This window comes from Pandoraea pneumonica (genome assembly GCF_049918595.1).
GTDB classification, from domain to species: Bacteria; Pseudomonadota; Gammaproteobacteria; order Burkholderiales; family Burkholderiaceae; genus Pandoraea; species Pandoraea pneumonica_A.
Genome location: NZ_JBNCRZ010000001.1, coordinates 1,024,237 through 1,081,185, shown reverse-complemented (window position 1 = coordinate 1,081,185; position 56,949 = coordinate 1,024,237). Strand labels below are relative to the sequence as shown.

The 56,949-nt window shown below is 61.0% G+C and carries 55 protein-coding genes and 1 tRNA gene (2 of these 56 cut by a window edge); 42 read left to right on the top strand and 14 right to left on the bottom strand.

Annotation, left to right across the window (positions count from 1 at the left end):
* The 12 genes from ACPWR9_RS05025 to ACPWR9_RS04970 form a co-directional block, all read left to right on the top strand.
* Positions 1–362, top strand: the final stretch of a protein-coding gene (locus tag ACPWR9_RS05025) for a TniQ family protein (RefSeq protein WP_426296202.1). Its footprint begins 973 nt before the window's first position; only the last 362 of its 1,335 coding nucleotides appear in the window; its start codon lies beyond the left edge, outside the window; it ends in the stop codon at positions 360–362.
* 288 nt (positions 363–650) lie between these two features.
* Positions 651–1,115 (top strand): hypothetical protein, encoded by a 465-nt coding sequence (locus ACPWR9_RS05020; protein ID WP_426296203.1) that lies wholly within the window; start codon positions 651–653, stop codon positions 1,113–1,115.
* 476 nt (positions 1,116–1,591) lie between these two features.
* The gene (locus tag ACPWR9_RS05015) at positions 1,592–2,149 is read left to right on the top strand and encodes a hypothetical protein (protein ID WP_426296204.1); all 558 of its coding nucleotides are present in this window, start codon (positions 1,592–1,594) and stop codon (positions 2,147–2,149) included.
* A 2-nt stretch (positions 2,150–2,151) separates the two neighbouring features.
* Entirely contained in the window at positions 2,152–2,319 is a 168-nt protein-coding gene (locus ACPWR9_RS05010; protein ID WP_426296205.1) for a hypothetical protein, read from the top strand.
* 665 nt (positions 2,320–2,984) lie between these two features.
* Positions 2,985–4,208, top strand: coding sequence for a hypothetical protein (locus tag ACPWR9_RS05005; RefSeq protein WP_426296206.1), 1,224 nt, complete (start codon positions 2,985–2,987; stop codon positions 4,206–4,208).
* 305 nt (positions 4,209–4,513) lie between these two features.
* Positions 4,514–5,602 carry a hypothetical protein gene (locus ACPWR9_RS05000; RefSeq protein ID WP_426296207.1) on the top strand — a complete coding sequence of 363 codons (1,089 nt, stop codon included), beginning with the start codon at positions 4,514–4,516 and terminating at the stop codon, positions 5,600–5,602.
* A 9-nt stretch (positions 5,603–5,611) separates the two neighbouring features.
* On the top strand, positions 5,612–6,163 hold the full coding sequence (locus ACPWR9_RS04995; RefSeq protein ID WP_426296208.1) for a DNA-binding protein: 552 nt from the start codon (positions 5,612–5,614) through the stop codon (positions 6,161–6,163).
* Positions 6,164–6,279: 116 nt separating this feature from the next.
* Positions 6,280–7,002, top strand: coding sequence for a multiubiquitin domain-containing protein (locus ACPWR9_RS04990; protein ID WP_426296209.1), 723 nt, complete (start codon positions 6,280–6,282; stop codon positions 7,000–7,002).
* Positions 6,977–8,161: a ThiF family adenylyltransferase gene (locus ACPWR9_RS04985; RefSeq protein WP_426296210.1), complete on the top strand. Its 1,185-nt coding sequence runs from the start codon at positions 6,977–6,979 to the stop codon at positions 8,159–8,161. Before ACPWR9_RS04990 ends, ACPWR9_RS04985 begins: the two co-directional genes overlap by 26 nt.
* Positions 8,158–8,613, top strand: coding sequence for a DUF6527 family protein (locus ACPWR9_RS04980; RefSeq protein ID WP_426296211.1), 456 nt, complete (start codon positions 8,158–8,160; stop codon positions 8,611–8,613). The genes ACPWR9_RS04985 and ACPWR9_RS04980 overlap by 4 nt, the downstream gene beginning before the upstream one ends.
* A 65-nt stretch (positions 8,614–8,678) precedes the next feature.
* A complete protein-coding gene (locus ACPWR9_RS04975; RefSeq protein ID WP_426296212.1) occupies positions 8,679–9,050 on the top strand; it encodes a hypothetical protein in 372 nt (123 codons plus the stop codon).
* Between the two features lie 713 nt (positions 9,051–9,763).
* The gene (locus ACPWR9_RS04970) at positions 9,764–11,323 is read left to right on the top strand and encodes an amino acid permease (RefSeq protein WP_426296213.1); all 1,560 of its coding nucleotides are present in this window, start codon (positions 9,764–9,766) and stop codon (positions 11,321–11,323) included.
* Here the strand turns inward: ACPWR9_RS04970 and ACPWR9_RS04965 are convergent.
* Both ACPWR9_RS04965 and ACPWR9_RS04960 read right to left on the bottom strand, forming a co-directional pair.
* A complete protein-coding gene (locus ACPWR9_RS04965; protein WP_426296214.1) occupies positions 11,280–12,119 on the bottom strand; it encodes an MBL fold metallo-hydrolase in 840 nt (279 codons plus the stop codon). The genes ACPWR9_RS04970 and ACPWR9_RS04965 overlap by 44 nt on opposite strands.
* Positions 12,120–12,138: 19 nt before the next feature.
* Positions 12,139–12,672: a sugar ABC transporter gene (locus tag ACPWR9_RS04960; RefSeq protein WP_426296215.1), complete on the bottom strand. Its 534-nt coding sequence runs from the start codon at positions 12,670–12,672 to the stop codon at positions 12,139–12,141.
* 122 nt (positions 12,673–12,794) lie between these two features.
* Here ACPWR9_RS04960 and ACPWR9_RS04955 point away from each other — a divergent pair, with 122 nt between their 5' ends.
* From ACPWR9_RS04955 to ACPWR9_RS04920, 8 genes are all read left to right on the top strand, one after another.
* Entirely contained in the window at positions 12,795–13,688 is an 894-nt protein-coding gene (locus ACPWR9_RS04955; RefSeq protein WP_426296216.1) for a LysR substrate-binding domain-containing protein, read from the top strand.
* Between the two features lie 71 nt (positions 13,689–13,759).
* Entirely contained in the window at positions 13,760–14,599 is an 840-nt protein-coding gene (locus ACPWR9_RS04950) for a DUF1295 domain-containing protein (RefSeq protein WP_426296217.1), read from the top strand.
* 41 nt (positions 14,600–14,640) lie between these two features.
* Positions 14,641–15,768 (top strand): SAM-dependent methyltransferase, encoded by a 1,128-nt coding sequence (locus ACPWR9_RS04945; protein ID WP_426296218.1) that lies wholly within the window; start codon positions 14,641–14,643, stop codon positions 15,766–15,768.
* Positions 15,769–15,782: 14 nt separating this feature from the next.
* Positions 15,783–17,102, top strand: a complete 1,320-nt coding sequence (locus ACPWR9_RS04940; protein ID WP_426296219.1) for an NAD(P)/FAD-dependent oxidoreductase — start codon at positions 15,783–15,785, stop codon at positions 17,100–17,102.
* Positions 17,099–17,899: a DUF1365 domain-containing protein gene (locus ACPWR9_RS04935; protein ID WP_426296220.1), complete on the top strand. Its 801-nt coding sequence runs from the start codon at positions 17,099–17,101 to the stop codon at positions 17,897–17,899. Before ACPWR9_RS04940 ends, ACPWR9_RS04935 begins: the two co-directional genes overlap by 4 nt.
* Entirely contained in the window at positions 17,896–19,107 is a 1,212-nt protein-coding gene (locus ACPWR9_RS04930; RefSeq protein ID WP_426296221.1) for a class I SAM-dependent methyltransferase, read from the top strand. Before ACPWR9_RS04935 ends, ACPWR9_RS04930 begins: the two co-directional genes overlap by 4 nt.
* Positions 19,108–19,161: 54 nt before the next feature.
* Entirely contained in the window at positions 19,162–19,689 is a 528-nt protein-coding gene (locus ACPWR9_RS04925; RefSeq protein ID WP_426296222.1) for a DUF2878 domain-containing protein, read from the top strand.
* Positions 19,690–19,936: 247 nt separating this feature from the next.
* Positions 19,937–20,389, top strand: a complete 453-nt coding sequence (locus ACPWR9_RS04920) for a YiiD C-terminal domain-containing protein (protein WP_426296223.1) — start codon at positions 19,937–19,939, stop codon at positions 20,387–20,389.
* Here ACPWR9_RS04920 and prpR read toward each other — a convergent pair.
* The gene (prpR, locus tag ACPWR9_RS04915; RefSeq protein WP_426296224.1) at positions 20,370–22,313 is read right to left on the bottom strand and encodes a propionate catabolism operon regulatory protein PrpR; all 1,944 of its coding nucleotides are present in this window, start codon (positions 22,311–22,313) and stop codon (positions 20,370–20,372) included. The two genes, ACPWR9_RS04920 and prpR, sit on opposite strands and share 20 nt — an antisense overlap.
* Positions 22,314–22,643: 330 nt before the next feature.
* Here prpR and ACPWR9_RS04910 point away from each other — a divergent pair, with 330 nt between their 5' ends.
* The 3 genes from ACPWR9_RS04910 to ACPWR9_RS04900 all read left to right on the top strand — a co-directional run bounded on the left by ACPWR9_RS04910 (position 22,644) and on the right by ACPWR9_RS04900 (position 25,976).
* Complete coding sequence (locus ACPWR9_RS04910; protein ID WP_426296225.1) at positions 22,644–23,528, top strand: isocitrate lyase/PEP mutase family protein; 885 nt, start codon at positions 22,644–22,646, stop codon at positions 23,526–23,528.
* 91 nt (positions 23,529–23,619) lie between these two features.
* A complete protein-coding gene (locus tag ACPWR9_RS04905) occupies positions 23,620–24,957 on the top strand; it encodes an MFS transporter (protein ID WP_426296618.1) in 1,338 nt (445 codons plus the stop codon).
* A 218-nt stretch (positions 24,958–25,175) separates the two neighbouring features.
* Positions 25,176–25,976, top strand: coding sequence for an alpha/beta fold hydrolase (locus ACPWR9_RS04900; protein WP_426296226.1), 801 nt, complete (start codon positions 25,176–25,178; stop codon positions 25,974–25,976).
* 41 nt (positions 25,977–26,017) lie between these two features.
* Here ACPWR9_RS04900 and ACPWR9_RS04895 read toward each other — a convergent pair.
* Positions 26,018–26,102: transfer RNA gene (locus ACPWR9_RS04895), tRNA-Leu, on the bottom strand.
* A gap of 213 nt (positions 26,103–26,315) precedes the next feature.
* Here ACPWR9_RS04895 and ACPWR9_RS04890 point away from each other — a divergent pair.
* The 6 genes from ACPWR9_RS04890 to ACPWR9_RS04865 all read left to right on the top strand — a co-directional run bounded on the left by ACPWR9_RS04890 (position 26,316) and on the right by ACPWR9_RS04865 (position 34,863).
* Positions 26,316–27,575, top strand: coding sequence for a hypothetical protein (locus ACPWR9_RS04890; protein ID WP_426296227.1), 1,260 nt, complete (start codon positions 26,316–26,318; stop codon positions 27,573–27,575).
* Between the two features lie 225 nt (positions 27,576–27,800).
* Positions 27,801–28,577, top strand: a complete 777-nt coding sequence (locus ACPWR9_RS04885; RefSeq protein WP_426330721.1) for a hypothetical protein — start codon at positions 27,801–27,803, stop codon at positions 28,575–28,577.
* 149 nt (positions 28,578–28,726) lie between these two features.
* The gene (locus tag ACPWR9_RS04880; RefSeq protein WP_426296229.1) at positions 28,727–30,040 is read left to right on the top strand and encodes a TolC family outer membrane protein; all 1,314 of its coding nucleotides are present in this window, start codon (positions 28,727–28,729) and stop codon (positions 30,038–30,040) included.
* Positions 30,041–30,052: 12 nt separating this feature from the next.
* The gene (locus ACPWR9_RS04875; RefSeq protein ID WP_426296230.1) at positions 30,053–32,251 is read left to right on the top strand and encodes a type I secretion system permease/ATPase; all 2,199 of its coding nucleotides are present in this window, start codon (positions 30,053–30,055) and stop codon (positions 32,249–32,251) included.
* A complete protein-coding gene (locus tag ACPWR9_RS04870; protein WP_426296231.1) occupies positions 32,248–33,636 on the top strand; it encodes an HlyD family type I secretion periplasmic adaptor subunit in 1,389 nt (462 codons plus the stop codon). Before ACPWR9_RS04875 ends, ACPWR9_RS04870 begins: the two co-directional genes overlap by 4 nt.
* A gap of 57 nt (positions 33,637–33,693) precedes the next feature.
* Positions 33,694–34,863, top strand: coding sequence for a hypothetical protein (locus tag ACPWR9_RS04865; protein WP_426296232.1), 1,170 nt, complete (start codon positions 33,694–33,696; stop codon positions 34,861–34,863).
* Between the two features lie 95 nt (positions 34,864–34,958).
* Here ACPWR9_RS04865 and ACPWR9_RS04860 read toward each other — a convergent pair whose 3' ends face one another.
* The 6 genes from ACPWR9_RS04860 to ACPWR9_RS04835 all read right to left on the bottom strand — a co-directional run bounded on the left by ACPWR9_RS04860 (position 34,959) and on the right by ACPWR9_RS04835 (position 41,263).
* Positions 34,959–36,827 (bottom strand): methyl-accepting chemotaxis protein, encoded by a 1,869-nt coding sequence (locus ACPWR9_RS04860; RefSeq protein ID WP_426296233.1) that lies wholly within the window; start codon positions 36,825–36,827, stop codon positions 34,959–34,961.
* A 196-nt stretch (positions 36,828–37,023) separates the two neighbouring features.
* A complete protein-coding gene (locus ACPWR9_RS04855; RefSeq protein ID WP_426296234.1) occupies positions 37,024–38,490 on the bottom strand; it encodes an MFS transporter in 1,467 nt (488 codons plus the stop codon).
* Positions 38,491–38,573: 83 nt separating this feature from the next.
* Positions 38,574–39,041, bottom strand: coding sequence for a low affinity iron permease family protein (locus tag ACPWR9_RS04850; RefSeq protein WP_426296235.1), 468 nt, complete (start codon positions 39,039–39,041; stop codon positions 38,574–38,576).
* Positions 39,042–39,119: 78 nt separating this feature from the next.
* Positions 39,120–39,758, bottom strand: a complete 639-nt coding sequence (locus ACPWR9_RS04845) for an ABC transporter ATP-binding protein (RefSeq protein ID WP_426296236.1) — start codon at positions 39,756–39,758, stop codon at positions 39,120–39,122.
* Positions 39,759–39,777: 19 nt separating this feature from the next.
* Positions 39,778–40,962, bottom strand: coding sequence for a hypothetical protein (locus tag ACPWR9_RS04840; RefSeq protein ID WP_426296237.1), 1,185 nt, complete (start codon positions 40,960–40,962; stop codon positions 39,778–39,780).
* Between the two features lie 31 nt (positions 40,963–40,993).
* The gene (locus ACPWR9_RS04835; protein WP_426296238.1) at positions 40,994–41,263 is read right to left on the bottom strand and encodes a metal/formaldehyde-sensitive transcriptional repressor; all 270 of its coding nucleotides are present in this window, start codon (positions 41,261–41,263) and stop codon (positions 40,994–40,996) included.
* A gap of 146 nt (positions 41,264–41,409) precedes the next feature.
* On the opposite strand from ACPWR9_RS04835, the gene ACPWR9_RS04830 reads away from it, so the two are divergent.
* The 5 genes from ACPWR9_RS04830 (at position 41,410) to ACPWR9_RS04810 (ending at position 45,713) form a co-directional block, all read left to right on the top strand.
* Positions 41,410–42,381 (top strand): nickel/cobalt efflux protein RcnA, encoded by a 972-nt coding sequence (locus tag ACPWR9_RS04830; RefSeq protein WP_426296239.1) that lies wholly within the window; start codon positions 41,410–41,412, stop codon positions 42,379–42,381.
* A 117-nt stretch (positions 42,382–42,498) separates the two neighbouring features.
* Entirely contained in the window at positions 42,499–43,212 is a 714-nt protein-coding gene (locus ACPWR9_RS04825) for a cysteine hydrolase family protein (protein WP_426296240.1), read from the top strand.
* Positions 43,213–43,271: 59 nt separating this feature from the next.
* Positions 43,272–44,168, top strand: a complete 897-nt coding sequence (locus tag ACPWR9_RS04820) for a LysR family transcriptional regulator (RefSeq protein ID WP_426296241.1) — start codon at positions 43,272–43,274, stop codon at positions 44,166–44,168.
* Positions 44,169–44,193: 25 nt separating this feature from the next.
* On the top strand, positions 44,194–45,054 hold the full coding sequence (locus tag ACPWR9_RS04815; RefSeq protein WP_426296242.1) for a class I SAM-dependent methyltransferase: 861 nt from the start codon (positions 44,194–44,196) through the stop codon (positions 45,052–45,054).
* Positions 45,055–45,140: 86 nt separating this feature from the next.
* Positions 45,141–45,713, top strand: a complete 573-nt coding sequence (locus ACPWR9_RS04810; protein ID WP_426296243.1) for a DUF1993 domain-containing protein — start codon at positions 45,141–45,143, stop codon at positions 45,711–45,713.
* A gap of 40 nt (positions 45,714–45,753) precedes the next feature.
* Here ACPWR9_RS04810 and ACPWR9_RS04805 read toward each other — a convergent pair whose 3' ends face one another.
* A complete protein-coding gene (locus ACPWR9_RS04805) occupies positions 45,754–46,632 on the bottom strand; it encodes a LysR substrate-binding domain-containing protein (protein WP_150679493.1) in 879 nt (292 codons plus the stop codon).
* Positions 46,633–46,811: 179 nt separating this feature from the next.
* Between ACPWR9_RS04805 and ACPWR9_RS04800 the strand changes: the two genes are divergently transcribed.
* The 7 genes from ACPWR9_RS04800 (at position 46,812) to metC (ending at position 53,552) form a co-directional block, all read left to right on the top strand.
* Positions 46,812–47,639: a transporter substrate-binding domain-containing protein gene (locus ACPWR9_RS04800; protein ID WP_426296244.1), complete on the top strand. Its 828-nt coding sequence runs from the start codon at positions 46,812–46,814 to the stop codon at positions 47,637–47,639.
* 15 nt (positions 47,640–47,654) lie between these two features.
* Positions 47,655–48,347, top strand: coding sequence for an amino acid ABC transporter permease (locus ACPWR9_RS04795; protein WP_426296245.1), 693 nt, complete (start codon positions 47,655–47,657; stop codon positions 48,345–48,347).
* Between the two features lie 4 nt (positions 48,348–48,351).
* Positions 48,352–49,044: an amino acid ABC transporter permease gene (locus ACPWR9_RS04790; protein WP_426296246.1), complete on the top strand. Its 693-nt coding sequence runs from the start codon at positions 48,352–48,354 to the stop codon at positions 49,042–49,044.
* Positions 49,045–49,090: 46 nt separating this feature from the next.
* Positions 49,091–49,867, top strand: coding sequence for an amino acid ABC transporter ATP-binding protein (locus ACPWR9_RS04785; RefSeq protein ID WP_426296619.1), 777 nt, complete (start codon positions 49,091–49,093; stop codon positions 49,865–49,867).
* Between the two features lie 92 nt (positions 49,868–49,959).
* Complete coding sequence (locus ACPWR9_RS04780; RefSeq protein WP_426296247.1) at positions 49,960–50,550, top strand: hypothetical protein; 591 nt, start codon at positions 49,960–49,962, stop codon at positions 50,548–50,550.
* A 135-nt stretch (positions 50,551–50,685) separates the two neighbouring features.
* Positions 50,686–52,287, top strand: a complete 1,602-nt coding sequence (locus tag ACPWR9_RS04775; protein WP_426296248.1) for a rhodanese-like domain-containing protein — start codon at positions 50,686–50,688, stop codon at positions 52,285–52,287.
* Between the two features lie 77 nt (positions 52,288–52,364).
* Complete coding sequence (metC, locus tag ACPWR9_RS04770) at positions 52,365–53,552, top strand: cystathionine beta-lyase (RefSeq protein WP_426296249.1); 1,188 nt, start codon at positions 52,365–52,367, stop codon at positions 53,550–53,552.
* A 46-nt stretch (positions 53,553–53,598) separates the two neighbouring features.
* Here metC and ACPWR9_RS04765 read toward each other — a convergent pair whose 3' ends face one another.
* From ACPWR9_RS04765 to ACPWR9_RS04755, 3 genes are all read right to left on the bottom strand, one after another.
* Positions 53,599–53,922: a DMT family transporter gene (locus ACPWR9_RS04765; RefSeq protein WP_426296250.1), complete on the bottom strand. Its 324-nt coding sequence runs from the start codon at positions 53,920–53,922 to the stop codon at positions 53,599–53,601.
* A 4-nt stretch (positions 53,923–53,926) separates the two neighbouring features.
* Complete coding sequence (locus ACPWR9_RS04760) at positions 53,927–54,568, bottom strand: glutathione S-transferase family protein (protein WP_426296251.1); 642 nt, start codon at positions 54,566–54,568, stop codon at positions 53,927–53,929.
* A gap of 173 nt (positions 54,569–54,741) precedes the next feature.
* A complete protein-coding gene (locus tag ACPWR9_RS04755; RefSeq protein WP_426296252.1) occupies positions 54,742–55,200 on the bottom strand; it encodes a MarR family winged helix-turn-helix transcriptional regulator in 459 nt (152 codons plus the stop codon).
* Between the two features lie 100 nt (positions 55,201–55,300).
* Here ACPWR9_RS04755 and aceE point away from each other — a divergent pair, with 100 nt between their 5' ends.
* Positions 55,301–56,949 carry the 5' portion of a pyruvate dehydrogenase (acetyl-transferring), homodimeric type gene (aceE, locus tag ACPWR9_RS04750; RefSeq protein ID WP_426296253.1) on the top strand. Its footprint extends 1,048 nt past the window's final position, so only the first 1,649 of its 2,697 coding nucleotides appear in the window; it begins with the start codon at positions 55,301–55,303; its stop codon lies beyond the right edge, outside the window.

Genomic DNA, 56,949 nt, shown 5'->3' with positions numbered 1-56,949 from the left:
ACGGGTGGCTGCCCCTCACGGCCGCCGCCAGATCGCTCAAAATTCGGCGAGAAGCCATTCGGGCGTTGATCGAGGATGGAAGCCTGGAAGGACAATGGCGTGTATCGCCTGCCGGCAGGACATGGGGTACCGTGAGCAAACGAAGCGTGGACGCGCTGCGCGAGTCTATGGGACAGTGGATGACCTTGACGCAGGCGCGACAGGTATTGGGCGTCTCGCGCAAGCGCGCCTATGCCCTACTGCGCTCCGGCGAGTTGCGAGCCGTTCGGGGCCCAACGGTTGATGGCTCGCCGGTCTGGCGATTCGTTGCGCGGGAGGTGGCGGCATTAAGTGAAGCACTGCACAAATCAGGGCACGACTAGCGCAGGCTATTGAACCCGACTACGCGCGCTCAGCAGGGGTGAGGTTCCTGGTCATGCATGTTGCGAAAGATCACGGGGGGACGATAAGCCCATCGGGTTCATTTGGATAGCGATATCCAACGCGGATTTTCCTGACCTTTTGTACGTGAACGTTGATGACGCTTACGTGTCACCGCAAGGCGCGCGGTTGGTCGCTCACTTAAACCAGCAACTGCGCGCCTGGTGCGACGAAAAAGGGCTCGCGGTTGTCGCGATCGAAACCTAGGCACGGTCAAAGCGAAGGTGCGTATGCTACATCCTTGGGAGTGTCGGATATATATCGACACCGAATTCACCGACATTGCCGCGCCGGAGCTCATCAGTCTTGGGATGGTTGCGGAGGATGGCCGCGAGTTTTATGGCGAGCTCACGGATGTTCACCTTGAACGTTGCAGTGCTTTCGTGCGCTCACAAGTATTGCCGCAGTTGCGCACGCAGCCTGCTCGCATCCTGTCGGTGGTCGATCTCGGCGAGGCGGCGCGCCAATGGATGCGTGGCTTCGACGGACAGCGGCGCAGACCGGTGATTTGCTACGACCATCCGATTGACGCTCACTTGCTGTGGCAACTCATCGGTGGACGGCCCGTTGGGTGGAAGGAAAAATTAATCGCGCAGAGGATCGATCACGTTCTCAGAGAGCGGTATTTTGAGGAGCACGGTGGTCGGCATCACGCCTTGCACGACGCACGCGCCAACAGCATCGCGTGTCGATAGGCGTATTCGCTGATCCTGCGGCACAGACACAGCAGGATCATTAACCGCACCTGGTCGACCGCACGGGCTATGTCGCGTGTTTTTAAGCGGCGCTCATGCTCGGATAATCAACCTTATTGGGGCTTTATGGGGCGTGCGACCTATCGCTGGGCACCCTTGCGAGCGCTAATCCCCAAATGAATAATCGAATGCGCCATCCTGAATGAACAACGGAAAATGTTTGCGACGACTGACGCGCAAACATTGCTGAGATATCAAAATAGCAAAATATCGTAAGATTCGGGATGCCAAGACGATCGTCTAGCGCGCAGCGTCGAGTGCTTTGTGAAAGTCGTCGCTCGCCCAGTCAATGAATTGGCTCAATGATGCGACGGTTGTCGCGAGCACGCATTGAGGGATCGTGTTGCATATAGCGGCGCCAATGGCGTCGACGGGGAAGTGTCAAACAAACAATAAAGCGAGAGACCACATTTTTTATGGCATCACGTATTGCACAAGCAGAACTGCGCAGATTTAACGACGCAGCGTTGGAGGCAACCAAGCAAGAATGGGCAAGACAGGTGGGAGCCGCTGGTGTGTTCAACCTGGACTATGGCCGCACGCTCGATTCGATCGCGAATCATATGAATTACGAGAATGGCGGCGGTGGCGACCATCTCGCGTACGGAATTTTTAAAAAAAACCAACCCCACGCTTGCGCTGTTGTGCACGTTGTCTATACTCGGAAACCGGCGCCAACACGTGGCTGGCTCAAGATGATGGAGGTGCGACTTTCCCCGGAGCTCGATTTGTCGGTCGCGGCAGCCGATTCAGATGCGTTACTTGAGGTGTTGCAGATTTACGCCGCATCGATATCCGGGACGTTTGCGCTGCAGGCGGTCCATCCTTCCAATGTGGTTAAGATTTACGGTCGCAACGCCAGTTTGCTACAATTATTAGTAGCACTTGTGCCAACGCTCCAAGCGTCCAATTTCAACGCCAAGATGGAGGGACGTTGGCTCGTCATTCCTAAGCGAGAAACAAAAAAGGGGTAATTATGGTTGTCCAGTTCGTCACCGACGCGGAGTACGTCCTCCAAAGGGCTGAGGTGCTTTACGATGTCGTTTTGAACACGCTAGCCAGCCTCGAGCCGCAATTGATCGTGCAAGCGCTCAGCAGCGCCGGCCAATCGACCGAATACCGTGAGTCGCTGCTGGCCGCCTAAGCCGGAAGTTGACATAGGAAAAAGCCCACTTTGTGGGCTTTTTTTATGCCTCGACACCTTGGCGCAGCGAAACGGAGGTCGCAGAATTCTTGCATTGAGAGTTTCAGCAAAATCAATCGCTTAATGACGATTTTTGGTGTTACATCTCAGATGCTCATTGCGTCAATATCGCTAGTGCCCTCTCGGCGAGAGGAGACAAATGGACGCCATCGCGGGAGATGACGGCCACCGCTTGCTGGATGTTCAATTCGCGAATTTCTTCGCACTGCAGGTGCCCCGCCCAGCGCCGCTGACGATCTCGATGCTAGGGTGCCATCGTGAATAGATCGGGCACTCCCACTGTTTCAAGAATCATTCCCACGCGTTGGATTCGACGGCAACCTGATATGTCCCGACGCCGTTCTCCAAGACTGAAATGGCCCGAAGGAGTCAGGCAGGTCATGGGTTTTATCGCATTGACTTCGGTGCGGTGGCCTGCAATTCGAGGAGACGGGATTGAGTGGCTACGGTGAAACTTCCCCCGTGCATTTCCCCTCCCCGGCTGAGTGAAAATCTCATGCCAGTAAGCGAGGTATTTATTTTTTTAATCTTAAAGATAGACTGCGCAGAACGGAGGTATTTGAATATATGGTGTCGGGCCTTTAAGCGTTAACGGAGAAATAACGTTGGATCAGAGCAGACGAAGTGCTGAGACGCGACCGGGGGAAGTATCTGATGTTTTGGTGATCACCGAATCTGCGAGTGCACGGGATGCACAGCCGTTGGAAAAACCAAATCTTTCGCGATTAAAAGGCGTGTACAAAGAGACCGTGTCCATGCTAAAGGACACACTGGATGTGGCGTGGAAGTTTGCTCCGGTCGCGTTGTTTCCCACCGCCCTGTTCCTGTGGATTCACCTCAAGTCGATTCACTGGACATCGCTTTTCCAATACTCGGCAATGACAGGATCGGGCCTAGCATTCCTGGTCTCCGCGACGATACTGATCGCGCTGGCGGCGATGCTGCAATTTGCCTTGCCGTCCGTGATGCTCATCGGTACGGTCTCGGTCTATCCACTCGATCGGAAGATACCGAAGGCGGTTCCGCGGTTGTATCAGTGTGCGATGGGCGGCTGGTTGCTGGGTTTTGCGCTCATCATCGGATTTGACTCCGATCGAATATGGGTGATCTGCGCGCTGGCGTTTGGCGTCGCTTTGTTCTACGCGCTGGCGCGCCGAGAAGCACTGGAGCTTCGCGCCAAACCTAGTGAATGGCGGCATATGCCGGTGTTGTATGCCATCGGTTTGGCGTGTGCGGCTGCCATCACGATGTTCGTGACCTCAGCGCCTCTCGTGCTCGCATTTCGCCTCACGGCGAGATATGTCCATGGGGGCTTAGGTGAAGCTTTTGTGGGCATGCTCGTGTGCGTTGCAACCGTTGTCATGAGTCTGCTGCCCGGCTACATGTACGTCAACGCACGGACATGGCGGGTCGGCGTTTATCAGCCCGTGAAGCTGGCGTTATTGGGGGCGTTTTTCCTGACCTATGTCGTCCTGATTGGCGCTGCAATGTTCGTTCCCGTTTCCAGCACGGTCCTGCGGCTTGCTGGGGTCTATAGCAATGAGCCGCAAACCTTCGTCATCCTGCAGCCAAGTTTGGCCGATGCCGCGCGCACTGCAGGCCTGTCTGTGGTTGGCGATGGCAAGTTGTTGTTGCTGCGTGGATACGTCCGATACGATTTTGGCGGAACCCGGTTGCTTTGCAACACACCTTTCGATCCGAAAAAGGTTTCCGTTGCGGCGATCCGGCAGGCTCGCGACGAAAAAGCGCCCGACCCCGGCGTGCTTGCGGGTGCCGGATGCGTGCAGAGCTCGACGTCCGAGCTGCGCGCGCTGCGACTTCCTACGTAAGTCTGGCGATTGCGTCACCCGGCGCGTTCATCGTGAATTACGCCATGTCGGGAATTCGAGTCGATACGCGATAAAATGACGAGAAAACGAATTATCGAGTCGGGATGAGTCGGGATAATCCCAAGGGGTTATTCCGTACGGTTGGACGGGGTCCCGGATAAGCGGGCCGGTTTCTTGTCATTGACAATCGCCATCGATAGCGAACCGATTCAGCGAATCGAATCGTCAAATGCCTGGCAATGGTGTCAGGCATCCTTTTCTCGCACGCCATAAGTGCGACATCAACCGCGCCATGATGCGACACGATGCTAGAAAAAATACACGCGTTTCTCGCTGCAAAGCCAAAGACAAAAGCTAAGACGATCGCATCTGCGCTTGGAATCAACCGGGCCGAGCTCAATCGTTTGCTGCATGAGCACAAGGACCGATTCGAGCAAGACGAGGCCTTCAGGTGGTCTAACCGACGAGCTGCACGCCATATTGAATTTGGCGGGCGTAGTTGGTTGACCTCGGCCAATTTTGATCGGGCGTTTTCCGGGGTTTCCCCCCTGTTGTCATCCGATGATGCGATTGTCCTAGTACTCAAGGACGACGTTAAACCCATGCTGGCGTTTATCGCTCGGCTGCTAGCGCTTTGCAATCAGCTCGTGGCCGCGGGCAAACACGTCACCCTAAATTTTGAGGGATCCAAGAAAGCGCTTTCCTATTTGAATCGTGTCGGATTCTTCAACGTGCTCGATCCTGCGATTGAGGTATTGCCGCAGCGCCCCAGCGGAGAGTTGTCGAAGACATACCAGGGCAACAATGATGGCGTCATCGAGCTCAAACTCATCGACCCGGCGGCACCAGACGAAACGATCCCCATGTTGCTGCGGAAAAGTCTCGTCAGTTGTGCGGGAAAGAGCTACTCGACGCTTGCATTTACCGTGCTCGCGGAGCTGTTCAGTAACGTTGTAGATCACGCCGATGCATCGTCGCACGGCTTTGCCGGCTTGCAATTCTATCCAAAGGGAAGAAAAATCCAGGCGGTTATCTCGGATAACGGGCTCGGCATTGTCGGTACGTTAGCGCCTGTGGTACCGGACAAATACCCTAAGGTTGCTATAAAAATGGCAAAGGCCGAGCATGCAGGCGTCGCTCTGCTCACGGAGGTATTTACCCGGGGTGGCCTGAGCCAGGTCAATGAGACCGGTCGCGGACTTGGATTGAAGCGTTCAGGCGACATCGCAGAAAAGTTCAAGGCAATAATATACGTGCGCCAAAGTGACTTCGAGCTGCGCGTGTATCACGAGCACGACGGGGTGAATTTTGACTCTGTCCTTGACCTGCCCTACTTGGCAGGCACTCACATTTGTTTTGAATTCAAGCTTGACGCGCCGCAACCTTCTGATTAAATTGATGAAATGAACCAGAACTCTATTGTTGTCAGGTTGCGGGACTTCGCGAGTAGTGCCAGCCCCTACGGGAACGTTGAGGGCAAGAGCGTCTATCAAAAGCTACTCAAGTTCGTCGAAGCGCATCCACGTACACAAATCTTCGGCATCTCGTTAGAGGATGTGGAGGAAACCGACGCGTCGTTTCCGCGAGAGAGTGTGGTGTCTCTGGCGAAATTCTTGCGCGGTGAGCGCGGTTTCTACCTGACGAATCTCAGGGACAGGGACCTGATCGATAACTGGACGTACGCGGCTCGCGCTAAGGACCAACCCTTGGTTATCTGGAACGGTACGGATTTCGAGATCATCGGTCCGGAGCCAACCCCCTCGACCCGCAGCCTCGTTGAGTATGTCCTTGAGAAGCACGCGGTGGTGGCCGCCCAGGTCGCCGCTGACTTGGACCTCTCGGTGCAGAACGCCAGTACGCGGCTGAAAAATCTCGTTCAGGCCGGGTATCTCTTGCGCACGGAAGAAGTTGCCGATTCTGGTGGGATTGAGTACCAGTATCGCGCCATCCACTAATCTGCTTCATCTGCTTGCTTTAATCAGAATAACGCGATAGACTGGCCTCCAAGCTCTCGGGATACAGCTGCGAGTGACGTTAAACAGCTTTATTTAATCAGAATGGTGGAGGCGGTATGCAACAAAATGTACAAGGCACGGGCGGGCAGGAATGCAGCGCTCACGATGGTTACGCGATCCAGATCGGCGACGCGTCCTTGCAATTCGAGACCAAGACCGTCCAGGACCCGGTGGTGACCGGCGCTCAGGTTCTGGCCGTGGCGGGTGCGGTCCCGGCCAGCGAATTCTTGGTGTTTCAGGTGCTGCAAAGCGGCGCGCTGGAGGTGGTGCGTCCGGAGCAGACCGTGGATTTGCGTCACCCGGGGGCGGAGAAATTCGTTCTGTTTCGCAGCGATCGGACGTTCCGCATTTTCGTGAACGAGCAAGCGTTCGACTGGGGCGCCTCGCATATTTCGGGCGCGACACTCAAGCAGCTCGCGGGTGTGCAAGCGGCTCACACCGACCTTTGGCTGGACAAGGCCGGCGGGCACGACCGCTTGATCGCGGACCACGAACTGGTGGATCTCGCCAAGCCGGGGGCCGAGCGCTTTGTGACGCGTCCCATCCGGATTTCGATCAAGGTCAATTCCCGCGATCGTGAAGTCGATCACCGTGTGCTGACGTACTGGGAGGTGGTCAAGCTGGCGTTCGCGCAGGCGGTCCCGAGCGATCAGATTATTTATTCGATTGATTACGCCAGCGGCCCGCACCAGAACCCGAGCGGCTCCATGGTGGAAGGTCAAACCGTCATCGTCAAAGAAGGGATGAAATTCTATGTCACGCCTACTGATAAGTCGTAATCCGCAGCTGCAGCGTCTGATTAATGAAGGGTATGACATTGAAATCCGAAGCGGCCATCTGCTGGTCCACTCGGTGCCCTATGTCACCTCGAACAAGCAGATCGCACGCGGCGTGATCGTCTCCGAGATGAGCATGGCGACCCCGGATGTGCTCGGTCGGCCGAGCACCCATCAGGTTCACTTCATTGGCGAGCATCCGTGCAAAGCCGATGGCTCGGATCTCATCCAGATCCGCTGCCAGAGCGCGGAGTTCAAGTTGGCCGAAGGGATCACCGCCCAGCATTGGTTTTCCAACAAACCTCAGCGCGGATACTACGAGGATTACTACGAGAAGATCACCAGCTACGTGCGTGTCATTTCGAGCCAAGCCAAGGCGCTGGATCCAAGCGTTGATGCGCGAACGTTCAAGACGCGGGAGCCGATCGAAGACGATTCTGTTTTCCCGTTTCAGGACACAGCGTCGAGTCGTGCGGGGATCGGGCGGCTCGCCGCCCGATTCAAAACGCAGCGTATCGCGATTGTTGGCCTGGGCGGCACGGGCAGCTACACGCTGGACTTGGTGGCCAAGACGCACGTGGCTGAGATCCATCTCTTTGACGCCGATGTGCTGCGCCCCCACAACGCTTTTCGCCTCCCGGGGGCTGTGTCACGAGAAGTGCTGGATCGGGAACTGACCAAGGTCAAGTACTTCAGCGAGAGCTACTCGGCGATGCGCCGCGGGGTCGTGCCGCACGAAGTCATGATTGCCGAGAACAACGTGATGGAGCTCGCGTCGTTCGACTATGTCTTCCTGTGCGTCGACCGCGGCGAGGTACGGCAACTGGTGCTGCGCGCCCTCGAAGACACGCCGGTCGTTGTGATTGATGTCGGGATGGGGCTGAACCTCACCGACGACCAGGAATCGATCTGGGGGACATGTCGCGTGACGTCAAGCACACCGTCGACGCGCGCGCTCGCACTCTCGCGCGTACCCAAGGCTGATCGTGACGAGGAGCTGTACGCCTCGAATATTCAGGTTGCAGACTTCAACTGTCTGAATGCCGCGCTCGCGGTGACGAAGTGGAAGCGAATGAGCGGCTTTTATCTCGACGACCATAGCGAGTACGAAAGCACGTTCAGCGTCAACCTCAACCAAGTCAGTCGGCTCGAGGCGCAATGAAATCGACAAAATTCAAGTACGAGTGGGTGACGTCGATCCCGGAAGTGTTGCAGCCTGGCATCGTCTACGTGGCGAGGGCCGGCGACGTGGCGGGGCATGCTTGCGCGTGCGGATGTGCGCGCGAGGTCATTACCCCTCTGTCCCCCACCGATTGGACCCTGACATTCGATCGGCGGGGGGTGACGTTGGATCCGTCGATCGGAAACTGGGCTTTCGCCTGTCGGTCGCACTATTTCATCATCGATGGGGCCGTTGTCTGGGCGAGTGGCATGTCCGCGAAAGCAATTGCGCACGGCCGCCAGCGCGACAAGCGTCGAAAGCAGATTTATTACAAAAATCTGAGTGCCACACCGCCTGCTGCTCAAGCATCGGATGTTGCACCGACAGCCATATCGCTGCGCGTGTACGTCCAACGGCTGATCACGTGGTGGCGAACGATTTTCCAGCGGTGAGTCACATCGCGACAACGACCGGCCACGACGTGGCGTACTTGCATTGAACCGATAGGAGATGACGAATGATTTTGCCGCTACGTGTGCCTGATGTTCGGAATATGGTGGATGGTGCCGCACGGCGGCGTGGGACCGTGACCTTTAAGCAGTTGTTCAGTGTTTTTCCCGAACAAACGCCGGCGAGCGACGTCTACGATACGCTCGAGAAGGCTTGCTTGGTGCTTGGTCTACCAAGCGAGGTGATTTACTCAGCGGTGTTGGCCAAGAAGGGAGACGGCCTGCCGGGGGATGGGTTTTTCGACATGTTCATGACGCATCGCCCAGAAGAATATCGGCAAATTGCGGGAGAAACCAAGACGCTTGAACTGACCGAGGAGCAACGCTTGAAAATCGCGAATATGGAGCGCGAACGCGTTTATGCCCACGCGAGCCTATAGTGCTGGCGTGGGCCGTCCGGATTGTGTGTCAGCAGCCCAGCCACCCCGAAACGAGCGAAAGTGATGAAAGACTCAGAGAACCTCGTAGTTACCATGGACCACTTTCGACGAGCGCTCGGTGACGTGAGCGACCTTCACTACGATGATGTGATGGAGATTCCTGGCATGCCAGTTGCGACCAGGCTTTACCTGACCGCGGGTGTGGCGATTAGGTTTGCGTCAAAGCAGGCCCGTTGCAGGTGGCAGGCTTGGACGCTTCAGTCGCTCGTCGCGGACGGGGTGCGCCAGGACGAGGTCGGGCGAGATTTTATTCAGGCCGAGCTGCGCCTGACGTCGCCCCGTAGCGGGACGATCAGGATCCGATACGCAAACAATGCATCGCACGGAGATGCGTATCTTAATGGCGAACATTTGTTCGGGTGGTCGGGTTGATCGACCGGGCTACGAACTTCGGCATGTCGTGGGGCCGGCGGAGCATTCTAACGATTTCGCGTCACAAATCAGGCAAATCTCACTAATTCGGTGAGGCGTGCGTAAATATGTGACAGAATTCGCCCGCAAGTGCCTGTTTCAAAAAGGGGCGCAGTCTAACGAATTCGCGATCCCTTCACCTCGAATCAAGCCACACCAAAGCGTGACGGAAATTGATAAGGCCTTGAGACTTCAAGGCCTTTTCTTTATCTAAACGCACTACACACTTTAGGAACACAACGTTGGCACCATCGGAACACGATCAGCACCGCGACGGCGGCAAGGCGGGGGCATCGGCCCCGGGCGAATTGCGCCGCACATTGTCGGCGCGCCACCTGACGATGATTGCGGTGGGCGGGTCCATCGGGACCGGCCTGTTCGTGGCCTCCGGTGCCACCATCGCACAAGCAGGCCCCGGCGGTGCACTGCTGGGCTATGTGCTGATCGGCCTGATGGTCTACTTCCTGATGACCAGCTTGGGTGAGCTTGCTGCCGCCATGCCGGTGTCAGGATCGTTCTCGACCTACGGCGCGCGTTACGTCGAAGAAGGCTTCGGCTTCGCGCTGGGCTGGAACTACTGGTACAACTGGGCCGTCACGGTCGCCGTCGATTTAGTGGCGGCACAACTCGTGATGGCGTACTGGTTCCCCGACGTGCCCGGTGTCTATTGGAGCGCGTTATTCCTAGCCATCACCTTCGGCCTGAACGCACTGTCCGCGCGCGGTTTCGGCGAAGCGGAATTCTGGTTTGCGTTGATCAAAGTGGTCGCCGTGCTGGCCTTCGTCGCCATGGGCGTGATGATGCTGTTGGGCATCATTCGCGGCGGCGAGACGGGCGGCGTCGCTAACTGGTCCGTTGGCGACGCGCCGTTCGCAGGCGGGTTCGCCGCGTTGATCGGTGTCGCAATGGTCGTGGGCTTCTCGTTCCAAGGCACCGAGCTCATCGGCATCGCCGCGGGCGAATCCAAAGACCCCGCACGCAATGTGCCGCGTGCCGTACGTCAGGTCTTCTGGCGCATTCTGCTCTTCTACGTCGCCGCCATTCTGGTGATCGGTTTGTTGATCCCCTACACCGATCCGCATCTGCTGCGTAACGACGTGACCGACATCAGCGTCAGCCCGTTTGCGTTGATCTTCGAGCGCGCCGGGTTGCTCGGTGCAGCGTCGGTGATGAACGCCGTCGTGCTGACCTCCGTGCTCTCAGCGGGCAACTCGGGCATGTACGCGGCGACGCGCATGCTCTACAGTCTCGCGCGCGATGGCAAGGCACCGAAGATTTTCGGTAACGTCTCGCGCAATGGCGTGCCGTTGTACGCGCTGCTCGCCACGGCCGCCGTCGCAGCGTTGTGCTTCTTCACCTTCGTGTTTAGCCCGAACGCCGTCTACATCTGGCTGCTCAACACGTCCGGCATGACGGGCTTCATCGCGTGGCTCGGCATCGCGATCAGCCACTACCGCTTCCGTCGTGGCTATCTCAAGCGCGGCCACAGTCTGAGCGATTTGCCGTACGTCTCGCCGTTCTTCCCGTTCGGCCCGATCTTCGCCTTCGTGCTGTGCCTGATCATCACGCTGGGTCAGAACTACGAGGCATTCCTGCACGACAAGATCGACTGGGGCGGTGTCGTCGCAACCTACATCGGCATTCCGCTGTTCCTGCTGATCTGGGCAGGCTACCGGCTGGTGCGCGGCTCGCATTTCGTGAAGTACCGCGACATGCATTTCCCGGATATGCGAACACGCCCAAGCGCAGACGTTGACGTCACGCCTCGTAACGCAGTTGATATTCCCCCTTCGTCTGTCTGATTCGTGCGAAGCCCAATTCGCCGAGATGCATCCCGGCGATCATCAGTCCGTCTGAACTGACCTGATCGAGAAGGCGGGAGCGCGTCGCTGCGGCCAGCGACGCGTCCTGATCGAATGCGATCGTTACGTCGGGTCGCTGAATCTGGATGTGGGGGAAGTGCACGATGTCCCCCCACACCAGCAGTCCCTGATCGCGCGATTCGATCAAGTACCCCGTGTGTCCGTCAGTGTGACCCGGCAGCGGCAGTGCGCTGATACCGGGCAACACCTCTCCTGCATCGAAAATCCGCAGCCTGTCGCTGTACCCCTCGAATACCCGGCGCGCGATCTGGAAGTTGCCGCGCGCGCGTTCGGTGGCGCGGCTCAGGTTGCCATCGTCCTGCCAAAACTGGATCTCCCGCTGATGCACCACGAGCTCGGCATTCGGGAAATTCACCTGCCCATCCTCACCGACTAGCCCGCCAACATGATCGGGGTGCGCGTGTGTGAGCAGAATCGTGTCGATCGATGATGGCTCGATACCCGCGAGCAACAAGTGCGCTTGCAGACGACCGCCCCACTGCTTGATACCGCCAGCCCCCGCATCGATCAGGATCGTGCGCCCTGCCCCCCGTACGACGTAGCAGTTGATATGCACGGCAGCGGGTATCGCCTGCCCTGCATCCGATTGCATTTGCGCCGCGTCGGTGGCATCGATATTCGAGAGAAAGTCGAGACTCGCCGTGAGGTAACCATCGCTAATCGCGGTGATCGTGAAATCGCCAACTTGCTGGCTGGGAAAGATAAGGTCGGACAAAGTGATGCTCCCAAACTGGTTAGCTACGGCCGCTCGTTAGTTGGTCGGCCATCGGCGCATAAAGCTGAATACGAGGATCGCGCTCTGCGATGCCCTCAACATTCGGCACATCGTTGCGAGACACCACGGCGAGCCAACGACGCGCCGGCAGCCTCTCCAGCGCCACTGCATGCATCGCCAAAGGTGCGAGGCCCAACTGGGTCAACACATCGGGGCCGTCCCCACTCACTGCGAGCCGTTCATCCCCCGCCACCGCCGGCGCAAGCCCGATGTCGCTGTAGAGATTGCGATGCCAGTCGGTGATGTGCTGCTGCCACTTAGCGAAATTTCCGCCGCCTTTTTGGCGATAGTCGTCGCTCGTCAGCACGTCGAGGCTATCGACCGTATGGAGGGCCAGATAGGCGGGGCAGCCTGCACTCATCGCTTTGAAGCGCTGCGACGTGCGAAAGCCGCTCACCGAGATCAGGGCGGGCAGCTTTTCCAGGCTGTAAAAGTGGTTCCACTCGGCTTCACTGGCGGGGTCGGCGAAGCTGCATTCCACGGTGTAGATCATCAGAAAGTCCTAAGCGCATTGCATGAACGTAATGCTAAGCTGGCGCTTTCGGCCAATAAATCGATATAAAGTCAGCCTTCAGTGATCTTTAATCAAGCTGACCTTTAAGAGGCAAGCCCCCCATGCGACGCAAAATCCCCAGCAATGCCGCCCTTCAAGCCTTCGAGGCCGCGGCGCGACACGGCAGCTTCGCCCGGGCGGCGGATGAGCTGGCATTGACCGAAGGCGCCGTCAGTCGGCAGATTGCGCGACTGGAGGCGTTTCTCGGCGTCACCTTGTTCGAGCGCTCCGGAAACCGGGTACGGCTTGCCGCCAACGGCACGCGTTACGCGGTACAGGTGCGCGAGATTCTCGAGCGGCTGGAGCGGGACAGCCTGTATCTGATGGGACAGTCCACCGAGGGGGCGAGCATCGAGATCGCGGCCATTCCGACCTTCGCGACGCGGTGGTTGATTCCCCGGCTGAAGGGCTTCCAACGGGCGTATCCGAATGTGACCGTGCACATTGCCGAACGGATGGAGCCCTTCCTGCTGGCGGGTAGCGGCTTCGACGCCGCGATTCATTTCGAGCATCCAGCGTGGGCGGGCATGCACCGGTATCCCTTGCTGGAGGAAGTGCTCGTGCCGGTGTGTAGTCCGGCACTTCTGGCGGAGGCTGGCGGGCACTCGTCGCTCGACGCGTTGCCCCGCCTGCACCGGCGGCAGAACCCGGACGCGTGGCAGATCTACGCGCAGGAGACCGGTATCGCGCTCACCAATTCGGCAGTCGGCGCCCGTTACGACCTTCATTCCATGCTGATCGAAGCGGCGCTCACCGGGTTGGGGGTGGCTTTGGTGCCCCGCCTATACGTCGGTACCGAGCTGGCAGAGGGCCGGTTGGTCGCGCCGTGGCCGGACGGCAAGGCGATTACGAAGCACTTCTGCCTCGTACTTCCCGAGCCAATCGACATGTGCGAGCGGCCGGTGCAGCAATTTGCGCAGTGGATTCTCGACGCTATCGACACCCCCATCCAATAATTTCTCCCGGCATCTGCATCCGTTAGCGGTCCTCGCTCGTATAGAGGCTAAACACCGCTCACGGAGCTCGTATGCTGTTCGCTGCCGCCCTTGCGTACGCCGGATTGATCGTTGCCTTCACGGCGGCGTGGCTGCGCCAATTGCGCACGCGCAATGCGGGCATGGTCGACCCGGTCTGGGCGGCGTCGCTGGCAGGTGTCGCCGTGCTAGCGGCGGCGCTGGGCACTGGCGCCACCGTCAACCGGGTATTCGTGGCCGTGGCGGGCGGCCTCTGGGGGCTGCGTCTCGCGCGCCATCTCTGGCAGCGCAATCACGGCAAACCCGAAGACCCCCGTTACCGCCAGTTCCGCGAGCAATGGGGCGACGCTGCGAACCGCAACATGTTCTGGTTCTTCCAGTTGCAAGCGGCGATTTCGATGGCATTGTCGATCGCCTTCTTTGTCCCGGCGTTTCAGGCCGATGCACCGTCGCGTGTCGCGCTCGCCGCGGCTGTCGTGATCTGGCTGATCGCCGTCGGTGGCGAAGCGTCGGCCGACCGGCAACTCCGGCACTTTGTCGCCGATGCAGCGAATCGCGGGCAGGTCTGCCAGTCGGGATGGTGGCGCTACTCGCGACATCCGAATTACTTCTTCGAATGCGTCCACTGGTGTGCCTATACGGCGCTGTCGCTCGCCATGCCGTGGGGCTGGTTGACGCTGGTGCCGCCAGTGCTGATGGCGGTGTTGTTGCTGAAGGTGTCGGGCGTGCCGATGCTCGAAGCACGACTCATGAAAACCCGCCCGGGGTACGGCGAGTACATGCGGACCACCAGCGCCCTCGTGCCATGGCCACCGAAATCGGCGCGTAGCAACACCACGCCGCCTCCGTCTCCACCTCCGCCTGCGCCACCGACATCCGGCCACCCATCATGACCGCCCCTCACCCTGCCCGCCCGTCAACGCAGACCTCGCCCATGTCTGCGATCCCCACGACCGCCTCGCCGTCGCAAAGCCGCACAGCGGTGCCGGTACCCGACGAGTCAGGGCTGATCCGCCTTTGCGAACAGGGTCTGGTGCCCGACGTGCTCCTGCGCGCGGGGATGCGCTCGCTCATGCGCCAGCGCCTGCGCGAAGAACACGCCGACGACGCCGAGCGTAGTACCCAAGCCCTCGAAGCGCTCATCGCCGAACTACGCGCCAGCCCAATCGCTATCGAAACCACGGCGGCGAACGTCCAGCATTACGAAGTCCCGAGCGACTTCTTCGCGGCGCATCTCGGACCGGCGATGAAGTACTCGTGCTGCCTCTATCCCACGGGAGAAGAAACGCTTGAGCAAGCGGAACACGCCATGCTGACGTGCTACGCCGAGCGCGCAGGCATCGAAGACGGGCAACGCATTCTGGATCTCGGGTGCGGCTGGGGATCGCTCTCCCTTTGGCTCGCTGCGCATTTTCCACGCGCACACATCGTCGGCCTGTCGAACTCGGCGAGCCAACGGCATCACATCGAGACTGTCGCGGCACGTCGGGGCTTGACCAATCTGCACATCGTGACGGGCAACGTCGTCGATTTCGAATTCGATACCCACACGCCCGCACGTTTCGACCGCGTCGTGTCGATCGAAATGTTCGAGCACATGAAGAACTACGGCGCGTTGCTCGCGCGCATCGCCGGTTGGCTCAACGACGACGGCAAACTGTTCGTACATCTCTTCGCGCATCGTCATCTCGCCTATCACTTCGAAAACAAAAACGGCACCGACTGGATGTCGCGACACTTCTTCACCGGCGGCACGATGCCGTCGGCCGATCTGTTGCTGCGCTTTCATGACGACCTGCGCGTCACACATCAATGGTGGGTGAACGGACAACATTACGAGCGCACAGCGAATCAGTGGCTGGCGTCGCTCGACGCGTCCCGTGACCGGGTGCTGCCGATCCTTGAGCTCTGTTACGGCCCGCAGGCGCGCATCTGGCTGCAACGATGGCGCATGTTCTACATGGCCGTGGCCGAGCTGTTCGGTTACGCCAAGGGTAGCGAGTGGGGTGTGGCGCATTACCTTTTCGAAAAGGCCAGCGCGACACACCACGTGTCGACGTAACGACGGGGAACCTCATGAACGCGCCAGTTACCCCACTCCCTCCCGGCAGCCGGATTGCCGTCGTCGGCGCAGGCATTGCAGGACTTGCGAGCGCCTATCTGCTCAAGCGCAAATATCGCGTCACGCTTTTCGAAGCGGCGAACTACGCGGGCGGCCACTCGCATACGGTCGACGTGACGCTCGACGGCACCACGGCGCCTGTCGACACCGGCTTTCTCGTCTTCAACGACCGCACCTATCCCAACTTGCTGGCATTGTTTGAAGCGTTGGGCGTGCGTGCCATTGCCAGCGACATGTCGTTCTCCGTCTCGGTAAACGGTGGCGATCTCGAATGGGCAGGCACCAATCTGAACACGGTCTTCGCGCAGCGGCGCAATCTCTATTCGCCGAGTTTTCTTGGCATGCTGCGCGACATTCTGCGATTCAACGCTTCGGCGGAGCGCCATCTGCATACCGCTGAGCGCGAACGTCATTCCGTTGGTGAGCTGCTAGCCGTGAATGGCTACGGTCAACCGTTCCAGCATCACTATCTCTTGCCGATGGCCGCGGCGATCTGGTCGAGCCGCGCTGCCGACATCCTGCACTTCCCCGCGGCGACGTTTCTGCGGTTCTGTTTGAATCACGCGCTGCTGCAAGTGAATCATCGTCCGCAATGGAGGACGGTCGCGGGTGGCGCGCGCGACTATGTAGAACGCATCGTTGCCACGCTCGACGACGTGCGTCTGCGAACGCCGGTACGCGGCATTCGACGCGATGCCGAAGGCGTCACGCTCTTGTTTGACGACGAAGTATCGCAACGTTTCGACGCCGTCGTACTCGCCGGTCATGCACCTGACACGCTTCGTTTGCTCACCGACGCCGATCCGCAAGAGCGAAGCACGCTCGGTGCGATTCGCTATCAACCGAACATGGCAGTTCTGCATACCGATGCGCGGTTGCTGCCGCGCCGCCGCCGTGTCTGGTCCGCATGGAACTACCTGAGCAAGACAAACGCGACGTCCGAGGCCAACAACGACAATACGCAATCACCCGTTTGCGTGAGCTATCTGCTCAATCAATTGCAAGCGCTGCCTTTTCAAACACCGGTGATCGTCACACTCAACCCGGTCGACGAACCGGCACCTCACGCGACGTTGGGCCGCTACGCTTACGAACATCCGTTGCTCGATCTGGCTGCCGTCGATGCGCAGGCGCGACTGCCGGAACTTCAAGGCCCGCGACGTACATGGTTTGCAGGCGCGTGGACGGGCTACGGTTTTCACGAAGACGGCTTGAAGTCGGCGCTGCGCGTAGCACGAGACTTCGGCATCTCACCGCAGTGGGCCAAGCTATGAAGACGCTCAACCTGCGTGATGGTCCTGCGGCCTATTTGCTGCGTGGCAACGTGAGGCATGAACGCCTGCGTCCAGCGCATCACGCGTTCAACTATCCGCTGTTTCAGATCGTTTGCGACGTCGGCCGTCTCGCCGAATCCACCCGTTGGTGGTTCGGCGTCGACCGCTGGCGCCCGATGTCGATATCGACACGCGACTACGGCCCGCGCGACGGCAGTGCGCTTGAACCGTGGATGCGAGCGCAGCTCGCCGAGGCGGGCATACCCGCAGATGGGCGCATCTGGCTGCAAACCATTCCACGTCTCGCGGGTTACGCGTTCAATCCAGTGAGCTTCTGGTATTGCCACGATCGTCACGGCGATCTGCGCGCGCTATACGCCGATGTGCGCAACACGTTCGGTGAACATCACGGGTATCTGTTGAGCGCGCCCGGTCATATGGCCATTCTGAACGGCACGATATTGCGGTGCCGGAAAGCCTTCCACGTGTCGCCGTTTTGCGACGTCGAGGGCCATTACGAGTTTCGGGCGCGTCGCTACAAACAAAACCTGTCGGTGGCGATCGATTACTTCGACGGCGATGCGGTTCTGCTTCGCACGGCAATCGACATGCAGGCTGAACCGCTCACGGGACGTAGCGCGCTAAACGCTGTGATGGCATTGCCGCTTAACGCGATTAACGTGATCGTCCGGATCCATTGGCAGGCACTTCGTCTGCTGCGAAAACGCGTGCCTTTTTACGGCAAGACGCCGCCCACGCCTCCTATTTCTCCCGCCGATCATGAGGTCAGATCATGATGCCGATTCGTTTGCTCTCGCCGCACTCGGCGATTCCCTTATCGGCACGCGTTTTCTTGCGGCTGCTCGAACGCCTTCGCGTCGGGCATCTGACACTGATCGCCCCTGACGGCACGCAACATGTCTTCGGCGATCCGCACACCGCGCCAGGCGCGACGTTGCAGATTCACGATTGGCGTGCCTGCCGACGCATCGTGCAAGCGGGCGATATCGGCTTTGCCGAAGCCTATCGTGCGAAGTGGGTCGATTCACCCGATTTGATTGCGCTGCTGCGTCTGGCCATCCGTAATCAAGCCAGCGTGTCGCAAACGCTTACCGGTTCGCGGCTGGCGCAGCTTTGGTACCAACTGCGGCATCGTCTGCGCCCAAACACGCGCACCGGGAGCCGTCGCAATATTCACGCGCACTACGATCTCGGCAATCGCTTCTACGGCCTTTGGCTCGATGACACGTGGACATACTCGAGCGCGCTATTCGACGGCGACGCGCATCGCTCGCTGGCCGACGCGCAAACGGCGAAGTATCAGCACATCGTCGAGACGCTAGGACTGTGCAAGGGCGCGCGTGTGCTCGAAATCGGCTGCGGCTGGGGCGGGTTCGCCGTGCACGCGGCGCGTCAGGGTATTCATGTGCGAGGTGTGACGATTTCGCAAGCGCAGTACGAGATAGCGCAGCAGCGCATTGCTCAGGAGGGACTCACCGCAGTCGCGGACATTGCGCTGATGGACTATCGCGATTTGCAGGGCGAGTTCGATGCCGTTGTGTCGATCGAGATGTTCGAGGCGGTTGGCGAGGCGTTCTGGCCGAGCTATTTCGCGACAGTCAAACGTTGCCTGAAGCCGGGCGGCCGAGCATTAGTGCAGTCGATCACCATCGATGACGCTGCGTACGCGGCCTACCGCACATCGAGCGATTTCATTCGGGAGTTCATTTTCCCGGGCGGCATGTTGCCGAGTGCGGAGCGCTTTGTGAAGGCCGCTGGCGACGCTGCGATGCAAGCCCATGTCACGTTGTCCTTCGGACGAGACTACGCCCGTACGTTAAGCCTCTGGCGCGAAGCGTTCGACGCGCAACTCGATGCCGTTCGCGCACAGGGTTTCGACGACACCTTCGTCCGGACGTGGCAGTTGTATTTGCAATACTGCGAGGCGGCGTTCATGGAGCATCGCATCGACGTTCGGCACTTCCTCGTGAGTGTGCCAAGTTGATATGCGATCGCACCTCTCGGGCGCCGCATCGATTTCGCACACACAGGCGGCGCAATGAACGGCCTCAGCCCTCGCTTGCAAGCCGCCGTCTACGCCGTTGCCGGGCAAATTGGTTGGTTCGCTTGCGTGCTTGGCGCAGCCCACGGTAAGGCGTGGATCGGGGCGTGCGTGGTCGCCGCGATGGCCTTTGGCCACTTGTGCATCACACGAGACCGACGTCGCGCGATGCTGTGGCTTTGTGTCGTGACGCTCTGCGGCTGGTCATGGGAGTGCGGGGTGGTGAGGACTGGCTGGGTGCAGTATCCGGACAATCAAACCACCGATTACGCACCCTATTGGATGGCGGCCCTTTGGCTGCTCTTCGCGTTGCAGATCAACCCCGTATTTCACTGGCTGCGTGGACGATGGATGCTGGCCGCGCTACTTGGCGGCGTCGCGGGGCCGCTATCGTTTCGCGCGGGCGCGGCATTGCGGGCGGTTCAACTCGTCGAGCCACTTGCCGCCTTGTCACTGATTGCCGCCGGGTGGGTCGTGTGGCTGCCCGCGCTTGTCTGGTACGGCAGGCGGATGGACGACGTGTGACGAAGGTGTCGTCCATCCGAAGTCTTCGCTGTATCGCTCGACGTCGGGGGCATCCACGGCATCCATTCCTACCGGGGTCATAGGGCTTCCGAGAACGTGTGAACGGAGGATACGGCGCGCAAGCGTCATGCATTTGATCGTTCTTGCGGTCCTGCTAACTTTGAGCGTTTCGCGTGGGCGTAATGACAGGTAGTCTGCCAATGCATACGGCAACGAGCCATGGTTCTCCTGACAGGAAACGAACACGATGTCCCCGACCGATCTTCAGCAGTACCTCTACGATCACATTCCGCTCTCCAAGGCGATGCAAGTCTCGGCAGAAGCGGTGACACCGGACGCCGTGGTGTTGCGTGCGCCGCTCGCGCCGAACATCAACCATCGCGAGACGGTATTCGGCGGCAGTGCGTCGGCAGTGGCGATTCTTGCTGCGTGGTCGTTGCTGCATACCCGCCTGCGCGGCGAAGGTATCGAATGCCGGTTGGTCATCCAGCGCAACACGATGGAGTACGCGTTGCCGATCTCGGGTGAGTTCACGGCGACTTCGGCGCTGGAACACCCCGAACAGTGGGCCAAGTTTCTGCGCATGTTCTCGCGCATGGGCAAGGCGCGCGTCTCGGTCGTTTCCACGCTGGAACAAGGTGGCCAGCACGTCGGTCACCTTGTCGGCGAATTTGTTGCGCTCAGTCCGACAGCTTCATAACCCGCCAGAAAGTCGTGCGGCTGATGCCCAGCGCACGGGCGGCGGCGGCGCGATTGCCGCCGTTGGCTTGCAGGGCCGCTTGCGCCGATTCGAGCGTGACGGCTTCGCGAGGCGGCGCGCTGACGGCTTCGGTGTGCGCGGGCGATATCGGCTCACCGTTAGCGCTAGGAAGGCGCAACAACTCCGGAAACACTTCGTGCAGCGACTGCGCGTGCACTAAGTCGTCGCTATCGAGATAAATCGCCGCGCGTGCCAGCAGGTTCTCCAGCTCGCGCACGTTGCCCGGCCAGTCGTAGTCACTAAAGAGCGGTGCAAGCACGTCGAGAATCTGACTGGATGCTTGCACGTCCAGTCCATATTGCGCGGCACTTCGTGCCAGCAGCGTCTGTGCGAGCAGCCGAATATCGGCACGCCGCTCGCGCAGCGCAGGCAACTCGATCTGCAACAGATTCAACCGGAAATACAAATCCGCACGGAAACGTCCCTGTGAGACAAGCTCATGCAGATTGCGGTGCGTCGCGGCGATCACGCGCACGTCGATGGGCACCGGGCGACCCGAACCCAATCGCATCACTTCGCGTTCCTGCAACACGCGGAGCAAGCGGCTTTGCAGCGCAGCGGGCATTTCGCCGATCTCATCCAGAAAGATCGTCCCCGTGTGCGCAATTTCGAACAACCCTGCTTTGCCGCCGCGCCGCGCGCCTGTGAACGCGCCCTCGTCGTGACCGAACAATTCGCTCTCGATCAGTCCTTCAGGCAATGCGGCGCAGTTGAACGCCACGAACGGGTTCCCGTGCCGGGCGCTCGCGTTGTGGATGCCTTGTGCAACCAGCTCCTTGCCGGTGCCGCTCTCGCCGGTGAGCAGCACCGTCGCGTCGTGCGCGGCACCTGCGCGTGCGAGACGCCGCACCTTGGCGATCAGCGGGGAGTCGCCGACGAGTTCATCCAACTCGTGTTTGGCTACGAGATGACGCGGTCGTTGCGTCGTGCGCAGCGATCGATCGATGCGTTGTGCCATTTGAGCGTCTTGCACGGTCACCACGGCACCGGAGCGCAGACCATGTTCCGAGATCGGCACGCAACTCACGATGAAGGCACGGCCATCGATGTGTTCCAGCCGCTCTTCGATGGCGACACCGTTGGCGGATAACTCACGCAGCATCGGCCCGAGTTTTCGAGTGAGTTCGAATTGTTGGGCCCCCGGTGTGGGCAGGCGTTCGGCGTCGATCCCCAGCAATGCGAACATCGCCGGGTTGACGGCTTCCAACTGCCCGCCGTCGTCGAAGGCGGCGACCCCATCGCGCATGTGCGCCACGATGGTGTTCAGGCGCATGCGCTTCGACTCTTTCTCACGACTCACGCGCGCGAGTTCGACGGAGCGCTCGAAGGCCTCTTCCACCGCACCTAGCGAATAGAGAAACACGTGCTCCAACCCGGCTTCCTGCGCGAAATCGCAGGCCATGCCCGGACCGATGATGACCTTGCAGCCCTCGGCGGCGAGTGTGTCGACGGCGGCGTGCACTTCGTCGATGGAGCGATACGCGCGTTGATGCAGTTGAATCTTGAGCAACTGGCCGAGATCGTCCAGTTCCTGCGAGACGGTTTCATGCAGCACGAGCCCGACCGGCTGATCAGGCCACGTGGTGGTGGCGCGAGTGATGGCGCTGAGCACATCGAAGCCGTTGACCTTGACCGTCACCACGGGCACCGACAGGTTTTCACGCAGATAGGCGCCGTTCGACCCAGCGGCCAGCACCACGTCCACCGCACCCGAATCCACATACGACTGCAAGGCGGTGACTGCCGCGCCGTAGCCCTCCCGAACCGAGAAGAAGCGAGCGCGATCGGTGTAACGCGGCGCGACGGTCTCGCACAGCGTTTGCAGGCGGCTAATGCTGACGAGGGCAACGCCGGGACGCCGCATTCGCGGATCCGCGTGGGGGTGTGACGGCAAGGGCGCGGCGTGGCGCGGCGACTCGGGACTGCTAAATCGGGGGGGCATGGCGGTGTCTCCGTACAGCTTCGTGGAAACGTTTCATCGGGCGTTTCATTGCCGATTGTATGTGTTTCATGAAACGTTTCAAATCTAATCGGGCCATTCTGCCACATCTATAAGTGCCGCATCGTGCGCCCTAAGTCACTGATTTGATTTGCCATGACGCGCGATTCTCAAGTTTGGCGCTCGCTGGCACGCGGCTTGCGCAAGGGTTTCCTGTTCACTCATCCATTCCATCGAGAAACACGGAGACACATCATGACCACCGCGACCGCTCAACGCCGCGCCGAATTCCGCCGCAAAGTCGAAGCCCGTCAGGGGCTGCTCGTGCCGGGCGCTTTCAATGCCCTGTCGGCACGCGTGATCGAGGACGCTGGTTTCGAAGCGCTCTACCTCACGGGTGCCGGCGTGACGAACATGTCGCTCGGCCTGCCTGACCTCGCTTTCGTGGGGCTGGCTGAAATGGCCGAGCACACCGCACGCGTGCGTGACGCCGTGTCGCTGCCGATCATCGTCGACGCCGATACCGGCTTCGGCAACGCGCTCAACGTGCGACACACGGTGCGCGTGCTGGAGCGCAGCGGTGCCGACGCCATTCAGTTTGAAGATCAAGTGCTGCCCAAGAAGTGCGGCCATTTCAACGGGAAGGCGGTGATCGGTGCCGACGAGATGGTGGGCAAGATTCGCGCCGCGGTCGACGCGCGTGAAGACGGCAATCTGCAAATCATCGCGCGCACCGATGCTGCTGCCGTCGAGGGCATCGAAGCGGCTATCGAGCGTGGCCGTCGTTTCATCGAAGCCGGTGCCGACATCCTTTTCATTGAAGCCACGGAAACGCTCGCCGATATCGAGCGTTTGCCCGCGCTGTTCGACCGTCCGCAACTCATCAACATCGTGATCGGTGGCAGGACGCCCACGCAATCGCAACCGCGTCTGGCCGAGTTGGGCTACGGCATCGTGCTCTACGCCAACGCGGCGTTGCAAAGCGCGGTGCTCGGCATGCAAAAGGCGCTTGGCACGCTGCGCGACAGCGGCCGTCTCGACGAAGACCCGTCGCTGGTGGTGCCGTTCGCTGAGCGCCAACGTCTGGTGAACAAGCCGTTCTACGACGCACTCGACAAGCAGTACGGCACCGCGAACTGACATCGCGCGTTGCCAGTTTCACCAAAGCGACGCCACACCCCCTGCGGCGCCGCTTGTTTTTCCAGCCATACAAAATAAGTAACGGAGACAGATTTTGACGCCCCCCTCGGATTCATTTGCCGCACGTCCTTCCACCGCTCAAGCACCCGCATCTGCCGCCTCGGCAGCCCGCGCACCGGTCAAGATCGGCTCTATCGTCGGCGGCCTCGCGGGCAACCTTATCGAGTGGTACGACTTCTTGGCGTACAGCATCTTCTCGATCTACTTTGCGAAGGCGTTTTTCCCCGGCGACAACCCGACCGTTCAGTTGATGAACACCGCTGCCATTGCCGCTGTGGGCTACGTGGCGCGGCCGCTCGGTAGCTGGCTCATCGGTCTGTACGCCGACCGCCGTGGCCGCAAATCCGCCCTCACCGGGTCGGTGCTTGCGATGAGCGTCGGCTCGTTGATGATCGCGCTGACCCCGGGGTACGCAACCATCGGCATCTTCGCGCCTATCGTGCTGATTGCGGCGCGGCTGTTGCAAGGACTTTCGATGGGCGGCGAGTACGGCACCAGCGCCACGTACCTGAGCGAAGTCGCCCCCGAGCATCGCAAGGGGTTCTATCTCGGCTTCCTGCAAGTGAGCGTGGTGGCAGGGCAACTTGTCGCGCTCGGGCTGATGCTGCTCATGCAGCGCGTGTTGCTGACGTCGGAACAGATCGAGCATTGGGGCTGGCGCATTCCGTTCGTGATCGGCGGCGTGCTGGCGATGTTCGCGCTGTATATGCGTCGCAACGTGACCGAGAGTGAAGCGTTCGTGCACAGCGCGAAGAAGCGCGAGGCATCCATTACGCGCGAGGTGCTGCAACACTGGCGTCAGATTCTGCTCGCCATCGGTATCACGATCGGCGGCACCGTGGCGTTCTACACGTTCACGGTGTACATGCAGAAGTTCTTGGTGAACTCGGTTGGCTTGTCGAAGGAATCGTCGACGTTCGTCTCGACGATTGCGCTGTTGCTTTACATGCCGCTGCAACCGCTGTTCGGGCTGCTCTCGGATATCGTCGGCCGTCGTCCGGTGCTGATCATCTTCGGTGTGAGCACGACGCTGTTCTCCGTGCCGCTCTTCACCGCGCTGAGCCACACGAAAGACCCGCTGGTGGCCTTCGCGTTGTCGTTCGCGGGGCTGGTAATGCTCTCAGGGTTCACGTCGGTGCACATGCTTGCGAAGACGGAGTTGTTCCCGCCACGCATTCGCGCGCTGGCGGTGGGCTTTCCGTATGCGTTGACCACGGCGATTCTCGGCGGCACGACGGAGTTTGTCGCGTTGCGTTTCAAGGCTAGCGGTCACGAATCGTATTTCTACTGGTATGTGACGATTTGCGCCGCCATCTCGCTGATCGTCTATCTGAAGATGCCTGAGACGCGCGGGCGCAAGTACGACTGACGCGCGAGTCGGTCGCGCAAAACGTGAAGCATCGCTGCGACCGGTTCATCCGTCGATTGAATTGACTTTGCGCTGACGGCTCGATACGATTGAGTCCAATTTCGAACGCCCTCCCGGTCCGCCGGGGGGGCGTTTCTTTTTGGTTTCCGGCGTTCGTCATCGACGATCCCCGTCATGGCCGCGCCGGATGACAACCCTTCCAAAAAGGAAACTTCGAAATGAACCATCTCTCGCCGACATCCACAGCGCCGCACGATTCGCGACTGGGCTTTACCCAATACGGTACCGGCCCCGAGCCTGTGCTCGTCCTGCACGACTGGCTGGGCGACCACACGAACTACGACGCGCTACTGCCGTATCTCGACGGCAGCGCCTTCACCTATGCGTTTGTCGACCTGCGTGGATACGGGCGATCGAAGCATCTGACGGGTGAGTATTCCATCGACGAAATGTCTCGCGATTGCCTCGACGTGGCGGATGCGCTCGGTTGGCACCGGTTTCATATGCTGGGGCACTCCATGACGGGCATGCTCACGCAGCGCCTTGCTGCCGACGTTCCGGCGCGAATCAAAAGCGCCATCGCCGTCTGTCCGATATCTGCCGCAGGGAACCGCCTGCCGCCTGAAGCGGCGGCGTTTTTCGCCGCCACCTGCGAGAACGACGAGGCGTTTCGGCGGCTGGTCAAGTTCGTGACGGGTGGCTTATCGGATGTCTGGGCGGATCGGAAGCTTCAGCAGAACCGCGATGGCGTGGCGCCGGCCTGCCGCCCGCGTTACCTCGACATGATGGTGAACACCAACTTCGTCGAAGACGTGCAGGGGCTTGAGACCCCGTTTCTGGTCGTCGTGGGCGAGAAGGACCCCGGGCTCGGCGCGGCGGCGATGCAACAGACCTTCCTGGCATGGCATCCGAATGCGCAGTTAGCGGCGATACCGAATTGCGGTCATTACCCCATGCAGGAATGTCCGCCGTACTTCGCGTTGCTTGTGGAAAACTTTCTGAGACAGCACGCAGGCTGAATGAACTTCGGAAGGGAATACGAGGGGTGCGTCGGAACTGCTGGTGCCCAGGGCGGGACTCGAACCCGCATGCCTTTCGGCGCTACCCCCTCAAGATAGTGCGTCTACCAATTTCGCCACCTGGGCAGGGGAGCGCGATTGTAACGGGAAAATTTATTTTTGTGAATGCCTGGGACGTTTTCACACGTCCCTCTGCGTGATTCGTCCCATCGTCATCGAGTGGATTCACAGACTTGCACCGCGTGAGAAAAGTCACTCGGATTGTGTGACAGATTGCCTCCTGGCCTGCTCGGCCGCGTCGACCTTGCAGACCTTTTCTCGACACTGCTAGGAGGTAACGTGATCTACAACCCAACATTCGCATTCAACCCAACGCTCATGAACGACGCCATCCGGATGATGGCCAGCGTTCTCGGAAAAGATATCAATGTGAGCGATACCGGACAGAACTTCGCCTACGGCATGTTTGTCGCGGTGGGTAACGGGGCGTCCGAGAGCGCGGGTGCGCAAGCGTTCTACAAGCTTACGGAAGCCGTAGGCCATTTCTCGCGATTCTCGGGGCTTGGCGACGATCTCCGAAAAATGTTTGCCGAGGCTGTTGGTGACAAGTTCGACCGCGTTATCCATGCGCTGGACACGCTCAGTCATGTGCAAGCCGACTACGCACCGCCGTTCGATGACCATCCGCAAGCGAGATTGGCCGATGCCGACGTTCGGGATCGCGTTCGACGCCTCGCGAACGGCGGCGTCACGGAATTCGCTTTCGAAGCGATGACGCCAGCGCCGGGAGACAGCACCCCGTTAGATGCTTACCGTTCACTCGGGCAGCGCTTTCTCTACGTCACGCGATCGCAGCAACAGACACCGGACGGCAAGCCGTGTTACAGCCTGTTCGACCCGGAGCGGGGCAACTTCGCCAATCTGAGTGAAGACGAAGTCTTGGCAAGCATCGGGGAGTCCCGCGCGGCACTGACCGCGTCGATCGACGGGGAAATGAAACGACAGCACGACGGGATTCAGTTCGACGCTATCGGTGTGCGGGACGTTACGGGGCAGTCGCTCGACCTGACAGCGCCAGGTCTCATGGATGAACTCAAATCGGCCGTCGACGACGTCACGCAATTTGCGCGCGAAGGCGCTGAATTCGTGACGACCGATACACGCCGAAGCATGGACGGGAGGGATGTCACGATTGGCTACGTGTGGTGCATGCACGCCAACCGCTTCGACATTCGCGTGGGGGTGGACACGCACCCCGTGGCGGGGCAACCGCCGCACTTCGAATGGCTGGGTGACATTTATGAAGTTGCCGGCAATAGTCATTTCGACAAACGCGAGGTCGAAAGCAAAGTATTCGAGCGTATTGGTCTTACGCCGATCGACACGTCGACCGTCATCCCGTTCCTGCCGGCGCACGGTGACGATATCGAAGTCACACCGCGCATTGCGGAGACTCTCGACACCAATGCTTCCCCCAAGGTCCATCAATTCGTGCAGTGGTTGAGTGTGTTCGGCACACCCGGTGCGGGCATTGACGGGGCCGCAATACGGCTTGATCCGGTACCAGGTCCGCCGACGCTACTGGTGGCAACCCGATAACAAGGCCGCGACACCCTCCCCGCATTGCTTTCTCTTTTCGCTTTTGCGATGGAGGGGCTTAACCATCAAGCAAATTCCCGAAGCTCACCGTGGGAAAAGGACGTGTCTAGCCCGATCGCTGCGATAAGTGGCGAACTGCGTGTCAGATTGGTTCGTGTCCGCCATGGACACCGCTGGATTACCTCATCACGCAAGGTTCATTTGAAACACTTTGGAGGTTATGACATGAATGCCACCGGTAATTCCGTACAAACGACCGTCGATCTCATCAGAAAACTGTCGACCATGCTGCACAGAGAGATACACGTCGACGACGATGGTGGGGATTTGAAATTGCTCGATCGAGCCGTGCTGCCGCCACTCAATGACGCGCTTACCGCGTTGCAAGACATCGCACACGAAAAGCCGGACTTTATCGAACTGTTCGCGAAGGCCTCGGGGGTAACCGGGTTTATCGACAATTTGAATGCGTTGTTTGCACTCAAGGACGACAAAAGTCTTACCCCAGACGAGAAGGCAGCCGCCGTGGAGGGGATTGGAAAGAATCTCACTCAACTGAGCAACGCTTGGGATCTTGGAATGTACGAGTACAAAACCAAGCCGGACGCGAAAGGTAATACGGCGCTCATCCTCTATCACTTCGAAGAAACGAACGCCAATGGGACCATGGGCGTGGCGATGCGCGTCGCCGCGGCACTTGGCCGCGATGATGAGTATCAGCCGTTCGTTCCGTTCCAAGATAGCGTTATCTCGTCGTATGCCACTCGAGCCGAATTCGAGAAATTCGTTTTCGAGACACTGGGATATGACGACGACTCTGAAGTGCACGCCAACGTGGCACCGCCCCCGGCCGATCATTCCAGAGCGCGTCGTGCGACCAAGCTCGATCCACTTGTGCAAGCACTGAGTGCATTCGATGTGCGTGAAGGCAGCCTCTTCAACCAGGCCACTCCGTCTCCCCGCCCGTACGACATATCGACGCAGATCGCCCCGTCCCGATGATGTGAGGGTAGTGCTCATTTCCCTTCAATCCACCGGTCGCGCAAAGTGACCGGTGGGGAATGTCGGTCTGTGCCGCACATCGGCTCCGCCTCGATCGCGCCGACATCGAACTGCGCCCGCTTTTCCCGCCCAATCGCCAATTCACTGCAATGAACCGCGCATTCCTGCTTCCCCTTGTCTTCGTGTTTTTTCAGGTGCCATTGCTAGCGAATGCGTTCGATTTACTCGACGCCGTACGCGCCTCGCGCGAGTACAACGCAGGGTTTGCCGCCGCACGAGCGGACCTCGCTGCCAGCAGCGAGCAATTCGACCAAGGACTCGCGCAGATCTTGCCGCGCATTCAACTGGAAGGTCGGTTCGATTGGGACCGCGATAGCGCCAGTCGAGGTCGCGAAATCCGTAGCCAGACCTACGACGTCGAACTTCGTCAGCCGCTATTCGATGTCCCCCGCTTCGCAGGATTTCGGAAGGGGCGCGAGCTCACCGACCTCGGCATCGCCACATTCATCGGCAACGAACAGCAGCTGATGCTGGAAAGCGCGCGTTCGTTCTTCGACATGCTCGTGGCACGGGACAAATTGGCCGCAGCCAAGGCGAGTCACGAAGCGCTTCAAATGCAACTCGCCAACGTGACGGAGGAAGTCGGACTCGGACTGTCGGCCAAACTCGATCAGGACGAGGCACAAGCCGCATTCGACGAAGCGCAGGCCAACGTCATCGTCGCCGAGAACGAGTGGGTGCTCGCGCAGCGCGCGTTAGCGCGATTCACCGGTCTAAATCCGGCGGAAATCACAGCGCGCTTCGGCGAGCGATTCGCACAGGCCCGCGCACTGGCGCCGCTCGAAACCTACGTGCAAATCGCTGACGACGACAGTAGCGATCTCCACCAAAAATCCCTCGAACTCGACGTCGCGCGAACCAACATCGACGAAGCGGCGGGCCGCTTTCTCCCAGTCGTGGAGCTTTTCGCCCGGCACCGCACTAGCCAGACCACTCCGCTATATGCCTACAGCGACCCGTCGCGGCGCGACAACGTCATCGGGGTGAACGTCACGATTCCCCTGTTTGCCGGCGGCATGCATGCCTCGCAAGTGCGTGAGGCCCGGCACAAAGCCGACAGCGCGCAGGCAAAGCTCGACGACACACGCGCCAAGGTGCGCGAGAGCGTGATGAAGGCCTACTTCGGTGCCAAGAGCGGTGCGCAGCAGGTGCGCGCGCGCCTGGCGCAACGGCAGTCGACGCAAAACAAGGTGGAGGCGACCCGGCACGGGCGCGACGTCGGGCTGCGCACCAATCTCGACCTTCTGCGCGCGCAGAAAGAGCACTTCGAAGCGCGCACAGGCCTCGCCGAAGCGTTCCAGGCCTATTACATGTCGCGCTTACTGCTCGCCTACACCACCGGCCATCTCGACGAGAACGTACTCGCCGACCTCAATAACACGTTGATGACTCAAGAAGGCTGATTCCACATGCGCATGTCGCAGACTTCAACACTTCCGCCGCCTCCACAGCCGTCTCCACCTCCTCCGGATGCGCCGGACGACGCCTCACAGGAAACCGCATCCCGCGACAGCGCCGTGGAGAGTGTTGTCATCCTTCTCAGCTTCTTCCGACTGCCCGCCAATGCTGCGCAACTTCACCGCGAACTAGCAGGAGAAGACGTTGACGCGGCGCAACTGGTCCGGCTGCTTCGTCGCCTCGGATTGAAATCAAAGCAAGTGCGCGTGTTGCCGGCGCGACTGGAGAAAACGCCACTGCCCGCCATCGCTGTCATGCGTGACGGCACGTTCATGTTGCTGGGCAAGATTGCCGAGGGGCTGGCCGTCGTGCAGGACAGTCGCAGCGGTCAGGTGCTTGCGCTGCCGCTCGCCGAATTCGAGGCGCAGTTCACGGGCGAACTGGTGCTAGCGACCCAGCGCGCGGCGTTGCTCGGCGCAGGCGGCAAGTTCGATATAGCGTGGTTCTTGCCCGCGTTCATGAAGTACAAGCGGCTGATCGGCGAAGTGCTTTTGATCTCGCTGTTTTTACAACTGTTCGCGTTGATTTCACCGCTGTTCTTCCAAGTGGTGATGGACAAGGTGCTGGTGCACCAGAGCATGAGCACACTCAAAGTGCTAGTGATCGGACTGATTACGGTCTCGGTGTTCGAAGTGGTGATGGGGGGGCTACGCACCTACGTGTTTTCGCACACCGCCAATCGGATCGATGTCGAACTCGGCGCGAAGTTATTCCGACATCTGCTGGCGTTGCCGATTGCTTACTTTCAATCGCGACGCACCGGCGAGACGGTAGCCCGCATCCGCGAGCTCGACAGCATCCGCGACTTCATTACGAGCTCCGCGCTCACGTTGGTCATGGACTTGCTGTTCACCGTGGTGTTTCTCGCCATCATGTGGTTCTACAGTCCGTGGCTCACGATGATCGTGCTCATCTCGCTACCCTGCTACGCACTAATCGCCGTGTTCGTGACACCGGTGTTGCGGGCACGAGTGGAAGAAAAATTCAGACGCGGCGCTGAGTCGCAATCGTTTCTGGTGGAGTCGGTGAGCGGCATTGAGACGCTCAAGTCGATGTCGGTGCAGCCACAAGCGCAAAGCCGGTGGGAGACACTGCTCGCGGCATACGTTCGTGCCAGCTTCCGCACGGCTAATCTCGGCAATATCGCAGGCCAGACCGTGCAACTGGTCTCGAAGCTTTGCAGCGCCTCGCTGCTGTATATCGGCGCGATGAAGGTCATCGGCGGCGACCTTACCGTCGGGCAGTTGGTGGCATTCAACATGTTCGCCAATCACGTCACCGCACCGGTGTTGCGACTCTCGCAACTTTGGAACGATTTTCAGCAGGCGCGCATCTCCATCGACCGCCTCGGCGACATTCTTAACAGCCCCACCGAGCCGGGTTACAACCCGGGGCGCGCCATGATGGCGTCGATACAGGGCGACGTGACGTTTGACGCTGTGACGTTTCGCTATCGCCCGGACAAGCCAGAAGTGCTGCGTGGCGTCACCTTGGGCATCCAAGCCGGTCAGACAGTGGGCATTGTCGGGCCGTCGGGATCCGGGAAAAGCACGCTGACCAAACTGGTGCAGCGCATGTACGTGCCCTCGGCGGGACGCGTCGTGATCGATGGCGTCGATCTCGCGATGGTCGACACGCATTGGTTACGCACGCAGATCGGCGTCGTGCTTCAGGAGAACCTGCTGTTCAACCGCAGTGTGCGCGAGAACATCGCCATGGCCGACCCCGCGATGCCGCTCGAACGAGTGATCGATGCCGCGAAGCTAGCCGGGGCGCATGAGTTCATTCTCAGCATGTCACACGGCTACGACACGCAGATCGAAGAGCGCGGCGTGAATCTCTCGGGCGGCCAACGCCAGCGCATTGCTATCGCACGCGCGTTAGTGACGAATCCGCGCATCCTGATTCTCGACGAAGCGACCAGCGCGCTCGACTACGAGTCGGAGAGCATCATTCAGCAGAACATGCGGGCCATCTGTGAGGGCCGCACGGTGCTGATCATTGCGCACCGGCTGTCGACGGTGCGTCATGCCGATCGCATCATCACGATCGAATCCGGCGAAGTGGTGGAAGACGGCACGCACGACGAGTTGGTCGCTCGCGGCGGCCGTTATGCACGCCTGTGCCGAATTCAGGCCGGGGAGATGACGGCATGACATTGCTGAAAACGATAAGAGGCCGGTTCGAGGTATGGCGCAACCGGGCGATGTCGCGCTGGCAGACGGTGCCTTCACATGAGCGCGAATTCCTGCCTGCCGAACTGGAAATTCTCGATACCCCGGCGTCCCCCGCGGGCCGCAAAGTGGCCATGCTCATCATCGCGTTGTTCACCATTGCGCTGGTCTGGTCGATATTCGGGCGTGTCGACATGAATGCGGTCGCGCAAGGCAAGGTGGTGCCGCTGGGGGGGACGAAAGCCATTCAACCGTTCGAGATCGGCATCGTGCGCAAGATTCTTGTCGACGATGGCCAACAGGTGAAGAAGGGCGACTTGTTGGTGGTGCTCGACAGCGTGGAAGAGCAGGTCGATCTGATGCAGTTGGAACGGCAACTGACCACGGCGCAACTCGATTCGGCGCAATTGCAGGCGTTTCTTGCGACGCTGGATGGAAGCAAATCGTCGGCAGCGTGGGCATCCGGGAATTCGGTACAGGTGGAGCGCGCGCGCAGTCTGTTGGCGTCGCGTCAGGCGTTGTATCACGCGAAGGTGGCGTCGGCCGCGGCGCAACGTGCCGAAGCGGAAGCGATGCTAGCGGCCAGTGCGAGCGAGATCGCGCGGCTCAACGTTCGGCGTGAGGTGCTGGCAAGCAAGGCTAGCGCCCTCAAGACGCTGCTTGAACACAACGGTGTCGCGCGGCTGAAGTGGCTCGAAGCCGAGCAAGAGCTTGGCGAGACGGAACAGACTCTGAACGCTGAGCGTCAACGCAGCCGACAGCATCGCGCGACGATATCGCGGTTAGCCGAGGACCTGAATCAGGCGCGTGCGGAGTTTCGTCGTGACGCACTGACCGAGCTGACGAAAGCGAACGATCAAATCCGTGAGGCGGAATTGAGCATCGATCGTTATAAGCAACGTGAGCAATACCGGTTTTTGCGCGCACCCGTGGATGGCACGATTCAGCAGCGCGCGATACATACCGTGGGTGGTGTGGTGCAACCGGCCCAGACGTTGATGCTCGTCGTGCCCCACGATGTCGCGATGGCAGTCGAGGCCAAAGTGCTCAATCAAGACGCAGGCTTCGTCAAACCGGGGCAGGACGTCACGCTGAAGATCGAGACCTACTCGTACACGAAGTACGGGACGCTGACCGGCACCGTCGAGCATGTGTCGCAAGATGCCGTGAACGACGAAAAGTTGGGGCCGGTGTACATGGCGCGTATTCGTCTTCCAGCAGATTCAGTGAGCCACAGCGGGCGCACGTTGCACATTCAGACGGGGATGGCCGTTACGGCGGAGATCAAAACGGATGAACGCCGCGTCATCGAATACCTGCTCTCTCCCATCAAGGAAGTGACTTCGGAATCGTTCAAGGAACGATAGGCCGGATCACAGCCCTTGGGTCGCGGGCGATTTCGTAATTCACCAGGAGGTAATGCCATGTCAGTGGATTTCACGTTTGATCAGTCGGAACTCAACCAAGCGCTCGATGGGGCTTCGAAAATCTTTGACGGAGCGTTCAAGCTCGAAGCGCGAGGCAATGCGTACGCCCACGCGATGCTTTTCGCAATTTCCGAGGCTGGGAACCCGGGCAGCGGCCGTGACACGCTCGATAAGCTGGCGGTCATCGCCGGGGCGTTCGATCGGATGTCGAAACTGGATCCAGCGTTTCTGGGTGCCTTTGGCAATAACCTCACCTTTAAAGGACTAAAGCAAGATGAGGGGATGGACCTGAGCTTATTTCTGAAGAGCCAAGTCATATTCAACGAGGCCTATGAGACGCTCCCGACGCCGAGTTCGGAGTGGATATCGAATAAATATGAGCGGTCCGGCGTGGATATCCTAAGCGCAATGCGGAGCGACAAAATGGAGCTCTCGTACGAAGTCTTCAGCGCGAAGACGCATCAGCGGCTACCACCCGGCGAAATGCGGCAACACTCGGTGTACATCGAGCGGACCCCTTTGGAAGACGACCGGTCCCAATTCAAGTACACGGTTTTCGACCCCAATCGAGGCGGACTGATCGCGCGGAGTATGGACGAGGCGGCTGAATTTCTCGATGCCTCTCTGCGTCGACTGAACGAGCCGACGATTTCGGGCGCGTCCAAGGATGCGTATTTCCCGCGGTATTTGCGTGACCTTTCTGCCGTGCCTGAGAACGTTTGGAATAGCCTCGAGTCGGTAGCGCGCCACGTTCAGAAATTCGCGATGACCGACGCAATCACCGCAGATGGCGAAACGCAGTGGGTCTCGGCCGACTCAACGCTAACGCCTCACTACACATTCAGTTTGAAAGACAACGTGCTGCATTTCACCGCCGAGGTTACCTTCCACCGAAATGGTGAGCCAGATGAAACGAAGTCTTACACCGACGATGCGACATTCGCCAATTGGAAGCAGTTCGACTGGAAGGTGAAGAACGATTTCAATCTTCCGACACCCAGAGATCGCCGTGATATCGCCTTCGACCCGATGATTGCCGCCCCCGGCAAACTGGAGCAACTGGTACAAGCGCTGAGCGCCTCCCGCGACCCCGACGGGGGCATTGACGCGATCACGTCGAGCATCGTCTTGCGCCCAGGATCGGTATCGCTGGCGATGGTTCGATAACAGCAATGTGCCGTCCGCGACACCCGGTCATCGGGGATGACCGGCGACGCGACGGGCTATCCAGTGAGGCCCGTCACGTCGATGCCCTCAGTGCGTCAAGCCGCCAGACGCTGCGGTGCAGCGGCTACGCGTGCCAGCGTCGGCGCATGCGCCACACGCGGCTCCTCGCGCAGACGGAAACGTGCCACCGTCTCGGCCAGCATGCGTGCCTGCTCACTGAGCATCGCCGAAGCCGCCGCCGATTCTTCCACCAACGCGGCGTTCTGCTGCGTGGCTTGATCCATCTCCGACACTGAGCGGTCGATCTGGCTGATGCCGGTGCTTTGCTCGGTCATCGCGCCGTGGATCTCACTCACGAGACGCTGCACGCGCGTGATGCCGTTCACGATCTCGTTCATCGTGGTGCCCGCTGCCTGTACACGCTCCGTGCCGCTCTTCACGTTTTGCACGGAAGTCTCGATCAGTGCCTTGATTTCCTGCGCTGCTGCCGCACTGCGTTGTGCCAGCGTGCGCACTTCCCCTGCCACCACAGCAAACCCGCGGCCTTGCTCGCCCGCACGTGCAGCTTCCACCGCCGCGTTGAGCGCCAGAATATTCGTCTGGAACGCAATGCCGTCGATCACACCGATGATTTCGGTGATGCGCTCCGACGATTGCGTAATCGCGCCCATCGTCGTGACCGCATCGGTCACCACCTGACCGCCACGTACGGCGGCCGCGCTGGCGTCGTTGGCCAGACGCGTGGCGTGCTCCGCCGTGTCCGCAGTCTGCTTCACGCTGGAGGTGAGTTCGGTCAGGGCCGACGACGTTTCCTGTAACGACCCTGCCGATTGCTCGGTGCGTTGCGACAGATCGCGGTTACCCATTTCGATCTCGCTTGTGGCCGAGGTCATCGACGCGACGCCCGAGCGTACGTCGAGCATCACCGAGCTGATCTTGTCCACGAACGCGTTGAACGACTTCGAAATCTGCGCGACTTCGTCGTGACCCTCCACGTCGAGGCGTTGCGTCATGTCGCCGTCGCCCGAACCGATGGTGTCCATTGCATCGCGCACGACCGACAGGCGCTTGAACGCGCGCGACGTGAACAGCGACGCAATCGCGAGCGCGATCAACGTGAGCACCACCAGCGTGACGATGGTGGCGGTCAGCACGTGCGTCAGACCCGCAGTCGCTTCGGCGCGATCGAGCGCAACGACGAGATACCAATCGGTGCCCGGAATGCGTTTGGCCTTGAGCAACTTCGGCGCGCCCGAGAGCGTCATCTCAACCGGCTTCGCATCGTCACCCGTCATCCCGGCAAGCGAATCGGCGGTGAGTGTGGCAGCGACCTCAGTCGACGGCTTCAGCGAGAACTTGTTGTCCGGGTGGGCGATCACCTGACCGTCGCTGGCAACGACGAGCGCCAGACTGGCGGGCGTGGGATGCACGGCCTTGATGATGTCTTGCACGCCGGTGAGGGCGACGGCGCCGCTCAGGGCACCGATGGTCTGGCCATCACGCACGAGCGGCGTGGTGAAGGCGACGTAAGGAATACCGGTCGACGAATCGCCATACGGCTTGGTGACCGTCAATTTCCCCGCAGCGACGGCGCTCTTGTACCAGGGGCGTGCCGTGGGGTCGTAGTCGGGCGGCGTGGGAGCGGTGGAAAAGAACGTCTTGTCCGACCAGCCGACGCTGGTAATCGGGAAGTCGTTCGTCTTCCCCATGAGTTTGACGAGGCCGCCCGGATCGCCCTTCTCCACGACTTGCGCGGTGGCGTTCACGGCGGTGGCCTTATCGGCCGACCAACGCTCGATGGCGCTCGCATTGCCATTGGCGACCGCCGAGAGCGTGTGGGCGATGCTCGACATCATGCTGTCACGCACGATCACGTAGGTCGTGATGCCAGAGAGGATCAGGGCGCCGACCACCGTCAGGCAGGTAATCAGCAGAATCCGGGTTCGCAACGAAGTGACTTTCATGAGCTGTCTTCGGTTGGCCCGCGCGGGCCGTTGAGAGAGGGGAACCGCCGCTGCGGGGCTGTTACCCGTGCCGGCGCACTCAAACACTACTGGTCTACTCTCTCGGCTTACGGCGTAATCCCGCGACAACTTTAATGAGCGCAGGTCAATGCGCATCAGACCGGGCTCAACCGGCCCTAATGCAGCTTTCCGATGCTTACCGCTTGTGCTGCATCGCCCACCACCAGAGCGGCAGCATGACGAGGCTGACGATGGCGGCGAGTGCCAGCGCCGCACGCAGGCCTGCCTCAAAAGGGTGCAATGCGCCCAGCAGCGAGCCGAACGTCGCCACGCCAAGCGCGGCGCCCGCCTGACGGGCGGTGTTGAGCACGGCCGCCGCGACACCTGCACGCTCGGCAGGCACCGTCTCCAATGCCGGTGCTGTTGCGAGGGGCGAAACAACGCCCGACGCCAGCCCAATCGCCAGCATCGGTGCAATGGCGAATCCGTACGGCATGCCGTCAGTGACAAGCCACAACCCGAGTGCCCCCGCCGCGTAAGCGCCGAAGGCCGCGATCATTGGCCATGTCGAACCGAACCTCGCGGTGATGCGCCCGGCGCACAGGCTGCCTGCCGCCACCATGACGGTCATCGGCAGCAACGCCATGCCGGTTTGCAACGGCGAATAACCCAGCGCTTGCGCAAAGCGCAGACTGACGACGAACAGCAATCCATAGAAGACAAACGCGGAGGCCATCGACGCACAGGTCGACCCGGAGAAGACGCCATGTCGCAACAATGTCAGCGGCAACATCGGATGTGGATGCACCGATTCGATGCGCAGCAACACGGCCCATGCGAGACAGCAGGCGATCGCCCCGCCGACAATCACCGGTGACGTCCAACCGATGGCGTGCCCTTCGATCAGCACGCCAACCAGCGTCCCCAGCGCGACGACACCGCACAGCAGTCCCACTAGGTCGATGCGAGACGGCTGGCCCATTATGGCGGTCAGAGACGCAGTGCGCGAGGCGCCCGGATCAATACGCTCCTCAGTAATGCGCCATGCCATCGCCATTCCGCCGAGACAGATCGGCACGTTCACGAAGAACACGCTGCGCCAGTCGAACCAATGAATCAACGCACCGCCGACGAGCGGACCGGCGGCCATGGCAATGCCGCCGAGGCCCACCCATCGGCCGATGGCACGGGCGCGCGCTTGCGGGTCGGGCGTCGCGTCACGGATGAGCTTGAGCGAGCACGGCACGAGCAACGCAGCCCCAACGCCTTGCACCGCGCGCGCGGCGATCAGCATGCCGGGCGTGACGGCCGCCGCACACGCGAGCGAAGCCAGCGTGAAGAGGCCGAGACCGGCGAGATAGACGCGGCGCGCACCCCAGCGGTCGCCCAGCGTGCCGCCGGAGAGCAGCAGGCTTGCAAACATCAGCGTGTACGCGTTGACCACCCATTGAAGCCCCGCCATCTGCACGTCGAAGGCGGTGCTTAGCCGCTCCAGTGCGACGTTGACGATCGAGGTGTCGAGCAGGACGACGACGTAGCTAACGCACGTGGCGGCAAGTACGCGGCGCTGGGCAGTGCTCTGCGTGTGGTGAGGAGGAGCAACGCGCTCGACGCCGGAAGCGTCGGCGAGAGGCGATTCGAGATTGGCACGATTGGCGCGCATGACCGGCATTTCCGTGAAGAGGATGGCCGGAGTCTACGAGCAGGCAATCGTGCAATGTTTCTACGCGTCGTGAAGTGTCGAGGTTACTTGTGCTCGCCGTTGTCGCGATCGTGACGCGCTTTGCCTGCATCATCGTCGTCACCTCCGACAAGGGGTGAGCCGGTATCGACGTTGCCTTCACGCAGGGCTTTGCGTGCCGCCTCGGCGAGTGCTTCGTAGCGATTACGAAAGCGGACCAATTCCTTCTCGTCGAGTTCTTCCAGATCGAGCAGCGCGTTATGCGCGCCTTCCATCGCACGGATCAGCTCGTCGAGCTTGATCTGCATGGCGGCCGTGTCGCGGTTCTGCGTGTTCTGAATGAGGAACACCATCAGAAACGTGACAATCGTCGTCGACGTGTTGATGACGAGTTGCCACGTATCGCTGTAATCGAAGAGCGGGCCGGTGACGGCCCACGCGATGACGAGCCCGACCGCCAGCACGAACGAAACCGGTCGACCGGTCACCGAAGAAAGGTAGCTCGAAAATTTCGAAAACCACTTGTCGCCCATGACCATCTCCCGTGAACGGATCGATGGCGCGATGATGGCACAGGCGCGGCGCGCCCGGGCGCCGCTTCGTCAACGGGCTTAGGCCGTCTTCGCGGCTTCGGGCGCGGTGAAGTCGGCGAAGCTGACGGTTCTCGCGCGACAGGCCTCGGTGAGCTCGGGATCGTGGCTGGAAAAGAACACGCAATGATCCTTGCCCAAGGTCGTGAACAGGTCGATCAACACGGCGCGCGCGGCGTTATCGAGGCCATTGCCCGGCTCATCCGCGACGATCACGCGCGGCGCCCCGAGAAGCGTTGCGCTTAGAAAGAACTTCCGGCGCGTGCCCAACGACATCTGCTCGAAGCGTTTCTCCATATGCGGAGCCAGTCCGAAGCGGTGCGCAAGATTCAGTACGCTGTCATCGACGGTTGTCTTCTTGGCTGACGCGACCATGTCGAGAAACGCGAGGCCGGTTTGAAACGGATACGCCAAACAGTCGTCAGGGACAAACGCCAGCGCGCCCTTTGCGGCGAGCGGCTCGGCGCGCAGCGAATGGCCGTCGAGCCACACGTCGCCCGCATCGGCGTCGATAGCCCCCGCGAGAATGCCGAGCAACGTGGATTTGCCGCTGCCATTTTCATCGGTCAATGCAACGCACCCTGCCTCGGCGTGAAAGTGCAGATTGTCGAAGAGCGTGCGACTGCCGAAGCGTTTGGTGAGATGTTCGAAACGAAGCATGGGGAGACCGGTAAGCGAATCAGGGGACAAAACAAAGCCACGCGGCGGTGACCCAGAGTGCAGCGAGCGTCGCGCCGGTCAGCACCGATTGGTTCGGAACATAGCGTTGCGGCAATCGTAAAAGGGCGATGAGCGGCAGGGCGCTGATCAACACAATAAGCACTTTCGCCGCCGAGATCGTATCGTTCGACGCGAGATACACCGGGCCGACGGCAACGAACGGCAGTGCCAAACCCACAACGGTGGCGAAATCGGCGAACGTCTGCGTAACCGCCCGGCGTGGCAGCGAACGCGTGAAGTGCGCGGCGTGTTGATGCGCGGCATGCAACTCGCGGTAGTGCATGGCCGCGACCAACACAATGCCCGCTTGCGAGATCAACACCATCGGGAACGCCCGCCCGTCGAATTCCCATAGCCGGACGAGATAGACGGTGACACCGGCTATCGCCGTCATCATCAGACAGCGGCCAAGCACGGCGCTCGAATGACGACGCAGAATGCCCGCTTGTAGCCGCACGATGGGCGAAAGGACATGTCGCTTGCGCGCCGGGGGCGCATCGAACGGTACGGATGGTCGCACACGATGCGCGCCGCCCGACGCTGACGAGCGCGTCAGCGACCATAGCGCGACCAGCAGCGCGCCGGTAAGCAAGGCGTAGCCCAGGGAACCGGCGAACCGCAGTCCTGCCACGAGTAGCACGTTGGCCGTCACGAGCGGCCATAGGTGTTGCCGCTTGCGATGCAAAATCGCCAATTGGGCGGCCAACGTAATGAGCGTCAGATCGAGCACATAGAGGTAGTGCGCACCGGGATGCGCGGCGAGTGCAATCAATGCCGCCACGACACACAACAGCAAGGGGGTACTCGCGAGCGCGAGCATCGCGAGATCGACGCTGCGCCCGCGCCATTCGGGAATCGGCAGCGACCTGACAAACGCGGCGAACGATCCGCCCGAAATCGCCCGACGTTGTGCCAGCACCCACAGCGCGCCAATTGCTTCGAGCGCATGTACCCAGAGGAACTGCCATTCGACCCCGCGCGTAGGCGCGAGCGTGGCCAGTACCGGCGCGCCGAGAATGCGGGCCTGCGCGAAAACGGGCATCGAGGGCAGCGCCAGCATGAGCATTAGCACCAGCGCCTGCCAGTGCCTGAGCAGCACCCGCGATGTCTCGAGGGCATACCAGCGCAATCGAAGGGTCAGCATGTCGCGCAACTCCGGTCCGCGAGAGGAGGGGTTACTTCAGATAGGTTTTGATGACGTGCAGCAACGGGGCCATTTCGGTCTCCCGGTTTGCCTGATCGGGTTCGTTGACCAGATGGTCGACGAGGTGGCCTTCGATGACAGCCGCCATCAGACCGTTGACCGCGCCGCGAATGGCTGCGATCTGTTGCAGGATCTCGACGCAGTCGCCTTCCTGATCCAACTGGCGTTCCAGCGCCTGTGCCTGCCCTTGGATGCGGCGAACACGTGCCAACAGCTTGTTCTTGTCTCGAATGGTATGCACGTCTGGCCGCGCTCCTTGTAGATGCCGGGAAATACGTGAAAAAAATGCTAACACAAATATACTGGTGGGGAGTATATTTGCCGCAGTTACGTTTCGTCGAATGGCGACTGCCGTTCGATCTTCTCCGACCGTTCGCGAGTTGTCCCATGCCCGAATTCTCGACCCTCCTCCAGCAAGGCAACGCCTGGCTGTTTATTCCGAGCGCGATTCTGCTCGGCGCGCTGCACGGGCTCGAGCCCGGGCATTCCAAAACGATGATGGCGGCATTTATCGTCGCCATTCGCGGCACGGTCGGGCAGGCGGTGCTGCTCGGTTTATCGGCGACCGTGTCGCATACCGCCGTGGTGTGGTTGGTCGCAATGGCCGGGCTGTACTTCGGCCGGAACTGGGACGCCAACGCCACGGAGCCGTATTTCCAATTGGCATCCGCCGTGCTCATCATCCTGATCGCGTGCTGGATGCTATGGCGCACCTGGCGCGATAACGCCCGCGCCCGCGCACACAATGCTGGGCACGACCACGACCACGACCACGACCACGACCACGACCCCGACCACGACCACGACCACGCGCATCCGCACCCTCATCCCCACGCGCATTCGCACGGACACGATCATGTCCACGCGCACGCCGGACATGAGGCGCATGCATCGTTGAGCCGTGTCGCCCACACCTATGCGCATGCGCAACCGGTGGATCGTCATGCCGCGTTGAGCAGCGCGCGGGCGGAATATCAGGATGCTCACGAACTTGCCCATGCCCGCGATATCGAGAAGCGCTTTGCCGATCGCAACGTGACCACCGGTCAGATCGTGATGTTCGGTGTGACGGGTGGTCTGGTGCCCTGCCCGGCCTCGATCACCGTGTTGCTGCTGTGTCTTCAGCTCAAGCGCTTTGTGTTGGGTGCCGGGCTGGTGCTGTGCTTCAGTATCGGGTTGGCCCTCACGATGGTCGTCTCGGGTGTCTTGGCGGCACTGAGCGTGCGCCACGTGTCCCGCCGCTGGACGGGCTTCGGTGAGTTCGCGCGAAAGGCCCCTTACTTCTCGGGCGCGTTGATTATTCTGGTCGGCCTCTATGTCGGCTATCAGGGCGCGTCGCACCTCTGGTTCACCGCCTGATCCATCGCGCGGATTCGTGCACTCGGCAAACAAATCTTGTGCGGCGGGGCCGCTGTTCGCTGCCTCGCCGCGTCCCTAGACTGGGTTCCTCGACTGTTCTTGATGAGGAACCCGCACATGACACATCTGCTGCTTCGTACGCTCAAACTCGCGGCGCTTGGCCTTTCGATCGGTGCTGCGACGGCCGGTGTCGCACACGCTTCGGACACTCGCACCGCGACCTCGCATCCGACGATCCGGGCGATGCTTGGCGCTAAGCCCATAGATCATCTCGATCCGAAGCGCACCGCACTGATCGTGATCGACTTCCAGAACGAATACTTCACTGGCCGTATGCCGATCCCGGACGGCAAGCGCGCGATGGAAAACGCGAAGCAGCTCATCGCATTTGCCGATGCGGCTAAGATCCCCGTCTACCAGATTCAACACGTGGCGCCTGCCGGGTCGGCGGTTTTTGCGAAAGACGGTAAAACGGTCGAGTTCTTGCCAGCGATGGCGCCGCGTGCACACGACACCGTCTTGCAGAAGACGACCGTGAGCGTGTTTGCGAGCACCGATCTCGACAAACTTCTGAAAGCGCGGGGCATCGACACGCTAGTCATCGCCGGTCTGATGACGCACGCCTGCGTGGCCGGTGCCGCACGGGATGCCGTGCCGTTGGGCTATAACGTCGTGGTAGCATCGGACGCCACGGCCACTCGCGATATCACGCGCATCGACGGCTCGCACGTAGCGAGCGACGTGTTGCATCGCGCAGCCCTGGCCGAAATCGAAGACACCTTTGGCGATGTGATGACCACGGACGCCATTCGCCGTTTGCCGTTGCGTTAAGGCGAGCCGGGCGAGGGTGTCTTCCGCCCTCCCCGTTCTCATCCGCACTCGACGTCGTCATGGATCAATTGCTGGCAATGCGCATCTTCTGCGCCATCGTCGATGCCAAGAGTTTCACGGCCGCCGCCGACGTGCTCGGCATGTCGCATTCCAGCGTGTCGCGCCAGTTAAAGCAGACCGAAGCGGCGCTGGGCGTGCAGCTACTCAATCGCACCACACGCCGTTTCGCGCTCACCAGTGCCGGGGAGCGATATCACCGGCATTGTCTCGATATCCTCTCGCGCGTGGATGCCATGGCACATGCCATGTCGGGTGAGCGCGAACATTTGCAGGGCGCGTTGCGCGTGAGCGTTCCGCTCGCGATCGGCACGTTGGAACTGGCCGACTGGTTACCGGCGTTTCAGTCGCAATACCCCGACGTCGCCCTCACACTCTCGTGCAGCGATCAGTTCGTCGATCTCGTCGCCGAGCGTTTCGACGTGGCGTTGCGCATCAGCAGCACGCCGCTGGCCGACAGCAGCCTGATGGCGAAGTTACTGACGTCGTCGGATACCGTCCTTGTCGCCTCTCCTGGTTACCTCGCGCAACGCGGCTTGCCGTCTACCCCCGCCGATCTGGCGACGCATCGGCCGTTGGCCCCGCTGCGCGTGGGGCAGCCTGCCGAATGGACGCTAACCGACGCCGCCGACGAGACGCACCGCGTCGTACTCACCGACACGTTCACTAGCGACGCGATTCCTGCCCTTTTCTCCGCAGCGCTTGCCGGTTTGGGCATTGCGGCATTCACCGAGCGCACTGTACGCACCGAGCTTGCGCGCGGTACGCTTGTGCGTGTGTTGCCGCAGTATCGCGCGGGCACCCATCACTACTACGCGCTGTATCCGCGCACGCGTCACGTCAACCCAAGGGCGCGTGCATTCATCGACTTCATGGCAGCGCATTACGGCGGGCGGTAAGCCGACTTTAGCGAGGCACGTTCCCATGACGAGTTCGCACGACATTGCACCGGAGAGCACGGCAGCGCGCGTTGCGTTGTGGCGTGCGCTCCATCGGGAAGTCGACGCCGCACCAGCGGTGCTCGACGACGATATCGGGCTGAAATTGCTAGATCCACCCGATGACTGGCGCGAGCGCGGCGATATGAATCCGGCGTTCACCCGCCCGTTTCGCGCTTCGATCGTGGCGCGCGCACGATTCATCGAAGACCTTGTCGTGAGCGAAGCGCAACGCGGCGTGGATCAGTATGTGATTCTCGGCGCGGGACTCGATAGCTTCGCGCAGCGGCGCACCGAGGCGGTGCAGCACGTGAAGATCTTCGAAGTCGACCAGCCGGGGCCGCAGCAATGGAAGCGCAACCGGCTAATCGCGCTAGGTTACGGCGTGGCCGATACGCTGCGGTTTGTCCCCGTGAATTTCGAAGCGGGCCAATCGTGGCGCGAGGCGCTGCTGCGCGAGGGCTTCGACACCGCTAAGCCCGCCGTTGTGGTGTCGACCGGTGTGAGCATGTATCTCACGCGAGAAGCGAACGCGGCCACGCTGCGTGAAGTGTCTGCATTCGCGCCGGGGTCGACGTTCGCGATGACGTTCTTGTTGCCGCTGGAGATGGCCGATCCCGAAGTACGTCCCGGGCTAGAAATGGCCGAGAAAGGCGCACGCGCTAGCGGCACACCGTTCATCAGCTTTTTCCGGCCAGACGAGATGATGGCATTCGCGATGGAGAACGGCTTCAAGTCGGCGCAGCATGTCAGCGCCGAAGCGCTCGCGCAGCGTTACTTCGCCGATCGTAGCGATGGTTTGCGCCCACCGGCGAATGCGGAAGAACTGCTGATCGCAACAACCTGAGCGGCAAAACTCACGCGCTCGCGCTATGCTTCGCGCGATGGCAATGGGTGCCGTCTCGGCCCTGAGCCGACTACTGGAGTTGTGGCATGACGTTAACTGAGCTTCTGGTCCCCACGTTGTCGCAGATGCTGCGCGCCCTGTCTGCGTGGCTCGACAAAGCGGCAGACTTCGAGCGTTCCGCAGGCAAACACCCCGACGCCCTGATGACGTTGCGGCTTGCGCCCGACATGTATCCGCTCGCCGCGCAGGTGCGCTTTGTCAGCTATCAGGCGATGGAACCGGCCTACCGACTTCGCGGCGAACCGATTCCCGAGGCGGCGCTCGCCGTGCAGCGCGAAGGCTGGAACGCCAATCAGAAGCCGGGCACGTTTGACGAGGCGAAAGCCTGTCTTGCCAACGCGCTCGCATTTCTCGCTGCCCTGCCCTCGGACGCGCTAGATGCTGGCGCGAATCAGCCCGTGTCGCTCGCGCTGCCCAATGGCGTGGTTTTCGACATGACCGGCGATCAATACGCGCGTGATTGGCTGCTTGCCCAGTTCTATTTCCACACCAACACCGCCTACGGCATCCTGCGTCATCACGGCGTGGAACTCGGCAAAGCCGACTACGTGCCGCATGTGCTGGCTTATCTGCGCCCGGGCACGCCGCCGCAGGCATAACCGCTACCCTTCACCACGCTCGCGTCACGTTCGGCCCGCCCTATTCCCCAATCAGAAACGGCGGCCCGAAGCGCGACGCGATGTGTTCGGTCGACTCGAATAGCTCACGCAGCACCTGACTCGTGCACGTGGGCTGCACATACAGATAGAACGCCACGTCGGGCAGCCGGGGCAGACCGTCGGCCTCGGAGAGCACGCGCATATTGGCGTCGAGCAACTCGGTGGTGCGCGCGGTAATGCCCAGCCCGGCGCTGATCGCCGCTTTGATACCCGTGAGCGTCGGCGAATGGAAACTGGTTCGCCACGCAATACCGGCCGCATTCAGCCGCTCGATCGACAGACGCCGAAACAGGCTCAACTCGTCGGCCATAACGAGCGGGACCGGCTCGGCCGGATTGAAGATGAAGTCGTCCGCACAGATCCACACCATCGGGGACGTGCGCAGCTTGATGCCCGGAAACCCCTCGTCGTAGCGCGTGGAGATCGCCAGATCGAGCTCCTTGTCGCGCAGCGCATCCATCAGATGCGGGCTGCGCCCGACGATGATTTCCAACTGCAACTCGGCCGAGAGCTTCGACAAGCGGCGCAGCATGCTCGGCAGAATCGAATCGGCCACGTCATGCGGCGAGCCAATGCGCAGTTTCTCTGCGGGGCCGCGCGTGTGCATGACCTGCACCGCCTGATCGTTGAGCGCGAGAATCTTGTTCGCGTACGCCACCAGCCGTACGCCGTCGGCGGTCATCGTCTTCTGGCGCCCCTGTTTTTCGAACAGCGGGCAGCCCATTTCCTGTTCCAGCCGCTGCATCTGCTGCGTGATCGCCGATTGTGTGCGGCCGACGCGCGTCGCCGCGGCCGCAAAGGTCTCGTGCTGGGCAATGGCCACGAAGGTGCGCAGCAGGTCGATGTCCAGATTTCGCATAAATCTCCGGGCGGAATACTTCAGAGTTGCTAATGTATCCGGGATAAAAATTAAATTGTTCTTGCAGATTTTGGTCGATAACCTGCTTAACACTCAAGCAATATTTATGTGACCGAGGGCAGATCACTCCCCCGCTAATGGATCCCCTCAAACGGTCCAACCCAAGGAGACTCAGGATCATGTGGCAACGACACCTTGCAGCCGCGCTGTTCGCGACCCTCGCCATGACGGGCGTCGCGCACGCCGACCAACTGGCGGATATCAAGGCGCGCGGCACGCTCGTTTGCGGCACGCAAAACGCCAGCGAGCCCTACGCGTTCCCCGATGCCGCCACGCGCAAGATCGTCGGCTTCGACGTCGACGTGTGCAGCGCGATTGCCAAGGGCCTCGGCGTGAAGCTCGAACATCGCGCCCTGTCGACCGATGCCCGTATTCCTGAGCTCAAGACGCGTCGCGTCGACGTGCTGGCGGCTGCCGTTGCGTGGATGCCCGCGCGCGCGGCCCAAGTCGATTTCAGCGATCAATACTTCGTCGCGCCGATCCGCGTGCTGGTGCGTGCCGATTCGCCGATCCAGACGCTCGACCAGCTCTCCGGCAAAAAGATCGCTGCGTCGGAAGGCTCCAGCTCGGCGGCGGTGTCGGTCACGCGCTTGCCCGACTCGAACCTGCTGACGTTCCACGACATCTCGTCGGCATTCCTCGCGCTGCAACAAGGCAAGGTAGAAGGTCTGGTGGCCGGTCAGTTGATTCTGGCGCGCTTTGCGAACGAAGCCGCGGCCAAGGGCGGCCCGCAGCAATACCGCTTGCTGACCAAGCCGGTGTTCGAAGAGCGCTGGGGCGTGGTGATGAACAAGGGCGAGCCGGCGCTGATGGCGGCGGTGAACAAGATTCTGCAAGACTACGAGAAGACCAACGGCCTGCAAGACAGTTTCGACAAGTGGCTCGGTACGAAGTCGGTCTACAAGTTCACGCGCGACTATAAGGTCGAGCCGATCAAAGTGCAGTAAGCGAGACGCCCCGCGATGTTCGATCTCTCGTTTTTGCTCGAAGACGGCTACCTGAAGCTGTTTCGCGATGGGGTGCTGACCACACTGCGCCTGTTCGTGGTCTCGGGTTTGCTCGCGATCGTGGTGGGCGTGGTGCTCACCACGTTGCGCGCCATGCCGGTGAAGCTGCTCAAGGGCTTTGTGATCGTGGTGGTCGAGTACCACCGCAATGTGCCGGTGCTGGTGCAGATTCTCGTGTGGTACTTCGGCGTGCCGCAACTGCTGCCCGACGGTGCGCGCGACTGGATCAACGCTGGCAACACCGAGTTCTTCTTTGCGACGGTGGCGCTTGCGCTCAACTCGGGCGCGTTCATCTCCGAAGACTTGCGCTCGGGGCTGCGCGCCATTCCACACACGCAGCAGGAAGCCGCGTGGTCGATCGGCTTGTCGTATCTGCAATCGTTTCGCTACGTGATTCTGCCGCAAGGTATTCGCGTGGCGTTGCCCGCCCTGCTCAATCAGGCGCTGCTGCTCTTCAAGAACAGCTCGCTGGCGATGGCCATCGGTGTGCACGAGTTGCTGTATCGCACACGGCAGATCGACAACCTGACCTTCCGCACCTTCGACGTATTTCTGGTGGCGACGATTCTTTACCTGATCGGCACGCTGGCCCTGATGGCGCTCTCCGAGCATTTTTCCAAGCGCCGCACGGCGCCGTCGGGAGCCTGACGCCATGTTCGAGATTCTTCACGACTATCTCGCGTTGTTCCTCGTCGGCAGTTGGCCCAATGGCCCGCTGGGCGGCGTGGCGATCACGCTCATTCTCTCGGCGCTGGGGCTCGTGGTGTCGTTTCCGATCGCGGTGGCCATCGGTATGGGGCAGGTCTCGCCGTGGCGCTGGCTGCGCCGCGTCATCGGTGTGTGGACGCGCCTCGTACGCGGCATTCCACTGCTGATGATCATCTTCTGGGCGTACTTCGCCGTGCCGTTGCTCGTGGGTGCCGAAGTCTCGGCGTTCACCACGGCGGTCTGCGCGATCATCGTCTATGAGAGTGCGTTTCTGTCGCAGATTGTGCGCGCCGGTCTCGAGGGTTTGCCGCGCGGGCAGATGGAAGCGGCTCGCTCGAACGGCCTGTCGTGGCTGCAAAGCATGCGTTACGTGCAACTGCCGCAGGCGCTTGCCAACATGCTGCCGTCGATCGTCAATCAGTTCGTGTCGATTATCAAGGCGACATCGCTGGCGTATGTGATCGGCGTACCGGAACTGACGTACTCGGCCGCGCAGGTCAACACGATTACGCTGACCAAGCCGCTGCAAACGTTCCTCGTGCTCGCAGCATTCTATTTCGTGGTGTGTTTCGCCATCTCGCGCTTCGCTGGTTGGCTGGAGCGCCGCATCGCCCGCCAACGCGCGGGCTTGGCTTGAGCACGTGAAGCACTCAAGTATTCAGAAGGAGAACGCGGCCATGACCATGCTCGCATTCGAGAATGTCCAGAAATACTACGGCGAGCACCACGTGCTCAAGGGCATCGACGCCACCATCAATCGCGGTGAAGTCGTGGTGGTATGCGGTCCGTCGGGCTCGGGCAAGTCGACGCTGATCCGCACCGTCACCCGCCTTGAAGCGATTCAGCAAGGGCGAATCCTGTTCGAAGGCAAGGATGTGACTGCGCGCGACGTGAAGCTCAATCAGTTGCGCGCCCGCATCGGATTCGTCTTCCAGAGCTTCAACCTGTTTCAGAACCTGTCGGTGCGGCAGAACCTGATTCTGGGCCCGACGAAGGTGCTGGGCATGTCGCGAGACGAAGCCACGGCGCAGGCTGAAGCGCTGCTGACGAAGGTCGGCCTCGCGCACAAAATCGATGCGATGCCTGCCAACTTGTCGGGCGGCCAACAGCAACGGGTGGCGATTGCTCGCGCGTTAGCGATGAAGCCGCCGCTTATGTTGTTCGACGAGCCGACGAGTGCGCTCGACCCGGAGATGGTGCAGGAAGTGCTGCAAGTGATGCGCTCGCTGGCCGACGAAGGGCTGACGATGATGATCGTCACGCACGAGATGGGCTTTGCGCGCGATGTTTCGAGCCGCGTCTGGTTCATGGATCAGGGCCAGTTGCTCGAAGACGCGCCGCCATCGGAATTTTTCAGCCAGCCGAAACACGCTCGCGCACAACGCTTCTTGCAAGACGTGCTGCGCCCGCAGTTCGCGAGCATGCCGCGCGAGCCTGTATTGGCCTCTGTACCGGCTTGATGCCCCATACCTATAACGACACACGCGACACTGCCGCGGTCAGCGACCCTCCGGCATATCCATAACAAAGCTTCACGGAGAACCCTCTCATCATGTCCACGCAAACTGAACAACGCCAGGCCGTCGTGGCCGATGCCATCGCCGCAATGAAGGCCGCACTGGCCCCGGCGGGCGAAACGCGTCCGGCACTCGCTGCTGTGCTCGAACAAGTCAAATCGCTCGCCGCACGCACGGCGCTGTGGAACGAAGCCGATTTCCCGCCGCCGAACGACGGCGAGCTGCAAGCCCGCTATCTCATTCACGAAGATGCCGACCGCACCTACGCGCTGTATCTCAACGTGATGCGCCCGGGCAAGAAGATCACGCCGCATAACCACACCACGTGGGCCTGTATCGCAGCGGTCGACGGCACCGAATACAACTACGTGTACCGCCGCACCGACGATGGCGCGACGCCCGGCGTCGGCACGCTCGAAGTGAGCGACACCGTGGTGGTCGATCCGGGACACGGCATTGCGCTGGCATCGGAAGACATTCACGCCGTGGAGATCAAGGGCGAAGCGCCCATCCGCCACCTGCACATGTACGGCCGCGCGCTGGAGACGCTCACCGAGCGCATCACGTTCGATCTCGACAAAGGCACGTATCAGGTGATGGACATCGGCGTGAAGACGCGCCGCTAAACCCCACCGGTAATTCCTGACGGCGCGAGCGAGTCTCGCGCCTCCCGCATCACACCGCTCCGATGAGCGGTGCGGGCTCGCTCATCCCTACGTTTCGGCAAACACCGCAACGAACTTCGATACCGACGCTACGCTATGACCTCGTTCAACCCCTCATTTGTGGCCGCCGCCCAGCTCAAGGACTGGCTGCACGACGGCGCCGAGATCGCCGTCTTCGACGTGCGCGAGCACGGCCAGTACGGCGAAGCCCATCTGTTCTACGGCGTGACCCTGCCCTACAGCCGCCTTGAGCTCGACATCCCTCGCCTCGCGCCGCGCCGCGACGCACGTGTCGTGGTCTACGACACCGACGCGACCGTCGCTGTGCAGGCGGCCGAGCGTCTGGCGGCGCTTGGTTACACCAACGTGCATGTGCTGGAGAGCGGCACGCAAGGCTGGCAGCAAGCGGGCTATGCCCTCTTCGCTGGTGTGAATGTCCCGTCGAAAACGTTCGGCGAACTGGTGGAGATGGCGTATCACACGCCGCGCGTGACGGCGCGCGAACTGGCCGCCATGCGCGAGCGTGGCGACGACGTCGTGATTCTCGACGGGCGCCCGGTGAATGAATATCTGAAGATGACGATTCCGTCGTCGATCTGCTGCCCGAACGGCGAACTCGGCTACCGCATCCGCGAACTGGTGCCGAACCCGCAGACGCCCATCGTGGTGAACTGCGCTGGGCGTACCCGCAGCATCATCGGTGCGCAGACGCTGATTAACCTCGGCATTCCAAACCCCGTGATGGCGCTCGAGAACGGCACGCAGGGCTGGTATCTCGAAGACCTGCCGCTCGAACACGGCAGCACGCGCCGCTATCCGGACGCCGTCACGCCGTCGAGCGTCGCGCAGATGCGTGAAGCGAGCGGCGCATTGGCCGAGCGCTTTGCCGTGCCGGAAATCGATGCCGACACGTTTGCCCAATGGGCCGCCGATGCGTCGCGTTCGCTGTTCCTGTGCGACGTGCGCACGCCGGAAGAATTCGCTGCTGGCACCCTGCCCGGCGCCCAGCACACGCCGGGCGGCCAGTTGATTCAAGCCACCGATCAGTACGTCGGCGTGCGTCATGCGCGGGTGGTGCTGTTCGATAACGACGGCGTGCGCGCACCGATCGTCGCGAGCTGGTTGCGTCAGTTGGGTCACGACGCGAGTGTTCTGCGTGGCGGGTTGAATAGCGGCGTATCGCTGGCTGCGACGACCGCGGCGTTCGACATCACGCTGCCAGAAATCGACGCGGCGGCCCTCGCTGCGAATCACGACGTGGCGGTGGTCGATGTGCGTCCGAGCATGAGCTATCGCAAGGAACATATTCCCGGGGCGCAGTGGGCCATTCGCTCCCGACTGCCGCAACTCCCGGCGGCGCAGAATGTTGTGCTCGTCGCCGACGAGCGCGGCGTCGCGGAGTTGTTCGTGGCAGACTGGCGTCGTTCGCATCCCGGCGACACCCGCACGTTCTCGCTGCTCGCAGGCGGTTTCAAGGCGTGGACGGCCGCAGGTCAGTCGGGCGTGAGCACGCCGGAGTTGCCGCCGGACGCCGAGTGCATCGATTACCTGTTCTTCGTGCACGACCGTCACGACGGCAACAAGGCGGCCGCACGTCAGTATCTGGCGTGGGAGACGGGCCTGCTGGCGCAGCTCGACGATCAGGAGCGCGGTGCGTTCCGTATCGGTGAGCAGACCGCCCCCGACGCCGCAAAGTAATTGCAGAGCCAGTGCGTGCACGGCGTGACCGTGCACGCGATGAATTCGACCTGCTGGTCATTGCCAACGCCCTGAACATGTCCCGACAATCGCCCCCCCAACGTCTCGCCACCCGCCTTGTGAAAGGTGGCACGCATACCCCCGTCGTCGGCGGCCGTGCCGTCAACCCGCCTGTGGTGCGCGCGTCCACCGTGTTGTTCGAAACGATGGACGACATGAACGATGCCCGCCGCCGCCGTGGCACCGAGCGCATGTTCACCTACGGTGCGCGTGGTAACCCGACGGGTTTCGCGCTGGAAGACGTGGTGGCCGGGCTTGAAGGCGGTTATCGAACGCGCCTCTTCCCGACGGGATTGGCGGCTATCTCGATGGTGTTTCTCGCTTATGTGCGTCCGGGCGATCACGTCTTGATCGCCGATTGCGTGTACCAGCCGCTGCGCCATTTCGTCGAAACGTTTCTCAAGCCGTGGGGTGTGCACGTCACCTACTTCCGCGCCGATGGCAGCGACGCCGGTGAGCACATGACCGCGCGCACGAAGATCGTCTATGTGGAAGCGCCCGGCTCGCTCGTCTACGAGATGTGCGATATTCCGGCGCTGGCCGATCTGGCGCACCGTCACGGCGCGCTGCTCGTTGCGGACAACACGTGGGGCTCCGGCGTGCAATATCGCCCGTTGATGCTGGGGGCCGACGTGTCGGTGATGGCGGCGACGAAGTACTTGAGCGGCCATTCCGACGTGATGATGGGCACCGTCACCACGACGGAAGAAGTCTGGCAAACGTTCTCGACCATGTGCGATGCACAAGGTGTGGCCGTGAGCCCCGACGACGCGTATCTGGTCCTGCGCGGCACACGCACGCTGGCTGCGCGTTTGCAGATGCACGAGCGTCACGCGCTCGAGATCGCGCATTGGCTCGAAGGCTTGCCCGATGTGGCACGCGTGTTCTGTCCCGCACTGCCGACGCATCCGGGGCATGACCTGTGGCAACGCGATTGCATCGGTACCAACGGGCTGATCTCGTTCGAATTCTCGAACGCGTCGGCGGCGCAGGCCAATCAGTTTGTCGACTCGCTGAGCCTGTTCGGCATTGGCGCGTCGTGGGGCGGCTACGAAAGCCTCGCGACGGTGTCGAACGTCGCGGGCACACGCACCTGCGAAGACTGGTCGACGTCCGGTCCTATCGTGCGGCTGCATATCGGCCTCGAAGACCCGCAGGACCTGATGGAAGATCTGGCGGCGAGCTTCGAGCGGATTGCGGCTTAACGAGACGAAAGACGCAAACGACACGAAGCCCGCACAGGGGCGAGGTTCACCCTTCGCCCCCTGTTAGCCGCAGACCGGCGATGCCGAGAATGGCGAGCGTGAGAAAGCCGCCGCGCGACCACGTCAGGGCTTCGCCGAAGACCATCACCCCGATGGCCACGAGACCGATCGTGCCGATGCCCGTCCAAATGGCATAGGCCGTGCCGACGGGCAGCGTCTTCAGGGCTAGCGCCAGCAGATAGATGCTAGCTAGCGCCGCAACCAGTGCGATCACGCTGGGCGTCAACCGCGTCCAGCCACTGTTGAGCTTGAGCGCAATTCCCATCGCAATTTCAAGCGCCGCAGCCAGTAGCAAATATCCCCAAGCCATCGCGTTACGCCTCCTGAGCCGCCGCCACGCCACGATTGGCGGCAATGGCAATTTGGACGGCCGGGCGCGCGTCGATTTTTGCGAGCCAGCGCTGCACGTGCGCAAACGCCGCGATATCCAAATGCAGTTCCTCGTGCGAACGCAGCCATGCAAACGCAGCGATGTCGGCAATCGTGTACTCATCGGTTGCGAGATACGCCGACTGTGCGAGACACGCCTCGACGACGCCTAGCAGCCGCAGCGATTCCTTGCGATACCGCTCGATTGCTTCGCGGTTGTCCGTCTTCGACGCGTGCAGAAACCACCACAGTTGCCCGAGCATCGGACCGATGCCGCCGATCTGAAAATGGAGCCATTGCTGCACGGCGAGGCGTTCCGTTTCAGCAACAGGCAGTAGCACGCCGGTTTTCTCTGCGAGGTACGTGAGAATCGCACCTGATTCGAAGACGGTCTGGCCGCGCTCGTGATCGACGATGACCGGGATCTTGCCGTTCGGGTTGAGGCGCAGGAATTCCGGCTGCTTTTGCTCACCCGCGGAAAGATCGACGTCGATCTGCCGATAAGCGAGGCCGGCCTCGCGCAAGTACAGGCTGATCTTCAGCCCATTCGGGGTGTTGGCGGTGTACAGCGTGATGGGGGTTGCCATGACGTTCCTCTCGTAAGGCGGTCGCGGGATGACTTCGGCAAATGAATTGCAATTGCAATCGTTGCAAGTGCAATCCTAGGCGGTTTCATTTTGAACCGCAAGCCAGTCATCGAATGCCCACGTGATGAGTGGGCATATCGACCATCGGGAACGTTGATGGCGCGTGAGGACGGCTAGCGCTTGGCGTCTGACAGGAGTGCGAACGCGGCGGCGCTGGCCCGGTCGAGCGCTTCGGCCGTGGGGCGCACGTCCTTCTCGCGGAATTGACTCAAGAACAGCTCCGCGACAGTGGACTGGTAGACCTTCCACATCTTTTTGCGCAGCGTGCGGCCTTTGTCGGTGATCGTCGCGTAGGCAGCGCGACCGTCTTCCGGCGAGCGCATGCGCGTCACCAACCCTTCCTGTTCCAGCCGGTCGATCAGCCGCGTGAGGTTGTAGCGCTCGATGGCAAGCACGTCGGCCAGTTCGTGCATGCGGCGCGTGCCATCGGGCCCGCTCTCCAGCCCCCAGAGGGTGTCGTACCACGCGTAGGCGGGGAGTCCGGCGTCCGCCAGACGGCGCTCGATTTCACGAATCATCGTGCGGTGCGCACGCACGAAGGAAAACCACAGATCGGGGTCGGTTGAACTCATAAAGGCCTCGTCGAATTCGGATGTGAGTTGCAGTTGCAATTGTACATGGCTAGAATGGCCGTCAAGACGATTGCAATTGCAACTCACAAGGAGGCATGTCATGACTCAACCGCTACAGGCGGTGCCCGCAACAAATTCCTCACCGACGGATATCGACGCACAAGAAACGCGCGAGTGGCTCGATGCGCTCGACGGTGTGACGCAATACGAAGGCCGAGCCCGAGCGCATTACCTGATGGACCGCCTCGCCGATTGGGATTTCGAGCGGCACGGCGACTTTCATGGGCGCGTGACAACGGCGTACGTCAATACGATTCCAAAGTCGCGTCAGCCCGACTATCCGGGCGATCTGTCGCTGGAGCGCCGACTCAATGCCTTCATTCGCTGGAATGCGATGGTGATGGTGTTGCGCGCGGGCAAGCACTCGAACGTGGGCGGGCATATTGCGACGTATCAGTCGGCGGCCGTGCTGTACGACGTGGGTTTCAATCATTTCTTCCGGGGCCGTACCGAGACGTTCGACGGCGACATGATCTACATTCAGGGCCACTCCGCGCCGGGTATCTATGGCCGGGCGTATCTGGAGGGCCGTATTACCGAAGCGCAACTCGACGACTTTCGGCGCGAAGCAGGGCGCGACGGCATTTCGTCGTATCCGCATCCGAGATTGATGCCCGATTTCTGGCAATTCCCGACTGTGTCGATGGGGCTAGGGCCGTTGACGGCCGCGTATCAGGCGCGGTTCATGCGCTATCTCGAATACCGCAGTCTGAAACCGCATCAGGGGCGTAAGGTTTGGGCGTTTCTCGGCGATGGCGAGATGGATCAACCGGAATCGCTCGCGGCCATTTCGCTGGGCGGGCGCGAACGGTTAGACAACCTGATCTTCGTTGTGAACTGCAACCTACAACGGCTCGACGGGCCGGTGCGTGGCAATAGCAAGGTGATTCAGGAATTGGAAGGGACGTTCCGCGCGGCGGGCTGGAACGTCCTCAAGGTGATCTGGGGCAGCGGCTGGGACGCCTTGCTGGAGCGTGACACTCACGGGCTGTTGCGCGAGCGGATGATGGCCTGTGTCGATGGCGATTACCAGACGTTCAAGTCGCAGAATGGGGCGTACGTGCGCGAGCACTTCTTCGGCACGTCGCCGGAGTTGCTTGCGATGGTGGCGCACCTGAGCGACGACGACATCTGGCAACTTGCGCGTGGCGGCCACGACGCGCTGAAGGTGCACGCGGCCTACGCGCAGGCAATGCGCACCGAAGGTCGCCCGACGGTGATTCTCGCGAAGACCGTTAAGGGTTTTGGCATGGGCGAGGCGGGCGAGGGGCAAAACGTCAACCATCAGTTGAAGAAGATGAGCGCCGACGCCGTGCGCGCGTTTCGCGACCGCTTCGATTTGCCGGTGCGTGACGATCAACTGGCGGACATGCCGTACCTCAAGCCAGCCCCCGACAGTCCCGAGGGGCGTTATTTCGCCGCTCGATTGGCAGCGCAGGGCGGTCACCAGCCTGCACGCTTCGGTCTTCGCGCACCGCTTGCAATACCGCCGCTCAGCGCTTTCGCAGGACAGCTGAAAGACTCGGGCGAGCGCGAACTGTCGACGACGATGGCGTTCGTGCGCATGCTCACGACGTTGCTCAAAGATCCTGAGATCGGCAAACGCGTCATTCCTATCGTGCCGGACGAATCGCGCACGTTCGGCATGGAAGGGCTGTTCCGCCAGATCGGCATTCATTCATACGTCGG

Excerpts from the sequence above, each read along its gene's own strand:
- ACPWR9_RS04945 (WP_426296218.1), top strand. The coding sequence starts at position 14,641 with ATGTCTGCGATCCCCACGACCGCCTCGCCGTCGCAAAGCCGCACAGCG.
- ACPWR9_RS04845 (WP_426296236.1), bottom strand. The coding sequence starts at position 39,758 with ATGCTTCGTTTCGAACATCTCACCAAACGCTTCGGCAGTCGCACGCTC.
- ACPWR9_RS04870 (WP_426296231.1), top strand. The coding sequence starts at position 32,248 with ATGACATTGCTGAAAACGATAAGAGGCCGGTTCGAGGTATGGCGCAAC.
- ACPWR9_RS04910 (WP_426296225.1), top strand. The coding sequence starts at position 22,644 with ATGACCACCGCGACCGCTCAACGCCGCGCCGAATTCCGCCGCAAAGTC.
- ACPWR9_RS04865 (WP_426296232.1), top strand. The coding sequence starts at position 33,694 with ATGTCAGTGGATTTCACGTTTGATCAGTCGGAACTCAACCAAGCGCTC.
- ACPWR9_RS04780 (WP_426296247.1), top strand. The coding sequence starts at position 49,960 with ATGTCCACGCAAACTGAACAACGCCAGGCCGTCGTGGCCGATGCCATC.
- ACPWR9_RS04930 (WP_426296221.1), top strand. The coding sequence starts at position 17,896 with ATGATGCCGATTCGTTTGCTCTCGCCGCACTCGGCGATTCCCTTATCG.
- ACPWR9_RS05000 (WP_426296207.1), top strand. The coding sequence starts at position 4,514 with ATGCTAGAAAAAATACACGCGTTTCTCGCTGCAAAGCCAAAGACAAAA.
- metC (WP_426296249.1), top strand. The coding sequence starts at position 52,365 with ATGTCCCGACAATCGCCCCCCCAACGTCTCGCCACCCGCCTTGTGAAA.
- ACPWR9_RS04990 (WP_426296209.1), top strand. The coding sequence starts at position 6,280 with ATGCAACAAAATGTACAAGGCACGGGCGGGCAGGAATGCAGCGCTCAC.
- prpR (WP_426296224.1), bottom strand. The coding sequence starts at position 22,313 with ATGCGGCGTCCCGGCGTTGCCCTCGTCAGCATTAGCCGCCTGCAAACG.
- ACPWR9_RS04960 (WP_426296215.1), bottom strand. The coding sequence starts at position 12,672 with ATGATCTACACCGTGGAATGCAGCTTCGCCGACCCCGCCAGTGAAGCC.
- ACPWR9_RS04815 (WP_426296242.1), top strand. The coding sequence starts at position 44,194 with ATGACGAGTTCGCACGACATTGCACCGGAGAGCACGGCAGCGCGCGTT.
- ACPWR9_RS04810 (WP_426296243.1), top strand. The coding sequence starts at position 45,141 with ATGACGTTAACTGAGCTTCTGGTCCCCACGTTGTCGCAGATGCTGCGC.
- ACPWR9_RS04980 (WP_426296211.1), top strand. The coding sequence starts at position 8,158 with ATGAAATCGACAAAATTCAAGTACGAGTGGGTGACGTCGATCCCGGAA.
- ACPWR9_RS04985 (WP_426296210.1), top strand. The coding sequence starts at position 6,977 with ATGTCACGCCTACTGATAAGTCGTAATCCGCAGCTGCAGCGTCTGATT.
- ACPWR9_RS04755 (WP_426296252.1), bottom strand. The coding sequence starts at position 55,200 with ATGAGTTCAACCGACCCCGATCTGTGGTTTTCCTTCGTGCGTGCGCAC.
- ACPWR9_RS04950 (WP_426296217.1), top strand. The coding sequence starts at position 13,760 with ATGCTGTTCGCTGCCGCCCTTGCGTACGCCGGATTGATCGTTGCCTTC.
- ACPWR9_RS04850 (WP_426296235.1), bottom strand. The coding sequence starts at position 39,041 with ATGGGCGACAAGTGGTTTTCGAAATTTTCGAGCTACCTTTCTTCGGTG.
- ACPWR9_RS04785 (WP_426296619.1), top strand. The coding sequence starts at position 49,091 with ATGCTCGCATTCGAGAATGTCCAGAAATACTACGGCGAGCACCACGTG.
- ACPWR9_RS04830 (WP_426296239.1), top strand. The coding sequence starts at position 41,410 with ATGCCCGAATTCTCGACCCTCCTCCAGCAAGGCAACGCCTGGCTGTTT.
- ACPWR9_RS04760 (WP_426296251.1), bottom strand. The coding sequence starts at position 54,568 with ATGGCAACCCCCATCACGCTGTACACCGCCAACACCCCGAATGGGCTG.
- ACPWR9_RS04820 (WP_426296241.1), top strand. The coding sequence starts at position 43,272 with ATGGATCAATTGCTGGCAATGCGCATCTTCTGCGCCATCGTCGATGCC.
- ACPWR9_RS04795 (WP_426296245.1), top strand. The coding sequence starts at position 47,655 with ATGTTCGATCTCTCGTTTTTGCTCGAAGACGGCTACCTGAAGCTGTTT.
- ACPWR9_RS04935 (WP_426296220.1), top strand. The coding sequence starts at position 17,099 with ATGAAGACGCTCAACCTGCGTGATGGTCCTGCGGCCTATTTGCTGCGT.
- ACPWR9_RS04800 (WP_426296244.1), top strand. The coding sequence starts at position 46,812 with ATGTGGCAACGACACCTTGCAGCCGCGCTGTTCGCGACCCTCGCCATG.
- ACPWR9_RS05010 (WP_426296205.1), top strand. The coding sequence starts at position 2,152 with ATGGTTGTCCAGTTCGTCACCGACGCGGAGTACGTCCTCCAAAGGGCT.
- ACPWR9_RS04920 (WP_426296223.1), top strand. The coding sequence starts at position 19,937 with ATGTCCCCGACCGATCTTCAGCAGTACCTCTACGATCACATTCCGCTC.
- ACPWR9_RS04925 (WP_426296222.1), top strand. The coding sequence starts at position 19,162 with ATGAACGGCCTCAGCCCTCGCTTGCAAGCCGCCGTCTACGCCGTTGCC.
- ACPWR9_RS04775 (WP_426296248.1), top strand. The coding sequence starts at position 50,686 with ATGACCTCGTTCAACCCCTCATTTGTGGCCGCCGCCCAGCTCAAGGAC.
- ACPWR9_RS04995 (WP_426296208.1), top strand. The coding sequence starts at position 5,612 with ATGAACCAGAACTCTATTGTTGTCAGGTTGCGGGACTTCGCGAGTAGT.
- ACPWR9_RS04825 (WP_426296240.1), top strand. The coding sequence starts at position 42,499 with ATGACACATCTGCTGCTTCGTACGCTCAAACTCGCGGCGCTTGGCCTT.
- ACPWR9_RS04955 (WP_426296216.1), top strand. The coding sequence starts at position 12,795 with ATGCGACGCAAAATCCCCAGCAATGCCGCCCTTCAAGCCTTCGAGGCC.
- ACPWR9_RS04885 (WP_426330721.1), top strand. The coding sequence starts at position 27,801 with ATGAATGCCACCGGTAATTCCGTACAAACGACCGTCGATCTCATCAGA.
- ACPWR9_RS04900 (WP_426296226.1), top strand. The coding sequence starts at position 25,176 with ATGAACCATCTCTCGCCGACATCCACAGCGCCGCACGATTCGCGACTG.
- ACPWR9_RS05020 (WP_426296203.1), top strand. The coding sequence starts at position 651 with ATGCTACATCCTTGGGAGTGTCGGATATATATCGACACCGAATTCACC.
- ACPWR9_RS04880 (WP_426296229.1), top strand. The coding sequence starts at position 28,727 with ATGAACCGCGCATTCCTGCTTCCCCTTGTCTTCGTGTTTTTTCAGGTG.
- ACPWR9_RS04860 (WP_426296233.1), bottom strand. The coding sequence starts at position 36,827 with ATGAAAGTCACTTCGTTGCGAACCCGGATTCTGCTGATTACCTGCCTG.
- ACPWR9_RS04875 (WP_426296230.1), top strand. The coding sequence starts at position 30,053 with ATGTCGCAGACTTCAACACTTCCGCCGCCTCCACAGCCGTCTCCACCT.
- ACPWR9_RS04940 (WP_426296219.1), top strand. The coding sequence starts at position 15,783 with ATGAACGCGCCAGTTACCCCACTCCCTCCCGGCAGCCGGATTGCCGTC.
- ACPWR9_RS04840 (WP_426296237.1), bottom strand. The coding sequence starts at position 40,962 with ATGCTGACCCTTCGATTGCGCTGGTATGCCCTCGAGACATCGCGGGTG.
- ACPWR9_RS04805 (WP_150679493.1), bottom strand. The coding sequence starts at position 46,632 with ATGCGAAATCTGGACATCGACCTGCTGCGCACCTTCGTGGCCATTGCC.
- ACPWR9_RS04790 (WP_426296246.1), top strand. The coding sequence starts at position 48,352 with ATGTTCGAGATTCTTCACGACTATCTCGCGTTGTTCCTCGTCGGCAGT.
- ACPWR9_RS04855 (WP_426296234.1), bottom strand. The coding sequence starts at position 38,490 with ATGCGCGCCAATCGTGCCAATCTCGAATCGCCTCTCGCCGACGCTTCC.
- ACPWR9_RS04975 (WP_426296212.1), top strand. The coding sequence starts at position 8,679 with ATGATTTTGCCGCTACGTGTGCCTGATGTTCGGAATATGGTGGATGGT.
- ACPWR9_RS05015 (WP_426296204.1), top strand. The coding sequence starts at position 1,592 with ATGGCATCACGTATTGCACAAGCAGAACTGCGCAGATTTAACGACGCA.
- ACPWR9_RS04765 (WP_426296250.1), bottom strand. The coding sequence starts at position 53,922 with ATGGCTTGGGGATATTTGCTACTGGCTGCGGCGCTTGAAATTGCGATG.